Source organism: Streptomyces sp. NRRL F-525 (assembly GCF_000716605.1).
Classification (GTDB): Bacteria; Actinomycetota; Actinomycetes; order Streptomycetales; family Streptomycetaceae; genus Streptomyces.
On the sequence record NZ_JNXE01000003.1, the window covers coordinates 1 to 57,671 of the forward strand.

Here is a 57,671-nt window from a genome sequence, read left to right on the forward strand (position 1 = left end):
GTGCAGGGGGTGTGGTGGGTGCAGGGGGTGTGGTGGGTGCAGGGGGTGTGGTGGGTGCGAGGAAACGGGGATGCGGGGGTTGCTCCGGCGCCCGAGCAACGTATCAGCGCAGGGCGGAAGATGAGGATGTAGCGCGCTATAGGGGACATGAGCGCCGGGTGTAGCGGAGAATGCCGCCGCCGGCGTTGGCCCGGTCCAACGAGCTTCGTCAGCTGCCCGGCCCTGAACCACGGAACCCGGAAGGGGGCGAACCCGGGCGGCGCCGCGCCAAAGCTCCAACAGCCGTTCCCCTCACACCCGACGCGCGCCCACGCGAAAGGACTGCGCGCCGTCGCGAAAGACGGCGACCGTGTCCCCTTGGAAGAGTCGGTTCCATGACATCGGAACGGGTGAAGAACGTCGTACTCGTCCACGGCGGGTTCGTGGACGGCTCCGGATGGCGGGAAGTGCACCGGCTGCTGACGGACGACGGGTTCCGGGTGAGCGTCGTGCAGAATCCGGCCCTGTCCCTCGCGGGCGATGTCGCCCTGACCGAGCGGGTGTTGGACGCGCTGGACGGGCCCGCGATCCTGGTCGGGCACTCCTACGGCGGGGCCGTCATCACCGAGGCCGGCAATCACGACCGGGTCGCCGGGCTCGTATACATCGCGGCGTTCGTGCCCGACAAGGGTGAGTCCGTCAGCACGCTGATCGCCGAGCCCGAGCTGGGGGCGCCGGTGCCGGTGCCGGTGCCGGTGCCGGTGCCGGTGCCGGTGCCGCCGATCCTGCCGCCGGTCGACGGGTTCCTGTTCTTGGACCGGGCCAAGTTCCACACGTCCTCGCTGCCGACGTCCCGGTCGCCGAGGCCGAGTCCATGGCCGACGCGCAGGTGCCGTGGGGGCTCGACGCGCTCCGCGGCGCGATCGGCGAACCGGCCTGGCGGCACAAGCCGAGCTGGTATCTGGTGGCGACCGACGACCGGATGATCCCGCCTCCCGCGCAGCGGGCCATGGCCCGGCGGGCCGGCTGCACGGTCACCGGCACCGACGCCGGCCACTCCGTCTACGTGTCGCGGCCGGACGCCGTGGCCGACCTCGTCCGGCAGGCCGCGGCCGACGCCGTCGACGCCGCCTGACACCCGCCGCACCTCACCTCCACTCCCCCGCACGTACCGCAACTCCCCACCCCTGGCCGCCCGTTCAAAAAGGCACGCGCCGCCGGGCACGCACCGAAGGATCACCATGACCAGCCCTCAAGTCCCCCAAGTACCCCAAGTCCAGACCGTCCGCGGTCCCGTCCCCGTCACCGGCCTCGGCACCGTCCTGATGCACGAACACGTCTTCGTCGTGAGCGAAGAACTCCGGCAGAGCCTCCCGGAGACCTGGGACGAGCAGGAACGCGTCGCCGACGCCGTCTCCCGGCTGAAGGCCCTCGCCGCGACCGGTGTCTCCACGCTCGTCGACCCGACCGTCATCGGACTCGGCCGCAATGTCGCCCGCGTGGCCCTGGTGAACGAGCAGGTGGACCTCAACATCGTTGCGGCGACCGGCATTTACACCCTCGCCGACATCCCGGACTTCTACCGCTACCACGGCCCGGGCACCCTGCTCGGCGGCCCCGAGGGCATGACCGACCTGTTCGTCCGTGAACTCACCGAGGGCATCGCGGACACCGGCATCCGGGCCGCGTTCCTGAAGTGCGCGATCGAGGACCAGCTCACCCCGGGCGTGGAACGGGTGATGCGTGCGGTGGCCCAGGCCCATCTGCGCACCGGCGCCCCGATCACTGTGCACACAAGTGCCGCCGCCCGTACGGGACTTGTCACGCAGGACATCCTGCGCAGCGAGGGCGTGGACCTCGGGGCCGTCGTCATCGGGCACAGCGGTGACACCGCCGACCTGGACTATCTGCACCAGCTCATCGACAACGGCTCGTACGTCGGCATGGACCGCTTCGGTCTCGACGTCCTGCTGCCCGAGGACCAGCGGGTGGCGACCGTCGCGGCCCTGGCGCGCGAGGGGTTCGCCGAGCGGATGGTCCTGTCGCACGACGCGTCCTGCCACATCGACTGGTTCCCGCCGGGCGTACGGGAGCAGATCGCGCCCAACTGGCACCACACCCACCTCCACGACGAGGTGCTCCCGGTCCTGCGCGCCGCCGGTGTCACCGAGGCCCAGCTCACCACCATGCTGGTCGACAACCCGCGCCGGTACTTCACCCCGGCCAACTCCTAGCCATCACGGCTCACTTGGCCAACTCCTGGTCGTTGCGGACCACTTGGCCAACGCCTAGCCGTTGCGCCTCGCTTCGCGCGGAGTCAGCCCGAACTCCGCGCGGAACGCGGTGGCGAAGGAGGCGTGGCTGCCGAAGCCGCTGGCATGCGCGATCTCCGCGATCGAGTACGTCGTCCAACTCGCGCTCCCCAGACGCGCACGCGCCACGTTCAGCCGTTCGCGGCGGATCAGGTCGCGGGAGGTGGTGCCCGCGGCCTGCAGCACCTGCTGGACATAGCGCGCGGACCAGCCGAGCGCCCGCGCGATACCGACGACGTCCAGGTCACGGTCGCAGGCGTGCTCGCGGACGTAGCGCCGGATCGCGGCCTCGACGCTCGCCCGCTGTCCGGTGGGCGCCGAGTCGACGCCGCCCTCCGCGGCGAGGCACACCAGGTCGAGGAGCCGGTCGCAGGCGATGTCGAAGGTCGTCTCGGAGAGGTGCTCGCGCTCCTCGTGCAGGGTGGTCGTCAACTGCCGTACGACACGGCCGAGTCCGCGCTCGCCGCCGAGAAGGTGCGGTCCGCCGGCGGCGAGCGCGCTGCGCGCGGCGAGGTGTTGCCCGGACACGATCAGGGAGATGCTGCGCAGGTCGGCGCCGTGCGCGAAGGTCAGGGGCCGGTCGATGTCGCACAGCGCCATGACGCCGGGCCCGATCTCGCCGGAGGCCGCGCCCTGTTCGACCCAGGCCGATCCGGAGAGCGGGACGAGGAGTTCGTACGTGCCGCGGGGATCGGTGCGGATGTGCCGGTTGTCCCGGTCCACGACTTCCTCGCCGTCGGAGCACAGGGCGAGACTGTAGGTCTTCGACCGCTGCCACTCCAGGTGCCCGGTCCACGGGGCGCGGCGGTCCGGCACCTTGATCCGGCTCGCGCCGTGGAGGCCGGTGAAGACCTCGTCCCAGGCACTCGCGGAGGAGACGGTCAGAGCTTGGCTCCAGGAAGGCACAGTTCATCCTATCCACCCGAAACCGGCGATGCTCATGACAGCGGAGCGGCCCGTTTTCCTACTCCTGTGATCGAGTTCACGCCCCCGGGATCGAACTTTTGGACCGGTCCCGCATCTTGTTCTCGTTGACAGCACTCCCTCCGGAAGCGAGCTCCCCCCATGTCCGTGCCTCGTCGCTTTCTCGCCCCCGTGGTCCTGCCGGCCGACCCGTCCTGCTCGGTCCTGCGCGACGCCGTCGTCGACGTCGGCGCGGACGGCCACATCACCCACTGCGGACCGGCCGCGACCGCTCCCCCGCTTCCGGCCGGCGTCCCCCTCACCTCGCTGTCCGGCATCCTCGCCCCCGGCCTGGTCAACACCCACGCGCACTCCCCGATGACCCTCCTGCGCGGACTCGGCGGCGACCTCCCGCTGGCGTCCTGGCTCCAGGACGCCGTCTGGCCCGCCGAGGCCCGCATGCGCCCCCGCGACGCCCACGCGGGCATGCTGCTCGGCTGCGTCGAGATGCTGCGCCACGGCGTGACGACCAGCGCCGAGATGTACGCGCACGCCGAGCAGGTGGCCGACGCGGCACTCGAAGCCGGGAGCCGGGTCCTGATCGCGCCCGCCTACTTCGACCGGCCCGGCGACGACTGGCACACGGACCTCGCGGCCATCGGCAAGTGGATCGACACGGACGGTCTGCGCTTCGGGCCCGGTGAGCGCGTCGAGCTCTGCTACGGACCGCACTCCGCCTACACCCTGCCGCCGGAGGCCCTGCGCGCCACGGCGGAGGAGGCGGCACAGCGCGGCGCCCTGGTGCACATCCACGTGGCGGAGACCCTCGCCGAGGACGTCGTCCAGCGGGAGTCGCACGGTTCGGTGCCTCAACTGCTCCAGGAGACCGGGCTGTTGGACGGGCGGCTGCTCGCGGCCCACGCCGTGCATCTCTCCGCCGACGACATCCGGCTGCTCGCCCAGGCGGGTGCCGGTGTCGCGCACTGCCCGGGCTCGAACGCCAAACTCGCCTCCGGTACGGCCGACCTGCACGCCCTGCGCGCCGCGTCCGTCGCCGTCGGCCTCGGCACCGACGGGCCCGCGAGCAACGACGACCTCGACCTGTTCGAGGAGGCCCGCCTCGCGATGATGTTCTGCCGTCTCGCCACGGCCGACGCCATGGCCCTCACCGCCGCGGACGCCTTCCTCATGGCGACCTCGGCCGGTGCCGCGGCCCTGGGCCGGACCGACATCGGCGCCCTCCGGCCGGGAAACTGGGCGGACATGATCCACCTCTCCGTGGACGGGCCGTACTTCGCCGCGGGCCTCGACGTGGAGGACGGCCGGCTGCTCGCCAACCTGATGTGGGCGGCCGGTTCCCGAGCGGTCCAGGACGTGTGGGTCGCGGGCGAGCCCGTCGTCGTGGACGGCGAGACGGTGAAGGTGGACCGTGTCGCCGCCCAGCACGCGGCCGCGGAGGCGGCCGCACGCATCGCCTGATCCGACCTCAGGCGCGTTTGGACCGTTCCTGTTCCCGCTCGACCGCTCGACCCCTACGGGAGGCGTCATGGCATCGGCAGCCCTCACCCCGCCGGCCCTCATCGGACGATCGGCCGAACTGGCCGTCCTCGACGGGCACTTCGATGCCTCCCGTGTGCGGGGAGCCGCGCTGATGCTGACCGGGGAGCCCGGGGTGGGCAAGACCGCCCTGCTGGAGGCCGCGGCACCGCGCGCGTCCGGGGCGGGCTTCCGGGTGCTGCGGATCTCCGGCTGTCCGTTCCAACGGGGCCTCGGTTTCTCGGCGTTGAACCAGCTGCTGCAACCGCTCGCCGAGGGGATTCCCGCGTTGCCCGCCCGGCAGGCGGAGACCCTCCAGGCGGTCCGCGGGCTCTCCGACGAGCCGCCGACCGAGCTGCTCGCCATCGCGAACGCCGTACAGGCCCTGTTGGAACGGTCCACCGCCGAGACCGGCCCGATCGCCCTGATCGTCGACGACGTGGCGTGGGTGGACCGGCCCAGCGCCACCGTCCTGGGCACCCTCGCCCGCGCCCTGCACACCGGACCGATGGCCCTGCTCGGCGCCTCCCGGACCGGCGACGAGTCCTTCCTCAGCAACATCGGGATACCCGAGTACGAGGTCCGGCCGCTGGACGACGTCTCGGCGAACGCGCTGGTGGCCGAGCGGTTCCCCGCGATGACGCCCAGAGTCAGACGGCGGCTGGTCGCGGAGGCCCGGGGCAACCCCCTCGCCCTGCTCGAACTGCCCGTCCCGCTCAACGACTTGCAGCAGCGGGAGCGCGGAACCCTGCCAGCCGTACTGCCGTTGACCGAGCGTCTGAAGGGCATCTTCTCCACCCGGGTCGCCGCGCTCCCGGCCGCGACACGGAAGCTACTGCTGCTCGCCGTGCTGGACGGTTCGGGTGAACTGCACATCCTCCAGCGGGCGTCGGGCGGACCGGACGGTCTCGCCGGGCTGTCCCCGGCCGAGCGCGCCGGCCTCGTCCAGGTCGACGGTGTCACCGGCAGGCTGGAGTTCCGGCATCCGCTGACCCGTTCTGCGGTGCTGGACCTGTCGACCAGCGAGGAGCGCCGGTCGGCCCAACTGGCCCTGGCCGCCCAGCTTCCCGAGGGTTCCGAGCACCGGGCCCGGCACCTCGCCGACGCGGCCGTGGGCCCCGACGACCGGGTCGCCGCCCTGCTGCACGAGGTGGCGTACGGCACCCTGCGCCGCGGTGACGCGGTCGGCGCCATCACCACCCTGCTGCGCGCCTCGGAGTTGAGCGCCACCGGCACCGACAAGGCCCGCCGACTGGCGGAGGCGGCCTGCCTCGGCGCCAACATCACCGGCGATCTGCGCAACGTCCGCGCGCTGCTGGCCAACGCCGACCACGCCGACCCGTCCGGCGTCGACTCCCTCGCCGCCGCCACCGCAGCCGCCAGTCACCTCCTCAACGGCGAGGGCGACGTGGACACCGCCCACCGGCTGCTCATCGGCGCCATCGAGGCCCATACCTGGCCCGACGACACGGAGATGGTGGAGGACATCTTCCGCGAGGCCCTCAACACCCTTCTCATGGTGTGCTTCTACGGCGGCCGACCCGAACTGTGGCACTCCTTCGAGGACGTCGTGAAGCGCCGGCGCCCGCCCACGTCGGGCCGTCTGCTGCCGGTGATCCTGGGCACCTTCGGCGATCCGGCGTACGGCGCGCTGCCTTTCCTCGACCGGCTCGACCACCTCGTCTCCGGAGTGCACCAACAGCCCGATCCTGTACGGGTCTTCGGCATCGCGCTCTCCTCCTCCTACATCGACCGCCTCCCGGGCTGCCGGGGCGCGCTGCGCCGGATCATCGACGACGGCCGCGACGGCGGGGCCGTGGCCCTGGCGATCCAGGCGCAGTTCCTGCTGGGCAACGACGCCTACGCGGGCGGCCAGTGGGACGACCTGCTGGAGATCACCGAAGAAGGCCTCGCCTGGTGCGCGACGTACGACTACCGGCTCACCGCCTCAACAGGCCACTTCCAGCGGGGACTTGTGGCCGCCGCGCGCGGCGACGGCGGCACCGCCCGCGAGACCGCGGACCGGCTCGTCTCCTGGGGCAACCCGCGCGGACTGGGCGCGCTGCGGATCTACGCCTCGCACATCCGGGCCCTGTCGGCGCTCGGCGGCGCGGACTTCGACACCGCCCACCGCCTGCTGCGCGCCCTGGTCACCCCCGGCGAGGTGCCGCGGTTCATGCCGCACGCGCTGTGGCTCCTGCTGGACTTCACCGAGGCCGCCGTGCACACCGACCACCACGAGGAGGCGGCCGCGCACATCGCGGCGGTCCGCAGGACCGACATCCCTTTGATCTCACCCCGGTTGGCCATGCTGACGGACGCCGCCGAGGCGATGGCTGACCCGGACGTCATCGACCACGACCTGTTCGAGGCGGCCATCGCCACGCCCGGTGCCGAGCGCTGGCCGTTCGACTGGGCGCGGATCTGCCTGGCCTACGGCGAGCGGCTGCGCCGCGCCAAGGCGGGCGGCGCGGCCCGGGTCCACCTGGACGCGGCGCTCGGTACGTTCGAGCGGCTCGGCGCCGCCCCGTGGAGTGCGCGGGCGGCCAACGAGCTGCGGGCGAGCGGGATTCCGGTCAGGCCGCTCCAGCTCGTCGAGTCCGACGGCCGGGACCGGCACGCGCTGCTGACCCCGCAGGAGCGGGTGGCGGCCCAACTGGCCGCCACCGGGCTGACGAACAAGCAGATCGCCGCGCGGCTCTTCCTGTCGCCGCGCACGGTGGCGGCCCATCTCCGCAGTGTCTTCCGGAAGTTGAACGTCACCTCGCGGGGCGGCCTGCGCGACGCGCTGACCGGCCCCATGCCGTGACGTCTCCCGCTCAGGCCGCCTCGGGTTCCAACTGCCAGGTCCAGTTGGGGCGTTCGTAGGCCACCTCGAAGCCGAGGCGGAGCATGTTGTGCAGGGAGCTGTTGTGGGTGCCGGGCTGCTCGGCGCCGGTCTCGGCGACGAGGACACGGCACCCCAACTCCCGTGCCGTGCGCGCCCGGGCGGCGAGCAGGGCGGTCTGTCCACCACGTCCCCGCGCGTGGGGCAGTACGGCGCCGGCGAACATCTGCGCCGTGTCACCGCGGACGAGCATGGTGCCGGTGCCGACCAACTCGCCCTCCAGCCAGGCGCCGTAGGGATGCCAGCCCGGCCGGGACACGGTCGCGGCGCCCATCTCGGCGTAGTGCTCGACCGGTGTTCCGAAGGCCTTCATCATCACCGTGCCCCATTCCAGGGCGTGTTGGGCCTCCAGCGGGGTGACGCTGATGCCGTCGGGCGGTACGTCCAGGGCGTCGGCGCGCGCTACGGCTTCCTCGGTCGTGCCGACGAGCTTCGCCCAGGACGAGGACTGGACGATGCCTTCCCGCGCACAGATCTCCGGCCAGTCCTCGGGCAGGTAGGCGGGCGCTATCTGGAAGGCGGCCTGCGGGGTGCCCGCCGCGCGGTAGAAGTCGCAGACCTCCTCGACGAGTTGGGCGGTGACGGGCGCGGTGACACCGAAGCCGAGGGCCTTGCTCCAGAAGCGGGTGATGTCGTTGCGCATGGACAGCACGACACCGCCGCCGATCCTGGTGGCGGTCATGCCCAGCGCGGTGCGGACGGGCTCGGGGGTCTCCGTCTGGAATCGGTAGAGGGCCTCGGCCTCGGACTGTTCGGCGACGGACGGCTGGACGACGGTCGTCATGGATCTGTTTCCCTCTCGGGTTGTCCCGGCTTCCCTCGGGAAGTCACGCGGACAGCCCGCCTGTGAACAGGCGGGCTGAAGCGGGGAGTTGACATGCGGTCAGAGGTCGGTGGTCACGCCTGGCGGGCCGCCGCCTGCTTGATCAGGTCGGCCACCGCCGCGGGCTGGGAGACATAGATGGCGTGGCTGCCGGCGGCTTCGGCCACGGTGGCTCCGGCGCGCTCGGCCATCTGGTGCTGGACCGGCGGCGGGATCATGTGGTCGTCGGTCGCGACGAGGTACCAGCTGGGCTTGGCCCGCCAGGCCGGCTCCGTGATCGGTCCGTTGAGCGCGTCCAGGCCCCACGGAACCTGCGAGTCGGCGAGGAACGCGGCGTCCTCGGCCGGCAGGTCGCCCGCGAAGGACGCGGCGAACTTGTCCCGGTCCAAGAAGAGGAAGCCGTCGACCGGCGGCAGGATCGGCGGCACGGGCGCGCCGGGCGCGGGGTCGGCGACCAGCGTGCCGACCGACTCGTCCTTGTCCGGCGCGAAGGCCGCGATGTAGACGAGCGCGGCGACACCGTCGTGGCGGCCGGCCTCGGTGATCACGGCGCCGCCGTAGGAGTGGCCGACGAGGACGGCCGGGCCGTCGAGGGCGTCGAGGGCCCGCTGGGTGACGGCCACGTCCTCGACGAGGGACAGGGTCGGGTTCTGCACGACGCTGACGTTGTAGCCGTCCTGGGTGAGCAGGCGGTGCACCGACTGCCAGCCGGAACCGTCGACGAATCCGCCATGCACGAGAACGATGTTCTTCACGGCACTCATGCCGATGCTCCTTGTTTGTCGGAAACCCTGCGGGCAAGTCCAAACTAGGCCGGACCGCCCGCCTGGGCTTCGACCAAATGACCTAGTTGCCGGCAGCGGTCTCGGCGTTGCCCGCGGCGGCCTCGACGAAGGCCGTCACCGCCTTCGCGAAGGCCTCGGGCTCCTCCAGGTGCCCGAAGTGCCCGCTGTTCTCCAGGATCACCAGCTCCGAACCCGGGATGAGCTCGTGCAGCTCCTCCGCCCAGCGCACTCCGCAGATGACGTCGTGGCGGCCGACCAGGACGAGGGCCGGCACGGTGAGCGAGCCGAGGTCGGCGCGGTCGTCGATGACGTCCGGGGTGAGGTCGTCGTCCAGCCCGGAGATGTAGGTGGCCGTCACCGCGGCGCGCGCGGGGCCGAACTCGTCCTCCCGGCCCCAGAAGTCGGCGAAGTACGCGGGGAAGATCCCCCGCGCCACGGCGGTCATCTGGGCGTCGTCGGAGATGGTGGGGATGCCTTGGAACGCTCCAACGACCTCCGGGAGCCCCGGGTTGTCGGCGTGCCGGGCGGCGAACTCCTGCACCTTGCGCATGGCCTCGGCGCCGTGCTCGGGACCGGTCACCGGAGCGCTGTCGTAGAGGATCACGCCGGCGACGCGGTCGGGGTGGTTCAGGGCGTGGTACTGGGCGACGAAGCCGCCGTGCGAGTGCCCGAGGAGGTGCACCTCGGGGACGCCGAGGTGCTCGATCAGCGCCGCGAGGAAGCGGCTGTAGCGGGCCCGGGTGTAGCCGTGCGGGTGGGCGGCCAGTCGGCCGGAGGCACCGGTGCCGATGGGCTCCGGGTAGACGACGGTGAGGTGCTCCTCCAGCGCGGGCATCCGCAGGTAGTCCCAGAAGATGCCCGGCCCGCCGGAGTGCGCGATGCAGACCGGTCCAACGCCGTGGACGTGGTAGCTCTGCGTGACCCCGTCGATCTCGACGGTGTGGGTCCCGGTGGCGAGCGGGTCGGTCGAGGAGGTGGTGCTCATGGGATCTCCCTGTTCGGCATACGGCGATGACACGGACAGGACGCGGGGGAAAGGACGAAGTTCGAAATGAATGATGTGACGCCAGTCACATGGTGAGGAGCTGCGGGATGGGCACCGGCCGGGGATGCACGAGCCGCAGCCGGTGCACCCGCCCTGCACCGTCCAGACTCATCAGCCAGGCCACGGCGGGCGGGCAGTGGTCGGGGTCGTCGTCGGGATTGCTGATGTCCATCTCCCAGACGACGAGCGACCGCCCGGCCACGGCGTTCGCGAGATGCTGCCGCACGCCCGCCTCCAGATCGCACTCCATCCCGCGCACCAACAGGCTTCTGCCGCCCACCGGTTGGTTCCCCCGCACCAGCGCGGCCTCGGGCGACCAGCGCTCGGTGAGCAGCTTTCCGAAGTGCCCGCTCTCGGCCGCGTGCAGCGTCTCGCGCGCCTCGATCCGGCTGGCCCGGGTACGCCGCCCGACGTCTCCGTGCGGTGCGTCGGCCGTCGCGGCGAGGGCCAGCGCGAGCTTGGCCCGCCCCTGACTGAGCCGGCTCCGGACCGTTCCAACGGGCACCCCGCAGGCCGCGGCGATCTGCTCGTACGACGTGACCCCGACGCTGAAATGCCGCAGCACGAGCGGCAACCGCAGCGCGGGAGTCAGCTCCTCGATGGCCTCCCAGATCCAGTCCCGCAGGGCGTGCTGCTCCAGCCACCGCTCAGGACCGGACTCCGTGACGGGCACATGCAGATCATCGAGCGGCCGGAGATCAACACCTCCCCGCAGCAACGACCGGGCGGCATTCCGCACGATCATCCGCAACCAGGCCCCCACGGCCTCCGGATCCCGCACATCCCCCACTCGCCGGAGAGCGGTCAGCGCCGCGTCCTGCACCACGTCGTCGACATCGGTCCCCGGCCCCAGCACACTCACCGCGACGGCCCGCATCCCGGCCCGGTGCCGCTCCAGCAACAGCCCCAGGGAGGCTACGTCCCCGGCCTGCGCGGCCAGGGTGAGCGCCGCGTCCTCGATGCGCGTGATCTCACCCAGGTCCCGGCTGCTCATGCTGCCCCTCTTCCGGCGCCACCGTCGTCCGTACGACCGTAATGGGCGCGTGCCGTGCCGTCACATCGCGGGGACGCGCACCGGGGCCGGCACCGCACCAGGTGCCCGTCGCGGGTACCCGGGTCCCGCACACCGCCGATACGCCCAGGACCATGGATGTTCAGCGCCTGTTCCACGACTTGGACCGGTCCCTACGACGGTTGCGGGCACGCCACGAGGGTTACGGGAACGCCCTGTTGACGGCCCGGGGGGTCGGCACCCGCTCAGCGCCCCCGCCCAGGCTCTCGTACCGCGCCGGTGTTGCCGTCCCGCACGTCCACCGTCGGGGTCGCCCCGACGATCCGCCCGCTGTGCCGCCGGAAGGAGGCGAACTTGGTCACGGCCTGGAGGAGGTTCGCGCAGGCCAGAGCGGTCCAAAGCCCGGCCAGCCCCGCCGTGTCGGCGACCGGCACAGCGAGGGCCGCGAGCACGCCGAACCACACCGCCGTGGACACCAGGCTCGGCACGGTGCGCTTGAGCCCGACGAGTCCGAAGCCCGCCACGGCCTGCAGGGCATCGGTGACGACCACCGCGAGGACCAGCGGCAGCAGCCGTACGACTTGATCCGCGAGCCCCGGATCCCTGGTGAACAGGCCGATCAACGGGTCCCGCAGCACGACCAGGACCGTTCCAAGCACGACGACCGCACACAGGGCGAGCCCGATCCCGGCGTCCACACTGCGCCGGACGCGCGCGAGGTCGCCTTCCTCGGCGTACCCGGCGATCAGCGGCACCGTGGCCTGCCCGACCGCCACGGCGGCGGTGAAGACGACGTTCACCAGGGACTCGGAGACGCTGTGCACGGCGGCGCTGTCGGTGCCGATCCGGGCGGCGGCGAAGGTCAGCACGCCCAGCACGGAGAACTTCACCAGCACGGTCCCCGCGAGTGGCACCCCGACCCGGGCCAGCCGCAGCACCTCGCGCGGATCGGGCCTGCCGGGCCGGATCGGCCGCCCGGCGAGAACGGTCCGACGACGCAACGCGTACTGATTGAGCCCGGCCCCGACCGCGCAGGAGGCGAGCATGGCCACCCCGGCCCCCGCGAGCCCGAAGCTCGGCAGCGCCCCCGGTCCCCCGACCAACACCACCGACAACGCCACGGACACCCCGGTCCCCACCAGCCCGGACCGCATCACCTGCGGAGACCGCCCGAGCGCGACCAGCACGGACGTGGCCGAGGAGGTGACGGCGATCAGCAGCACACTCCCCGCCAACATCCAGGGAAACAGACCCAGTTGATCGACGACAGCCCCCGGCACCCCGAACACCCCACCGAGCAACGGCACAGCGGCCACCGCCGCCGCACACACCCCGCCCACGGCGAACGCCAGCCACATCCCGCTCCGCACCAACGGCAACAGCCCGTCGGGGTCCTCGCGATGGGGCACGACGAACGGCATCACCCCGCGCAACGCCCCCACCACGGTGGCGGTGGCCGGACTGAACACGGCGATCGTCACGGCGAAAGCGGCCAGCGAGACGGTGGCGTGCCGCCCCAACAACGCGGTGTCGACGAGCGACCCGGCCGACGCGGCGAGGGTGCTCACGTACAGCGGCGCGGCGGCCCTGGCGATGGTCGTGAAGGCGGTGCGTTCACTCACGCTCGCCCATCCTGCCAGTCAACTGCCCCGCACCGCATACGAGTTGCCCCCTACCGCCACACCGCCTCGGCGACTCGACGGAAGTTGCCGCCCAGGATCGCCGCGACGGCGTCGGCGGGATAGCCGCGGGCGCGCAGCGCGCCCTCGACGGTCAGCAGGCCCTCCGGGGGCATGAAGTCGATCGGGCCCCAGCGGGTGTAGCAGTCGGGGAAGAGCTCCGGGCTCTGTTCGAGCATCGCGTTGAAGTCCCCTTCGTCGAACGGGTAGTCGGTGGACACCCCGACGTGTTCCGGCCCGACGAGGTCGACGGCGTGCTCGATGTGGCGTACGAGGGCGTCGACGGAGGCGTCGTTGGGGCCGAGGAAGATACCGACTCCGGTGATGCCGACCACCCCGCCCGTGGCCGCGCACTCCTTGGCCTGCTCGTCGGTGATGTTGCGGGGGTGGTCCCACACGGCGCGCATGCACGAGTGGCTGTAGACGACGGGCAGTTGGGATACCTCGCACAGGTCGAGGCCGGTACGGGCACCGCAGTGCGAGCCGTCCGCGACCATGCCGACGGCGTTCAACTCCCGTACCAGCGCCCGGCCGTAGGCGGTGAGTCCCTCGTCGACCTCGTCGAGGCAACCACCGCCGGCCGCGTTGCGGGTGTTGTAGCTCGGCAGCATCGTTCGGACACCGAGGTCGTAGAAGTGGCGGACCCGGTCCAACTCCCCTTCCAGCGGCCCGGAATCCTCCAGGTCGAAGGCGACCGCCACCTTCCCTGCACGCCCGGCGGCGTCGATGTCGTCGACGCTCGCGGCGAGTTGCAGCCGGCCGTCGGCGGCGATCCGCCGCCGCCAATTCGTGAGGAGACCGGTGACGTCGTCGGTGCCGTGGGGCGCGTAGCCCACGTTCACCGAGACGAAACTGCCGCCCGGCCTGCGGTAGCGGGCGAGTTCACCGACGTCGGCGTTCTTCTCCAGCGCCAGGCAGCAGTGTTGGTCCCAGAGGAGGGGTGGGCGGCGCGCTTCCGCGGATTCGTTCGACACCCAACGGATCATGCCCGCCCCAGAGTTACTCCGTCGAGAGCGGTCCCGTACTCCCCCGCACCTCGAGCCTCGGTTCCGACAACACCATCTCCGCCACCCGCCGCGGATCCCTCATCCGGTCGACGAGAAGCTGTGCGGCACGGCGCCCGATGTTGTGGCTGCCGTTGTCGACGGTGGTGAGCCAGAGGTGTCGTAGGCGCGCGAGGTACGTGTTGTCGTAGCCGACGAGGGACAGGTCCCGAGGCACCTGGAGGCCCAGTTCCTCGGCCGCCGAGAGCGCGCCGACGCATGCGATGTCGTTGAAGGCGAAGACGGCCGTCGGGCGTTGCGGGGCGGTGAGCAGGCGGACCATCGCGCGATAGCCGCCCTCCTCCGTGTGGTCGCCCTCTTCGACCGTCGCGAGGCCGGTCAGGCCGTGGGCGTGCATGACCCCTTCGAAAGAGGTGCGGCGGAGTTCGCCGGCGATGCCCTGGCCGGCGATGTGGGCGATACGGCGGTGCCCCAGGTCGATGAGGTGTTCGGTGGCCAGGGCGGCGCCGTGCGCGTCGTCGCCGGCCACGACGTCGACGTAGGGCAGGTCCGGCTCGACGGCGCCCGCGACCACCGTGGGGAGGTGGGTCGCGGCGGCGAGGAGTTCGTCGGAGCCGGGGAGCGTGCCCACCGCGACCAGGCCGTCGACGCGGAGTTCCGTGAAGATGCGGGTGAGGTCCTCGTCGAGGTGACGGTTGAGGCGGCCGTCGGCCAGCATCATGTGCAGGCCGTGCTCGTGCAGGCGGGAGCCCAGACCGTCGAGGAGTTCCACGAACCAGGGGTTGCGCAGGTCGTTCAGCAGCACGCCGACCGAGCGGGTGCGGCGTTCGCTGAGGCTGCGGGCGGCGGCGTTCGGGCGGTAGTCGAGTTCCTCCACGGCGGCCAGCACAGCCTGCCGTTTCTCCGGTCGGACCTGCTCGGAACCGCGCAGCACCAGGGAGACCAGGGATTTCGACACACCGGCCCGCTCGGCGACGTCACGGATGGTCGGAGCGCTCATGGGTGGACCGTTCCACGCGGTCGCGCACCCTGTCAAAGCTGTGGTCACCTGGTGTTGACGCCCGGTGCGGACGTCCAGGTATTGACATTAGGACGAATGGGTTCGAGTGTGGCTGGGACAGTTTTTGGACCGGTCCAAAGAAGGGCAGTCATGGTGACCTCGCTCGGTGTTGCCGTCGTGGGCTTCGGATGGATGGGGCGGGTGCACACGCAGGCGTACGCCCGTGTCCCGCACCACTTTCCGCAGCTGACTCTGCGACCCCAGCTCGTGACGGTCGCCGAGGAGGTGCCCGGGCGGGCGGAGCAGGCGGCCGAGCAGTTCGGCTTCGCCTCCACCACCCGAGACTGGCGCGAGGTGGTCGACGACCCGCGGGTGCAGGCGGTGAGCATCACCGCGCCGAACTTCCTGCACCGCGAGATCGGCGTCGCGATGGCGGAGGCCGGCAAGCACATCTGGATCGAGAAGCCGGTGGGCCTCTCCACGGCGGACTCCTCCGCCGTGGCCGACGCGGTCAGCAAGGCCGGCGTCCAGGGCGCGGTCGGCTTCAACTACCGCAACGCGCCCGCAGTGGAGGCCGCCCGCGACCTGATCGCCTCCGGCGAGCTGGGCACAGTCACGCACATCCGCGTCCGTCTCTTCAGCGACTACGCGGCCCACCCGGACGGCGCTCTGACCTGGCGCTACGAGTTGGAGCGCGGCGGCCACGGAGTCCTGGGCGACCTCGCCTCGCACGGCGCCGACCTCGCCCGTTTCCTCCTCGGCGACATCACGTCCCTCGCCGCCGACACCGCGATCTTCCTGCCGCAGCGGGCCCGCCCCACGGGCGCGACCGCGGGCCACGCCCTGGCCACCGGCGGCGAGTTGGGCCCGGTGGAGAACGAGGACTACGTCAACTGCCTGCTGCGGTTCGCCTCCGGCGCCCGGGGTGTCCTGGAGGCCTGCCGGGTCTCGGTCGGCGAGCAGAACAACTACGGCTTCGAGGTGCACGGCACCAAGGGCGCCGTGTTCTGGGACTTCCGCCGGATGAACGAGCTGGCCGTCAGCCGCGGCACGAGCTACCAGGACCAGCCCGTCACCACGGTGTACGTCGGCCCGGGCGACGGCGAGTTTGGAGCGTTCCAACCCGGCGCGGCGAACGCGATGGGCTACGACGACCTCAAGGTGATCGAGGCCTACCGCTTCCTGCGCTCCGTCGCCGAGGGCGTGCCGTACGGCGCGACGCTCCCGGATGCCGTACACAGCGCGGCGGTTCTGGACGCCATGGTGCGTTCCGTCGAGACCGGCACCTGGGCGAGCCCGGCGTGAACGGCGCGCGCGTCGCCTGATCGGCGCGCCGCCGGGCGCCCGCGCGATCTCGCGCCCACCCGCCGGACTCGACTACCGTTCACTCTCGGGAGTCACTCGCCTACGCTGTGGTGACCGGTTGGCGGACGGGTATGGGGGCGGCATGGGATACGGCTTCGGACAGCGGCGAGGTGGTCAACTCCCGGTGGAGTTGACCACCTTCGTCGGACGCACCGAGGAACTCGCGGTGCTGCACGCCGAGTTGGCGCGGTCACGGCTGGTCACGCTGGTCGGTCCGGGCGGGGTCGGCAAGAGCCGTACGGCGCTGCGGGCGGCCCGCGCGGTCGCGGAGCGGTTCGCCGACGGGGTGCGGCTGGTGGAGCTGTCCGCCCTGCACGACCCGGAGTTGGTGCCGCCGACCCTCGCGGGCGTCCTCGAACTGCCCGAGCAGTCCGGCATGACGCCGTTGGACGCCATCGTGGAACACCTGCGCGGGCGGCGGATGTTGATCGTCCTCGACACCTGCGAACACCTGGTCGACGCGTGCGCGATGCTCTGCGACATCCTGCTGCGCGAGGCCCCGGGACTGAGCGTCCTCGCCACCAGCAGGCAGCCGCTGGACGTGCCCGGTGAGCGCTGTCTGCCGATCGCCCCGCTGGCCCGCGCCGACGCCGTCGACCTGTTCGTGCAGCGCGCCGCGGCGGTCACCGGCGGCCCGGCCCTCGACGGCGCCGACCGGGAGCACACCCTCGCCCTGGTCGACCGCCTCGACGGCATCCCCCTCGCCCTCGAACTCGCCGCCGTCCGCCTGCGGGCCGTCCCCCTCGCGGAACTCGTCGCCCGTCTGGACCGCCACTGCGAGGTCCTCACCGGCGGCCGCCGCACGGCACTCACCCGCCACCAGACCCTGCGCGCGGCCATCGACTGGTCCTACGACCTGTGCACCCCCCAGGAACAACTCCTGTGGGCCCGGCTGTCGGTGTTCGCCGGTTCCTTCGAACTGTCCGCCGCCGAGCAGGTGTGCGCGGGCGGCGACCCCGCTGGAACGGTCCAACTCGACGGCGAGCAGGTCGTCGAGGCGCTGATCGGGCTCGTCGACAAGTCGGTCGTCCAGCGCATCGGCGAGGACGGCGGCCGCTACCGGCTCCTGGACACCATCCGCGAGTACGGCACCGCGCGCCTGGCCGCCACCGACGACGCAGAAGCCGTACGGCAACGGCACTTCGCCCACTACGACGAACTCGTCGACCGCTTCTGGAACGGTCTGATGGGCCGGGGCCACGTCCAGCTGCACCACGCCGTACGCGCGGAGATCGCCGACGTGCGGGCCGCCCTGAAGTACGGCTGCGCCACCGAGGGACGGGCGAGCGACGCGCTGTGGCTGGCGACGCGACTCGGGGCGTACTGGCGGGCGGCGGGAACGCTGTCGGAGGGCCGGTACTGGATCGACAAGGGGCTCGGCCTCGTCCCGCAGGACTCCGCGACGCGGTCCTGGGGGCTGTTCATGACCGGGGTGTTCGGGGTCTGGACGGCCGATCTGGAGACGGCGTTGGACCGGTTCCCGCAGGCCCTCGACGTGGCGCGGCGCGTCGGCGAGAGCCGCGTGGAGCTGTTCAGCGAGGGCTACTTGGGCGCCCTGACGCTGCTCGGCGGGGCCGTCGAGGAGGGGGCGGCCACGCTCGAAGCGGTCCGCCGGCGGATGATCGCGGCGGACGACGCGCTGGGCATCGGCGTCGTCCACTACGAAGGCGCCCTGCTGTACGCCGCGTTGGGCTTCACGGACCGCGCGCTGGAGTGGTGCGAGACGGGCCTCGCGTATCTGGAGGGCCGCGGCGAACGGCAGTTGTACGGTTCCACGCTCTCCGTCCAGGGCGTCATCCTCTGGCTCGTCGGCCGACCGGAGGAGAGCGCGACGGCGTTGCGCCGGGGCCTGGAGGCGGCGAGCGAGATCGGCGAAGTGTTGGTCGCCGCGCTCGCGTCGCTGGGCCTCGCCTGGCACGCGGCCGGGCAGAAGCGGTACGTCAGGGCCTGCTGGCTGATGGGGTACGCGGAGCACGCGCGACGGCTGGGCGGCGACCCGGTCGGCATGCTGCCCCGACTGCTGGAGGAACAGGAGTCCCAACAGCGGGCGGTACGAACGGCGTTGGGCGCCGAACAGTACGAGCGGTGGCGCGCGGCCGGGGCCCGGATGTCGGGCCGCGAACTCCTGGACGCCGTACGGGCGGACGCCGACGAACCGCCCGGCATCCCCGCGGCGCGCCCCGCCCGCGCGGACACCCGCCCCGCCGATCCCCTCACCCGCCGCGAACGCGAGGTCGCCGCGCTCGTCACGCAGGGCCTGTCCAACCGGGAGATCGCCGAACGGCTCGTCATCTCCAAACGCACCGTGGACGCCCATGTCGAGCACATCCTCGCCAAGTTGGGCATCGCCTCCCGTACCGAGATCCTGGCCGCGGCACAGCCCGAGGGCACCAAGTCGGCGTAGGTATCCGGTACGTACGTACCCCCTCCGAGGCCCCCGCCGACGACTACGTGCACCGATATCCCCACCGAATTACGGGAGTTCACGCCCCCCGCCCCCACCCGGCACCCCAAGCTGGTCCTACCGCCAGGGGAACGGGAAGTGTCGGGGCCGGCAGTGTTGGTCAACCCCACGGCTGTCATGGCAAGGCATCCGGCACCGCACCTCCCCTGGCGGTATTCGCGTAGGGCTGCCCCTGTCGGCGGGGGCAGCCCTCCTCAAAGGGCCCTGAGATCAGCCGCGTTCGGCCCGCTCGTACATCGTCCTGGCCGTGGCGCCGAGGATCTCGCCGTACATCTTGGTCGGCGTGAAGCCGTCCAGCCCGCTGTTGACCGAGACGAGGGTGCCCTGCCCGGTGGCCTCCTTGAAGTCGGCCAGCCATGGGCCGCCGCTGGAGCCGCCGGTCATGTCGCAGGGGATGACCTGCTGGCCGTTCTCCTTCTTCGCCGTGCCCACACAGCGCAGGACCTCCTCGCCGAGCTGCGGGTGGGTGGCGGGGTAGCCGAAGGAAGAAATCGTGCCGCCCACCGCCCGGTTGAACGCGACCGGCGTCCCGCCCACGACATCGGTGAGCCTACGACCGCTCTTGTCGGCGTCGACGACCATCGCGGCCACGTCGTTCGTGCCCTCCTCGGCGAAGGTGCGCGGGGTCAGGACGGTACGGACCGCGAAGGCGCCGTACGGCTGCTTGCCCTTGCTGTAGGCCGGGACGAAGACCATCGACATGTTGGTGTTGTCGGGTGAGGCGGAGCGCCGGACGCAGTGTCCCGCGGTCATCACCACGGAACGGTTCGCGCTCGTCACGGCGGTGGCCGTGCACCAGGTGTCGGCCCCCGCGGCGTTGACCATGAACATCCGCCCCACGGTCTTCAGCTGTGGACCGGTCCATGTCTTGGTCTTCGGCCCGGTCGGGCCCAGGTCCACCGACTTTCCCACGGCCTTGATCCGGGCCGGGCTCCAGTAGGCGAGGGCGTCCTTGCGTTCCTGGGCGGTGAACGAGAAGGAGGACACCGGGTCGGGGGCAGCGGCGGCGGCGCGGCCGGCGCCGGAGACGGCCGTGGCCGAGACGGGGACGGCGAGCGAGAGGGCCGTACCGGCCACGGCGAGCGCCGTGACACGGCGGCGGCTCAAGCGCCGGTCCGCCGGAGGGGAGCTGTCGAACATGGGGGGATGTCTCCTCGACTCGTTCAAGTGGGTCACATGGGTCCGGCTACGCGCAGTCCAAGAGAGGTAGATCCGGTGATTCGGGTTGCGTCGCCGGAGGCGCGGCCGTCTCACGGAGGAAGGCGAGGAACTCCCCCACCGTGCAGCTCCAGAGCCGGCGTTCCACCAACGCGCTGTGCCTGCGGGCGAGTTCGCGGTCGTCGCCGTAGGCGAACCTGACGACGAGCGGGCCTTCGCACGCGCGGATCTCGATGGCGGTCGGCTGCACCTCGTCGGCGGACCGCAGGCCGACCGCGATGCCGATGATCTCCCAGACCAGCACGCCCGCTCTCTTGAACGCGCCGTCGGACGAGGTGTGCCACACCACCTCGAAGTGCTCGTGCGCCGGCACCCCGGGATCGGGCCGCCGGTCCACGTCGTTCGATGTACTGGGCACACCTACGTCCTTTCTGTGCGGCAGGGAACTCGCGCCACGGACTGCCTAGTTGAGGGCGTCCGCGGGGTTCGTCAGCCAGTAGGTGGTGCGCAGCGAGCTGTCGATGTACACGCCCTTGCTGGGCAGCGCGACCTCGACGCCCGAGCCCACGAACTCGAGCGCGCGGTTCTGGAAGATCACCTTGAGTGTCTTCGCTGTGTAGCCGTTGGTGCCGCTGCCGTCGGCGGCGGAGAGGAGCGCGCCCGCGTAGCCCGACTGTCCGGGGCGGAGCGTGGTGACCGCCTGCGGCTGCGTGTCCTCGTCGACCGGGGGGACAGCCTGGGCGTTCGTGAACTGCAGGGCCGGATAGCCGTACAGGTAGCAGGTCTTGGAGCCGGTGTTCTTGACGGTCAGCAGCAGGTGGTTCAGCGGACGCGACACGGTCTGCGCGGTGACCTTGGTGTTGGCGCCGGTGCAGGTGACGATGGTCGAGGTCGACCCCTTGGACCCGGTGGACCCCTTGGCGGTGGTGCTGCCGCGGACCGGCTGCGAGACGGTCGCGGGCGTGTCCGTACCGGAGGCCGCTGCCTTGATGTCCTCGGCGGCCGCCTTGGGCGTCGCGGTCGAGGAGACGCCGTCGCCGGTGACGACGGTCGGGGTGCTCTTGGCCCCCGTGTCCTGGCTCGTTCCACAGGCGGTCAGTGCGAGCGAGGCGGCCGCGGCGAGGCCGGCGGTGAGGAGTGCCGTACGGCTGCGGAAGACGGTGCTGGACATGATCGGGTTCCCCCTGAGTGCGGAGCTGGAAGGCGAGCCACCGGGTTTCGTGGTGGGTCTCGCTGCGAACAACCGCAGCTTGCGCGGCGATCCGTCCCAGCCGCCAGAACAGTCGGGGGAAACGGGAAGCTGGAACGCTCAGACAGGTGCTGACCTGCCGGAACGTACCGTCCCTGGAACGCTGGGGTGGGACGGGCACCGGCCGTTGGACCGCTCCAACGGACGGTGCCCGTACCGCGCGATCAGCAGTAGAGGTTGGCCCCGGTGCTGGTCCCGAGGATCGAGGTGAACCGCGTGTAGGCGTCCACGCGGCTCTGCACCTGGGCGGGGCTCTTGCCGTCGCACTCGATGGAGCCGTTGATGCTGCGGATGGTCTGGCCGAAGCCGGCGCCGTTGACCATCGCGTTGTGCGGGGTCATGGAGCCGGGACCGCTCTGGGTGTTCCAGTACCAGAGCGCGGTCTTCCAGGCCACGGCCGAGTCGTTCTGCACCAGCCAGGGGTTGCCCAGCAGGTCGATGCCCAGCGCGTCCCCGGCCGCCTTGTAGTTGAAGTTCCAGCTGATCTGCAGCGGACCGCGCCCGTAGTAGGCGGCCTGGCCGGCCGGGCAGCCGTACGACTGGCTCCAGTCGCAGTACGTCGGGTAGTTGGCGGTGTTCTGCTCGACGATGTACACCAACCCCCCGGTCTCATGGCTGACGTTGGCGAGGAAGGCGGCGGCCTCCTGCTTCTTCGTCGTGTCGCTGCCGGTGTTCGCGAAGCCCGGGTAGGCGCTGAGGGCGGCGGTGAGACCGCTGTAGGTGTAGAAGGAGTTCCGGCTCGGGAACATCTGGTTGAACTGGGCTTCACTGACAACGAAGTTGCCGACGGGCGTGCCGGAGCCGTCGCAGGCGTACGGCTCCCAGAACCAGGTGCTGATGACCGGGTCGTAGCCCGGGTTGTCGTGCTCGGCGATGTACGCCTTGCCGTCGGTGTAGCGGACGATCTGGCCGGTGACGTACGACTGGCCGGCCACCCAGTTCGGATAGCTGGAACAGGAGGCGGCGGACGCGCCGGCGGCGGGGAGGACCACGGGCGTCAGGCTACCGAGGACGAGTGCGGTCAGTACTGCGGCGATGCGGCGTCTCGACACAGGGTTCAACTCCTCTGTGGAGCACGGCCGTACCCCGCCAAGGGCAGGGCGAAGCGGAGCCTTTGTGCGCACGGGCCGGTCGGACCGGTCACGGCGTGGGGGGCGGCCGTGGTGGGGGATGGTCCCCCTCACTGAACCGTATTGGTATGTACCAGTCAAGGGTATAGACCAGTCAACCCCACACCACGGCCGCCGAGTTACGACCGGCCCGCGCTACGCCGACCCCTGTCACCTGCGCAGAGTCGTCACCTCCAGACCCGGGTCGTCGGAGATCTCCGCCTGCGTGAACCGTTCCAAGACCCACTGCTTGCGCGAGAAGAGGCGGGTCTGGTCCGAGAAGTGGGGCGATGCCGGGTTCGCCGACTGGCCGTAGGTGAGCAGGGTGTGGGCGCGCGGCCCGTTCCGGGTCAGTTCGACGGTCATCAGGAAGCTGCTGCCGAAGGCTCCGGCGGTCGGGGTGCCGGTGCCCGAGTCGGGGCTCGCCTCCACGACGTCGAAACAGCCCGCGTCGCAGCCGGGCAGCGGGATGCCGTCCCACTTCTGTACGGCGCCGAGTGCGACGTCGACCGGGAGGTCACGGGCCGCGAAGTCCTCGACGGCGTCGGCCAGGGCGCGTTGGACGCGTACGTCGTCGCCGTTGAATCCCCTTGGTGTGGTGAGGGGTTGGGCGGGGTCGTAGGGGACGCGGCGCCAGGTGTCGGGTGGGCCGCCGTCGAGGAGGCGGTTGTAGAACGCGCTCCAGAGCACGATGCCCCGGCTGGCGGTGTCGGCGCGGGTGTCCCAGCGGGCTAGGGTCGCGCAGGCCTGTCGTACGTCGACCTCGGTGCCGTCCGTGGCCGTCAGGCTCGGGTGGGCGCGGCACATGCCGACGATGTCGTCACGGCCCGTCTCGGCCGACAGGACGCGGTTGCCGAGCATCGAGTCGCGCAGGGTGCTCTCGGTGAAGCCCGGTGCGCCCAACCCGTCGGTGCCGTCCCGGCGTTGGGCGATCATGCGGAGTCCGAGCTGGGCCCGCCCGTCGAGGTGGGGATCGGTGTCGTACACGCCCGGGAGGCCGGTGATGGGCGCCTCCGGATTGACGTACTGGGGACCGTTGTTGGAGTTGGCGACGTAGTCGGTGCGGCTCGACTTCGGCTGGTGCGCGGGTCCGTAGAGCCCGGGCACGAGTGCGTCGGGGTCGCTCCCCCAGGCGCAGGCCGACGTCGAACCGTCCAGAGCGGTGGGCAACTGGTCGTCCGGGAGCGTGCAGTGCGCGAGTTGGGCGTCGGTGAGGTGCGGGACGGCCGAGGAGTCGGTGAAGTAGGTGCCGCCGCTGGTGTCGGCCGCGAGGGTGTAGGTCCAGGGGATGCCCTGGAACTCGTCCTGGGCGGCGCGGAGTTGGGCGAGGTTCCGTGCCTTGCCCATGGCCAGCCAGGTGTTCATGGAGCGCAGGTTGCCGGCGTTGGCGTCACGGATCGCGTAGGCGGTCGTCGTGGTCCAGCCGGTGGACAGGACGGCGCCGAACCGCGAGGAGTACAGGGTCCGTTGGACGGTCGAGAGGTCACCGTCCGCGTCCCGGACGGTGACCGGGACCGTACGGCGTTCCATCGGCACGGTTCTGCCGTCGAGGACGTAGCTGGTCGGGTCGCCGGGCGCGAGCTTCAGCGCGTAGACGGAGGCGTGCTGGGCGTCGGTCGCGGTGTGCGTCCAGGCGAGGGTGCTGTTGTGGCCGATCTCGACCAGAGGTGTGCCGTAGAGGCCGGCGCCCGAGACGTCCAAGGTGCCGGGGATCGTCAACTGCACTTGGTAGAGCCGGAAGTAGCCGACCGCCCAGGGGAGGTGAGGGTTGGCCAGGACCATGGCGTTGCCGGTGCGGGTGGCGTCCCGGCCGAGGGCCCAGCCGTTGCTGCCGATGCCGGGGGCCGTAGGGGTAATGGTGGCGAGGGTCGCGGCTGTTGAGCTGGAGGCCGCCGTGTCCTTGCCGGCGGCGGTCGTCGTCGGGGGCTTCGCGTCGCCGATGTCCGGGACCAACGGCACTGTCGCGGTAACCCTGTTGACGTCGTAGACGACGTTCCACAGGTCGAGTGCGGTGATCGGCCGTACCCAGGGCTTGCCCTTGCACGTCGGGTCCGGGAGGTGGTCGACGCCGGTGTCGCGGAGATAGCGGTTGTACCCGGCGGCGTATCCCTCGACCATGCGGCGCAGTTCCGCTGTCGGGCCCAACGGGGCTTTCTGGGCGAGCAGTTGGCGGACGGTGCCGGCGCGCTGCTGACCGCTGTAGTACGTGTCGCTCGCGAGGTTGGTACCGTCCGCCTCCCCCTGGCCGGACTCGCCGTCGGGCCCGAAGAACCGGGACCGCTCCCCCCTCAACGTCACTACGTGGTCGGCGAGTTCACACACGTTGTCCTGCGCGAAGGCGTATCCGTACCCGTATCCGAGCCCGTCGAAGTCCTGGGCCAGGATGTGCGGTACGCCGTACTCGGTCCGGCTGATCCGGACCGTGTGCCCGCCCTCGGCCATCGTCCGGCCACCCTGCCCCGTCACGGCGGACGAGGTCGCGGGCAGGGCGGCGACAGTGGCCGAGGCCAGGCAGAGAGTGGCCGCCACAGCGGCCAACTTGCTTACTAAAGAATGTCTATGACGCTTCGTCAGTTCTCTGGGTTCTCCCATGGCCGCCACCTTGCAGGCAGGACCGAGGAGGCGTCATCCGGCCACCGACGGATATCCGGGCGCCCTGTCAGTCTGGGGATGTAGGCCCTGAGGCGCTGTTACGCCCTGTGGATCTGTCGCAGCGTGGCGATGGCCATGGCGAACTGGCCGGACGCGTTGGGGTGCGCGGCCGCGGTGTCGACGGCGGGGGTGAGCGACTCGACCCATCGTTCCTCGCGCGGTTGGCACATGTCGTGGCCCACCGTCGGCGTGTAGGTGTCCGCGTAGGACGCGTTGACCCCGTCGGCCGACGCCTGGCGGCGCAGCGCCGCGTTGGCCTGCTTCGTCGCGTCCCGCAGATAGGCGAAGTCGCCCTTGGCGAAGGGGACTTCGGCGCAGCCGACGCCGTCGTCGGGGAAGAGCGCGGGGTATCCGACGACGATCACCTTGGCGTGTGGACTGCGGCGCTTGATGTCGGCCAGCACGTCGTGGACGCGCCCCTCCATGGTGGCGACGCGGTCGGCCAGTACGTCCTTGCCGTCCGCCGTGAAGTACTGCTTGCAGGGGGTGCCCTCGCGGTCCGTCGCGGCGACGCGGGCGCAGGTGGCGAGCACGCTGCTGAAGCCGACGTCGTTGCCGCCCATGGTCAGGGTGACGAGTCTCGTGCGGGGAGTGAGCGCGTCGGCCTGGGGAGCCTTACTGCCTTGCGGATTCCAGTAGTTGTTCGTGGTGGCGCCGCTGCAGGTGACGTCGTCGAAGGTGTGGTTCAGGCCCACCATCGAGGCGAACTTGGAGATGAGGCTGGGGTAGCTGCCCGTCGTACGGTCGCACTCCTTGTCCTTCACTCCGGCAAGTCCGGCACCGGAGGCGTAGGAGTCGCCGAGCGCCACATAGGCGGGCCCGCCGGTGGGGGTGGCCGTCGTGCTGTGAGCTGTCGCGGTCGGCGCGGCCAGCGTGACGACGACGGCCGAGGCGGCCAGGGCTCCGGCGGCGGCGCGGCGCGTCCGGGACTGGCTGCCCGGGGAACTGTTCGATCCGATCAATCCGAAAGGGGACACAACGCCTCTTCGTTCTCGGGGAATGGGACAGGCGCCGGCCGGTGCCGCGGAAGAGCTGTCGCTCTCTCGATGTGATCGAGCCTAGGGTCGGGGCGAGGCTCCGTCCTCGCGCTACGGGACGACCGCCTCGTAGAACCAAAGTTGGAGAACACCTCGGAGGCGATGGCCCTGATCACCTTGGATCTGCACCCCTACTTCCGCAGCGACCGCGACATCGACACGGCCCTGCGGCAGACCCTCTTCAAGGCCGCCGCCACCGGGGTCGACACCATCCAGATCATCCCGGGCAAGGGCACGGGCCAGCTGAAGAAGCGGGTGCTGGCCGTGCTGGCGCAGAAGCACATCAAGAAGCTCTACGCCCGCGTGGAACAGGATCCGACCAACGCGGGCCGGATCCTGGTCCACCTCCGTTGACTCCGCCGGCCGACGCGCCGGAGCGGGAGCCGGACACCGTGCGTTGGACCGGTCCCGGTCAGAACGCCGACAGGCCGTTCGGGGTGCCGTTGCCGGTGGGGCCGTCGTAACCCGGCACCGCGGTGCAGAGGTAGTCGCCGTCGCAGGTACCGTTCGCGCCCTCGGTCACGTCGTTGAGGCCGGCCGCCGGGGCGGCGTAGAGGCGGGACGCGTCGGGGAAGGTGCCGGGGTCGCCGGCGAGCGCGATCACTCCCGCCACGTACGGCGCCGAGGCGCTGGTGCCGCCCGCGACCGTCCAGCCTCCGCTGCCCCGCGGCGTGGAGGTGACGTAGACGGCGGGACCGGTGTCGGGATCGGCGACGACGGAGACGTCCGCGATGGTGCGGCCGGGGCAGTCGGTGTCCTGCTGCCAGGCCGGCTTGTCGACCCAGGCCGAACAGCCGCTGCCCGCCCCGGCCCAGGCGGTCTCCGCCCAGCCGCGGTCGTTGTCGGCACGGGTGAGTGAGGTGCCGCCCACCGCGACGACGCTGGAGTACGCGGCCGGGAAGGGTGGAACGGTGTAACCGGAGTCGCCGGTGGAGGCGACCATCGCCACCCCGGCGTGGCTGTAGTCCTTCGCGTAGCCAACCGTGCCGTGCGCCTCGGTGCCGCCGTAGCTGTTGGACACCTCGGTGGCGCCGAGCGCGACGGAGGTGTCCACCGCGGCGGCCAGGTCGGACAGGACGGGGTCGTCCGCCTCGACGAGCAGGAGGTGGCACTGCGGGCAGGCGGCGGAGGCCATCTCCAGGTCGAGCGCGGTCTCGGTGGCCCAGTTGCTGGTGGCACCGGAGGCCGGCAACGGGGCGGTGTCGCCACGCTGGTTGACCTTGCGGAAGCAGCCGTCGTCCGTGGTGCACGGCGGCAGTCCGTAGGTCGCGCGGTACACGGCGAGGTCGGCCTCGGCGGTCGGATCGTCGTAGGCGTCGACGAGGGCGATGGTCTGGTCGGCGCCGCCGGTCGACGGCAGGCCGTAGGCCGCGCGCAGGTCGGCCGGGCCGTAGCCGGCGGGCAGGGCCGTATCAGCGGCGGTTGCACCGGTCCAAGACTTGGCCGCGGCGGCCGGTCCGCGTACTCCGAGGCCGCCGTGGACGTCCGTACGGAGGAGGGCGAAGCACCGGGCCTGCCCGACCGGGGCGGCGACGCAGGCGGGTACGACGTGCGGCTGCGCGGTGGCGGTGCCGGCCGCGTGGGCGGTGCCTGCGGCGGGAAGCGCGAGGGCGACGAGGAGGGCGGGCACGGCGGCCCGGAGGGTGCGTATGAGAGGGGCTGTGCGTATCGGGCGGGCGCTCATCCGGGGATCGAACTCCTGGTGCTGTTGGGCCTGTTGGCGGGTGGCGCGGGTCGTCATGAGGTGGTCGCCGCGACGGTGTAGGCGTGCGTGATGGTCTCGGTCAGGGCGTTGCCGTCGGCGTCCTCGGCGGTGACGCGGAGCGCGGGGCTGGTGCCGCGGGCGGAGTCCGGGTTGGTCCAGGAGGCCTGGTAGGTGCCGTCGGAACCGGTGAGGACGGTGTCCTGCCAGGTCTGGCCCCCGTCGAAGGAGACCTGGGCCGAGGCGGAGGTGATAGCCGCCCGGGAACCGGCCCCGCCGACGGTCACATGGCCGATGTCCAGCCCCATGGTCTGGGCGGTGCGGTGGCTGGTGTTCAGGTCGTCGGCGGCGAGGTCGAAGCGTGCGGTGAGCAGCGGGAGGACCGTGCAGGGCGTGGTCGCCGACTGTCCCTCGCAGGTGAACGGGTCCGGCAGCAGGGAGCCGGTGTCGCTCGCCGAAGGCAGTCCGAACGTCAACTCGGTGTGGAGGGTGGAGGATTGACTGAGCGTGGTGTCGCCGGTGAAGTCCTGGTCGGCGACCAGCCGGTAGCGGGCGTCGGGCGCGGTCTGGCCGTCGACATAGGCGGCGGTGCTGCCGGGCTCGTCGTCGATGAGCGTGCCGTCTCGGTACAACTGGGCGCTGGAGACGCGGGGTTGCTCGTCGTAGACGGTGGTGCCGCCGTTGTGGTCGGGCTCGGTGTCGGTCAGGGTGAGGAAGGCGAGCAGGGTGCCGTCCGCGAAGCAGGCGGCGCAGTCCGAGCCGCCGAACGCTCCGCTCGTGTACTGGCCGAGGCCCAGGCCGATCGGGCCGCGCGCCCAGTCCTGCGTGTAGGCGTGACCCGCGACGAGGGCGCGGAAGCCCGAGGTGAAGGCGACGCTCGTGCCGGGGAAGGACTGCTGGATCCAGACGCCGCCGTTGTCGGTGCTCAGGTAGTCGGTGACCCGGGCGGGCATGGTCTGCGGCACGCCGGCCGAGATGGCGGCGGGGAGTCCGGGGGCGAGTTCGCCGCTGGTGAGGCGGCCGTCGGGAGAGGCCGCCGGGTCGCGGACGAACCGCTGTTGTACGGCGGCGAGTTGCTTGCCGGTGACGGTGATCCGCTGGTCGGCGGCCACCTCGTCGGAGAGCTGCCCGGCGAGGTCGTAGCGGTAGGGGTCGGCGGTGTCGGTGCCGTGGCCCGACCACTGGGTGAAGTAGGCGACCTTGCCGACGGTGGCGGCCGGTTGGGCGTTGACGTAGACCGGGGTGGAGTCGGTGGAGATCGCCGAGGCGGTGGGGGCCGCGCCGACCGAGCCGCCGGTGGCGTCGGTGCGTGCCCAGGTGGCGGCGGTGAAGTCGGCGGTGGCCGGGCGGGGTGTGCCGGCGGCGACCTGCGAGGTGGCCGTGCGGGCGTCGAGGTCCGTGCTCGCCGGGCCGGTCACGTCGAGGTCGGTGACGGTGACCAGCGACTGCGCGGTGACATTGCCCGAGGCGTCGAAGTCGACCATCGGCGCGGCCAGGCTGTAGTGACCGGTCGGCACGGCCACCTTCTCGAGGCCGTCGTCCACCGGGAGGACCGCGCTCATCATGGCCGCGTTGTCGGTGTCGGTCACCAGGACCTGCCCGGTGGCCGCCGCGCCGGACCGGTCCTCGGCGGTGATCTGGAGGATGTTGAGCTTGTACTTGGCGGCCGGGCCGCTCGCGTCGGGCGTGCTCGCGGCGGGCTTTGGACCGGTCCCGGCGACGGACGTCACGCCCGGGAACAGCGGGGTGCTGCCCGGCTTGCGACCCGCCCGTACGTCGGCGGCGATCCGCTGCTTCAACAGCCGCGCGATTTTCCGGCCGGACGCGGCGGTCGTGTAGCCGTGCGCGGACGAGCCGCCGGTCGAGGTGAGCGTCAGCCCGGTGGGGGCGGTCGGCTCGACGCCCTTGGCGTAGGAGACGGTGACCGGGACACGGTCGTCCGTCGCCGTGCTCTTGGCCGCCGCGGTCACGTCGAACAGGGACAGGTCGAGCTGCCTGCCGACGTACGGCTGTGCCACGGCCGGGATCACATAGCGGTCGCCCGATCCGTCCTGGAACGACAGGAAGGAACCGCTGCCCGCGGCGTGCGAGGCCGGGTGTACGGCGATGACCGGTGGCCCCGACTCCCTTGCGCTGAGGGTGACTTGATCACCCGTCACCAGCGTGACGGTCCGGGAGGCGGACGCCTTGACGGCCGCCTTGCCCGGCGGGGCTCCGTCGGCGGCGAGCGCCGGGGAGCCCAGTGTGGCCGTTGCGGTCACGACGATGCCGAGGGCCAGGGCTCCGGCGGCGGACGACCTGGTGGAGAACAGGGTTGATCTCACGCATGGCTCCTTGGGTGGGTGTTGTCCGGCAGGGCTGAGGCCCCGGCGGCACGGAGGGGGACGCCGTGCCGCCGGGGAGTCGGGGAGGTTGCCGTGGGTTCAGAACCTGAGACCGGAGGGCTGTATCGATCCGCCGCTCCGGACGGCAACTGTGCGTAATTCAGGCCTCGTTGATGTGCTCACGGCCGCTCAGACTGGCCCGGCCATGTGATCGCGACCGGCCGGGAAGATGACCGAACCGCAACAGCCCCGGCTATGTGATCATCGCGTAACAGCCGTACGACCAACGGGTGTTGGGCACCGATACTGTGCGCATGCCACGTGTCCTCCTGATCGAAGACGACCCCGCCGTCCGCGAAGGCGCCCTGCTCGCCCTGCGCCGCCAGGGCCACGACATCGAGGCGGCCGGGACCGGGGAGGACGGATTGGAACGGTTCCGGTCGTTCCGGCCGGAGGTCGTGGTGCTGGATCTGATGCTGCCCGGGATGAGCGGGCTGGAGGTGTGCCGCCGTATCCGCGGGGACAGCCAGGTGCCGATCATCATGGTGACCGCCATGGGCGACGACATCGATGTCGTGGTCGGACTGGAGACCGGAGCGGACGACTACGTGGTCAAACCCGTCCGGGCCCGGGTCCTGGAGGCCCGGATCCGGGCCGTACTGCGCCGTGTCGAACTTGGACCGTTCCCGGACGGCACCGTCTCCGCGCCCGAGACGTACGGCGAGCTCCGCATCGACCGCGCGGCCCTCACCGTCACCTGCGGGGACGCCGCGGTCCCGCTGGCCCCGTCCGAGTTACGGCTGCTGCTGACGCTGTCCGCCTCCCCCGGCCGGGTGTTCAGCCGGCAGCAACTCCTGGAGGCCGTGTGGGAGCACAACTACCACGGCGACGCCCGGCTGGTGGACGCCTGCGTCAAGCGGCTGCGGACCAAGATGGGCGAGCCCTCGCGGCAGCCGCGCTACATCCAGACCGTCCGGGGCTTCGGCTACCGGTTCAGCAGCCCCCGGTGACAGCGCCGACTGGACAAGCCCCGGTGGCGGAAGCGTCGCCCGCGCACACGTCCCCGCCCCGCCGCCGACCGCGGCTCCGCCTCCCGGTGGTGCGCGGGCTGCGCGTGCGGCTGGTGGTGGCGTTCGGTCTGGTGGCCGTCGTCGCCACGCTGTCCACCGGGGCGCTGACGTTCCGGGAGGCGCGCACCGGCATCCTCCAGCAGAGCCAGGACTCCGTCATCCGCCTGCTGCGCGACCGGGCCGGCACCCTCGCGCCCGGCCTGGCCGTCCCGCCCGATGCCAAGGACCTGACGTCGTTCGCGACCCAGGTCGCCCAGGCCGATTCCTCAAGGAAATGGCGGGTGTTGGTCACCTACCGCGGCCTAAGCGCCACCTCGGTACCGCACGACCCGTTCGCCGAACTGACGCCCTCCCTGCGCGCGACAGCGACCACCCAGACGCCGACCGTCTTCCAACGCGTGACGCACGACGGTCACTCCTCCCTGGTCGTGGGCATGCCGGTCATGCTCGCCTCCCCGAACGGCGAGCGCAGGGCCTCCGGACTCACGGTCTTCCTGACGGTCCCCCAGACCGCCGAGGAGTCCTCCGTCCAGGCCCTGGTCGCCGCCGTGGAACGGGCCACCGTACCCGCCGTGGGTCTTGCCGTACTGCTCGCGCTGCTGGCCGCCCGGGGCGTGCTGCGTCCGGTACGGAAACTGCGGCACGCCACCCGGCGGATCGCCAAGGGCCGGTACGACACCCGCCTCGCCGTGCACGGTTCGGACGAACTCGCCGATCTGTCCCACACGTTCAACGAGACCGCCGCCGCCTTGGAACGTTCCATCGCCGAGCTCCGCCGCATGGAGGCCAAGGCCCGGCGCTTCGCCGCGGACGTCTCCCACGAACTGCGCACCCCGCTGGCCGCCATGTCCGTCGTCACCGACATCCTCGACGAGGACGCCGCCGGACTCGATCCCGACACCGCCCGCGCGGTCCGGCTGATCAGCGAGGAGACCGCCCATCTGGCCCGGCTGGTCGAGGACTTGATGGAGATCTCCCGCTTCGACGCCGGCGCCGCCGCCCTGCACCTGGACGAGATAGACCTCGCGGAGTCCGTCCGGCGCACCCTCTCGTCCCGAGCATGGCAGGACACCGTGACCACGTTGCTGCCACCGCCCGGGGCCCTGCGGGGACGCGTCGACCCGCGCCGCCTCGACGTGATCGTCGCCAACCTGGCCGGGAACGCCCTGCGTCACGGGGCGCCTCCGGTCCAACTCTCGCTGTACGGACGCCGGCGGACCGAACCGGGCGGTGCGCGGGGGTGGGCGGTGCTCGAGGTGCTGGACAGCGGGCCGGGAATCCCCGAGAGCGTCCTGCCGCACATCTTCGACCGCTTCTACAAGTCCGACACCGCCCGCACCCGGACGGAAGGCAGCGGCCTGGGGCTCGCCATCACCGCCGAGAACGTGCGTCTCCACGGCGGCACGATCCGCGCGGCCAACCATCCGGGCGGCGGCGCGCTCATCACCGTAGAACTCCCGCTGTCGCAGCCGGAGTTGGAGGACGGGTCATGAGGGCCGTCAGGGGAAGGGACATGAGGTCCGTCATAAGGTCGGTCATGAGGTCGGTCATGAAGAAGGGCGCGAGGCCGGGCATGACGCTGGGCATGAGGTCGGGCATGAGGTCGGGGATGCTGTTCGCCGCGGCTCTGGTGCTGGCCGGCTGTGGCATCCCCGCGACCGGTGTCGTCCAGGCCGGTGACCCGGCCACGGGTGTCCGGCCCACCGCGGTGCTCTACTTCATCGCCGATGACCAACTCGTCCCCGTGTACCGGGAGATGACCGACCCGGTCCATGTGAACACGGCCATGGAACTGCTGCTCGCCGGACCGGACGGCCGGGACCGGCGGCGCGGCCTGACGACCGCGTTCGCCCGCATGTCCACACCGACGTTCAGCACGGACGGCGACCGGGTGTCGGTTCAACTGTCCCCGCACAGCGCCCCGTTGGTGCCGATCGCCACCCGACAGCTGATCTGCACGGTCGCCGAGGCACGCCTCTCCGACGCCCCCGACACCGTGCGGACCGGAGTGACCGTGGTCGTGACCCGACTCAACGGCTGGCGTGCGCAGGGCTCCAGCCGCGACTGCTCCGTCTGAGCCACGCCCATAGGCCGGCCCCCGGGCGTGAACCCGGGAGCCGGCCCTTCCGTCCCTCCGCTTGCGCCTACTGGCCGAAGCCGTAGGAGAACAGGTGGTCCGTGCCCGTCGAGCCCGTCACCGGCAGGGTGATCGACGCGACCTGTTTGGACGGGTCCAACGGGACCTTCGCGGCGAAGACGTAGGTCTTCACGCCGTCCCGGCCCCCGCTCCCGGTGTTCCGGTAGGCCGTCGTCGCGGCCGTCGTGTCACCCGGAAGCGGCTTGCTGGAACCGCCGTTGAGGGTCCAGTCCGGGAAGGCGACCGTCCCCTGCGAGGTGGTGCCGTCGGTGTAGGTGACGGTCACCGCGCCCGAGACGCCGCTGCCGTCGGTCGGCGCGTTGGTCGCCGTGCCGAGCAGACCCAGCGACGCACCCGACGTGCCGGCCGGCATCGAGATGGTCTGGCCGGCCATCTCCAGGTTGTCCAGCTGACCCGAAGTCACCGTCGGCCAGGTGTAGTTGATGCCGTCGACCGTGAGCGGCGAGCCGCTCGTGACGCCGGCGGCCGCCAACGCGTTCTGCGAGAAGGACCAGCCACCGCCGTCGAAGCCGCCCGAGAAGGTTACGCCGTCGGGATAGATGCCCTCGTTGGTGTTGTACGGCCAGAGCGCACCGGCCTTGGCCACGGCCACCCGGAGGGTCGCCCCGGACAGTGCCGCACCGGTGCCGTGCTCGGTGAGCGCGAAGGTGACCGGGAACAGGCCCTCGTCCGCGCCCGCTGTCACCTTGACCTTCGCCTCGGCGCTGCCCGCGGCGGGCACCGTCAGCGAACCGGACGCCGCGTCCAACGTGACGCCGGCGGGAGCCGTCGCCTTCCAGTCGACCGTGACGGCCGCACTGCCGAGGTTGGTCAGGTCGAGCGTGCCGTCACCGGCCGAACCCGGCTGGAGCACAAGGCCGTTGGCGGGACCGGTAGCGGCCAGCACCCGGCCGCCGCCCGTGGTGTCCGAGGGCGGAGCCGCCGAAGGGCCTGACGCCCAGGCCGTGTTGGGCTGCGTGCCGAGTGTGAAGTCGAGCGTGCCCGCGCCCTGGAACTTCTGGTAGGTGAGCCAAGAGGCGTTCCACGCCTTGCCGTTGACGCCGAGCGACTGCACGTACGGCGCGTCGGGCGCGGCCTGCGGCGCGTTGATCCGCACCGTCTTTCCGCTGCCGAAGGTCACCTTGGCCGCCGGGAACGCCGGGCTGCCGAGCGCGAGGGTGTCCGTGCCCGGGGTCTCCGGGTACATGCCGAGCTCGGACCAGACGTACCAGGAGCTCATCGCGCCGAGGTCGTCGTTGCCGAACGAGCCGACCGGGGCGTTGAAGTACAGCTTCTGCTGCGCCTCGCGGACGGCCGCCTGCGTCTTCCAGGGCTGGCCGGTGTAGTCGTACTCCCAGGGGATCTCGACGCTGGGCTCGTTGCTCAGGTCGGCGTCGGTGTTGCCGGGGGCGGTGATGTCGTCGAGCAGGCTGTCCAGGTAGGACGAGTACGCCTTGGTGCCGCCGCGGGCCTGGATGAGCTGTTGCAGGTTGAAGGGGACCATCGGCGTGTACTGCGCGGAGGTGCCCTCGACGAAGCCGTTGGAGGTGCCGGGGGTGAACCCGCCCGCGAACTGGCCGTCCTTGTTCTTGGCCTGCATGTAACCGGTCTGCGGGTTGAAGACGTTCATCCAGTCCTGGGCGCGGGTGGCGAACTTCTCGTAAACGGCCGTCTTACCAAGCGACTTGGCGAAGGAGGCGAGGGCGTAGTCGGCGGAGTCGTACTCCAGCTGCGTGGAGACGGGGCCGTAGAAGTTGCAGCAGTTGTAGTCGTTCTCGTCGAGCGGGAGGTAGCCCTTCGCGTCCCGGACCGACTCGCCGGGGCGGTCGTTGTTCGGGACGGTGGCCTCGTGCTGGAGGGCGGCGAGGGCCTTGTCGGTGTCGAAGCCCGTCGCGCCGAAGGCGTACGCGTCGGCGATGATGCCGGCGGCCGGGTCGCCGACCATGACGTAGCTCTCGCCGTTGTTCGAGGCCCACTTGGGCAACAGACCTGTCTGGTCATAGCCGTTGAGCATCGAGGTGACGACGTCGGAGGCGACCTTGGGTTCGGCCATCGCCATCAGCTGGGTCTGGGAGCGATAGGTGTCCCAGCCGGAGTAGTTGGCGTACTGGGCCTTCTGCCCCTTGGCCAGTTTGTGGACCTGGTTGTCCATGCCCATGTACTGGCCGTCGTCGTCCGAGAAGACGTTGGGGTGCAGCAGCGCGTGGTAGAGCGCGGTGTAGAACTGCGTCTGCTGGTCGGCGGACCCGCCGCCCACCTGGATCTTGTTCAGTACGGCGTTCCAGGCGTCGTGGTTGGACCGTTCCACGGCGCCGACGTTCCAGTTCTTGATCTCGGTGGCGAGGTTGTTCGCGGCCCCCGCGTCACTCGTGTACGAGACGCCGACCTTCGCGCTCACCGTGGGGTTCGCGGTGGTGTCGAAGGTGAGGTACATGCCGTTCGCGCCGGTCGTGGGCGGCAGGGCGGCCTTGCTCGTGGCGGACGACCGGGACGTGGCGGACGACGTGGACCCGGCACTGGCGCCGGGCGCCGGCGAGGACGTACCGGAGGCCTTACCGGACGCCTTGCCCGTTGGACCGGTCCCGTGGATCGTCGGGGCCGGCTTCGCCGGGACGGTGAAGTGCTTCTCCTTCAGCGGCGCGGACTTGGTCGTCTGCGGGGCGAGTTGGGCCTTGCCGGCCTTCAGCGACTTCGCGTCGGGGTTGATGGTGCCGCCGACCCAGGTGCCGCTCGCGGTGAACGGCTGGTCGAACTTGATGTCGAAGTGCAGCGTGTACCTGTTGCTCGCGCCGCAGAAGTGCCCGCTGTCGATCGCCCCGCTGATCTCCTTGTCGCTGATCACCTGGACGCGGGTCCCGTCCACCTGGGTCGCGCCGCCGCTCAACTTGAAGAGCAGGTTGGCCTGTTGACCCGTCGGGAAGGTGAAGGCGCCGAGCCCGGCGCGGGTCGTGTCGGTCAGCTCGGTCCTGACGCCGTTCGCGTCGGTGACCTTGTAGCTCCCGATGCCGGCCTGCTCGTCGGCGTGGCTGAAACCGACGGACGTACTGCCGAGGTCGCCCGAAAGCGAACCGGTCACCGGCAGGATCGGCAGGTCGCCCGCCACGGGACAACCGGGTCCCGACACGTGGGTGAGGCTGAAGCCGGAGAGCTTGGTGGCGTTGTACTCGTAGCCGCCGCCGTCAGGGCGGTTGGGCGTCGTGTCCGGCCCCCACTGCACCATGCCGGCTGGCATGTCCGGGCCGGGAAAGGTGTCCACCGCTCCGGAGGTGCCGATGAGCGGGTTGACGAGGGACGCGGGGTCCGTCACGAGCGCCGGTGTCGCGGTGCCCGCGGCCTGGGCGGCGCTGCCGATCGCCGTGAGCGGAAGGGCGGTCAGGCCCAACACGCAGACCAGGGCGAGGCGTTGACGGAATCTGTTGCGGTCACGTGGCACGGCTGAACGTCGGGGTCTCACCATCGGTCGCCTCCGCAGCGGTTCGTGCTTCGCAGATCAGGTGGCGGCGCACCGGAGAACACCGGAACGCCGGCGACAGGCAACAGTTCCTGGTCGCTCCCACGGCCTGACAACGTTGCCAATGCACGAGTGTCGAGTGAAACGGGTGTGTTGATGGTGTGTCAACGAGGCGAGCGGGGGTTTCTGGGGGCGGAGTTCTTGAACGGGCGGGGCTGGGGACCGCGGGTGCGCGGGGTGCGCGTGACGTCGACGGCCTCGACGCAGGGGGCTGCGGGCGGGACCGGTAAGGAGTCCCACGCCCAAGCGGACTCACTGAACCTGGCTGGTCCGACGGGTGGAACGGTCCAAGCAGCCCCGAACCCGGTCGGTGCTTCGGCGCGGGCCCGAGCCGTCGAGGACGTACCCCCGCACCACCCCTGCGCGAGACCGGCCAGGAGCCGAGCCGACCGAGCAGACCGCGCCGAACCCCCGGAGTCTTTGCGGGAGTTTTAGCTCCCGAACAAGGCGCCTTTCATGTCACGACGACGAGCGCACGCCTGCGGGCTAGCCCGCGAGCCGGACATGGGCAGACAGTCGCTACGACCGTTCCCCTGACCGGAGTTGACGCGACCCGACCCGACCGGACCAAGTTGGTCTAGTCCTCTTGACGGAGGGCTCCACGAGATGTTTGGTATGTACCAATATCCCGAGCACCCCCTCACCCCCAGCGGGCACCCCGAAAGGGGAACTGTCATGCGCCTGGCAAGATTCGCGGCCACCGTGTCCGCCCTCGCGCTCGCGGCGACCGGCGTCACCATCGCCCTGGCCCCCACGAGCAGCGCGGCGGCAAGCAGCGTCTACTCCGTGGCCCCCTACGTGGACATGTCGAACAGTCAGGAAGGACTGCTCGACACCGCCATCACCGGACACAAGCTCAAGGCCTACACCGCCGCCTTCGTACTCGGCGTGGGCTGCAACCAGATCTGGGGCGACACGCTCCCGATCGGCAACGACTCCTACACCGACCCTTTGATCGCCAAGGCCAAGTCCGAAGGCGCGTCGGTCATCGTCTCCTCCGGAGGAGCCAGCGGCGAACCGCTCGCCTGGACCTGCTCGACCCAGAGCAGCATCGACGCCGGCTACCAGGCCATCATCAACGACTACGGCGTCACCCAGCTCGACTTCGACATCGAGGGCGCCGCCATCGCGGACACCGCGGCCGCGGCCCGCCAGATGCAGGCGATGAAGGACCTCAAGGCGTCCAACCCCAACCTCCAGTTCTCCATGACCCTGCCCGTGTTGACCAGCGGGCTGACCGGCGACGGCGTCAACATCCTCAAGGCCGCCAAGAACGCGGGCATCAAGATCGACGTGGTCAACATCATGGCCATGGACTACTACGCCGGCACCGGCACCGAGATGGGCCAGGGCGCGGTCTCCGCGGCCAAGGCCACGCTGGCGCAGATGCAGTCCGTCGACTCCGGTTACACCTACGCCAACCTCGGCATCACCCCGATGATCGGCAAGAACGACGACGGTTCCACCTTCACGCTGGCGGACGCCCAGACCGTGGAGAGCTTCGCCGCGCAGAACAGTATCGGGCGGCTGGCCTTCTGGGCCATCACCCGCGACCAGGCGTGCGGCGGAAGCGCCAACTCCCTTCCCACGTGCAGCGAGATCAGCCAGAGCAGCCTCGCGTTCACCGACGCGTTCGTGCCCTACGAGGGCAGTTCGGGCGGCGGCGGTGGAGGCACCACCAGCGACTTCTCCGTGTCCCTGTCCCCGGGTTCGGCCTCGGTCACCCAGGGCGGTTCGGCAACCGCGGCCGTGTCTACGGCAGTCACCTCCGGCAGCGCCGAGTCCGTCAGCCTCGCCGCCTCTGGCGCACCGTCCGGCGTCAGTGTCTCCTTCAGCCCCAACTCCGTCACCTCCGGCGGCAGTTCGACACTGACGGCGACGGTCGGATCGTCGGTGGCGGCGGGCACGTACCCGATCACCGTCACCGGTACGGCCGCGACGGGCAGCCACAGTGCGACGTACACCCTCACGGTCACGACCACGGGAGGCGGTGGCGGAGGCGGCGGGTCACTGACCAACGCGGGCTTCGAGACCGGCAGTTTGAGCCCGTGGACCTGCACGGGCGGCAGCGCGGTGGTCTCCACCCCGGTGCACAGCGGCAGCCACAGCCTCCAGGTCACGCCGAGCGCGAGCAGCACCGGCGAGTGCGACCAGAACGTCACCCTGTCCCCCAACACCAGCTACACGCTGACCTCCTGGGTCCAGGGGCCGTACGCCTACATCGGAGTCACCGGCGGCGCCTCCGCGAGCACCTGGTCGAACAGCTCCACCTGGAACCAGCTCAAGGTCACCTTCACCACCGGAAGCAGCGGAGCGGTCACGGTCTTCGTACACGGCTGGTACGGCCAATCCGCCGTCACAGCCGACGACTTCACCCTCGGCTGAGCAAACCCGCACGACCAGACATGTGTTGACGCTACGTCACCAAGGCGCCGTGGCTGGGCAGTTGTGCCCAGCCACGGCGTCGGTCCGTCCCTACGCCGGTCAGGCCTCGCTCCCGGCCAGCGCGGCCAGTTCGCGGTCGACGGCGTCCTGGTGGGCCTGGGCGTCCTCGCGGGCCTTCTTCGGGCTCCAGCGGCCGGCCATCACGAACACGAAGGGCAGGAACAGGACTTGCCCGCCCACGCAGATCCACCACCAGGTGCGCCACTCCCCGGGACCGTCCTTCGCGGCCTTCTGCACCTTCGGCCCGTACTCCTTGAGCACCTTGAGCTGCGGCTGCGCCTTCTGTACGACGGCCAGGTCGGCGGGGCCGACTTCCTTGACCGCCTGGGCCGCCAGAGCGGGAGGCGTCGTCGTCGGCGTGTACTTGCCCAGCTCGGCGAAGAGTTGGGGATGGGCGTCGACGATGGCGAGGGCCGGAGCGGCCTGCTTCGTCGCCGCCGCCACCTCGGCGCCGTGCTCGACGAGCGGGGTGACCGAGGTGACCAGCACCGGGATGAAGGCCGCCGACACGGCGACCACGATCCGTACCGTCCAGCCCCAGACCGCGAGCCCCGCGGCGGTCGCCGCCGGGTTCCGCTTCTCCACGGTCTCGGTGAAGCTCGCCATCCACGGCGCGTAGGCGACGCCGCTGAACACACCGATCGCGACGAACAGCCAGGCGAAGGTGTAGTAGTCGGTCGTCGCGTGGGTGGCCAGGGAGGCGAAGACCGCCGTGGCCACGATCGCGCCGATCCCACCGACGATCATGAACGGCTTGCGCACCAGCAGCCGGTCCGAGAGCAGTCCGGCCACGATCAGCGCGAGGGCGTTCGCGGCCCAGTACCAGTTGGCCAGACCGTTGGTGCGCTGCTCGCTGTAGCCGAAGGTGGTCGAGAAGTAGACGACGAAGTTGCCGACCGCGGCGTAGTACAGGAGCAGGAAGACCGCGATCGCGAAGGCGGAGCCGAGGATGTCCAGGCGCAGCATCTGCCGCCACTCCCCGCGCCGTACCGCCTCCGTGTCGAGACCCTTGGCGCGGGCCTCGACCAGGGCCCGGTCGCGCAGGCTCACCATGATCTGGTCGCGCAGCCCCGGCGCCAGCTCGCGCAGGGCGAACAGAGCGACGACGAACACGATCAGCCCGGCGGCCCCGGAGTAACGCACCTCGTCCTCCCAGGTGGAGGAGGAGAGCGTGCTGCTGGTCACCGAGGTGACGACCAGGCTGCCGATGACCGGGCCCATCGTCCAGTAGCCCATCGCGGTGGCCCGGCCGAGCTGGGGTGAGAAGTCCCGTATCAGCGCCGGGGTCGCGACCAGCACGATGCCCTCGATGAAGCTCACGACCGCGAACAGCACCAAGTACGTCGTCTTGTCACCGGCGTTGGGCAGCCCGAAGAAGACGAGGAGCGCGGCGACGAGCAGGCCGTAGACGACGAGGTTCGCGCGCCCCCAGCGGTCCGCGAGGCCGGCCACGAGGGAGGCGAAGGCGCCGACCGCGTTGCCGACGACGGAGACCCACACGAAGTAGCGGTAGGTCATGTCGAAGTGCGTGATGATCGACGTCGCCACCGCGTACTGGATGTAGAGCATGTAGTAGAGCACGACGGTCGTGACCACCACGATCGCCAGATACGACATGCGCCGCCCGGTGGCCGGATACGCCGCCAGGTCTCGGCGGTACAGCCGGGCGAACGAGCCGCGAGCACCGGCGCCGGGCGCGTCGGCACCGGGGCCTCGTGTGTCGAATGGTGCGGAGGCGGAGGGCATACGGCTCCCTTTGGAACGGCCGGGGACAGAGGGGGCGGCGGGAGGTGGGGCTCCTTCCGTTCGAGCGGAGGCTAGTACCGACTAGTCGGTATGACTAGATGCGCGACACGACTTCGTGCGCCGCGCGTTCACCGAGGTCGGGTGCCACGCGGGTGGATCAGACGAGCCGCCAGAGGTGGTCGGAGGTGCCGTTGTCGTTCCACTGGGTGACCTGGGCGCCGTTGGCCTGGGAGGCGCCGTCGACGGCCATGAGCTTGCCGCTGTGCACGTTGACGATCTTCATCCAGCCGTCGCCGTTGTCGACGAGGCGCCAGAGGTGGTCCTGGGTGCCGTTGTCGTTGTACTGCTGGACGTGGGCGCCGTCGTCGAGGCTCTGGTCGTGGACGGCGAGCAGTCTGCCGCTGTTGCGGTTGTAGATCTTGACGGTGCCGTCGCCGTTGTCCACCACGGTCCACAGGTGGTCGGCGGTGCCGTTGTCCTCGTACTGGGTGACCTCGGCACTGTCGGCCAGGGACATGCCGCTGACGGCGAGCAGCTTGCCGGAGTTCTTGTTCTGGATACGTTTCCAGGAGACGGAGTCGGCCGCCGGGGCGTTCATCAGGGCGAGGACACCGCCGATCACGGGCCGGTCGGCGAAGCCCCGTTGGGCGCCGCTGGCGACGACGTACCAGTCGGTGAAGGGCACCCGCGACGGCGTCGAGTTGGCGAAGCCGTAGACGCCGTTGATCAGCATGCTGCGGGCGTCGGCGTGGTCGGCGAGCCAGGCCGCGGTCCACAGCTCCCAGTCGGTCTTGGTGTAGTCGTTGCGCGGGTCCAGCAGCACGCCGTAGGTGCCCGCCTTGGACAGGTACCAGGCGGCCTCCTGCGCGGCCACTCCGGTGGGCACCAGGTCCACGCCCAGCAGGCGGTCGGCGTAGCCGTTGTACTTCAGGCTCCAGGTGCCGTCCTGGTCGTAGGCGAGTTTGAGGTGGGTGCCGGAGGAGTCCTGTGCCAGGGTGACCCACCGGCTCATGTAGCCGCGCGCCACCGTCAAGTAGTGCGCCGCGTCCGGGGAGTTGGCCGCCGCCTTGGCCACCACGCTCATCGCGCCGATGCCGATGACGCCCTTGAGCGCGAGGTTGGCGCTGTGCGCGATCCAGCCGGTGAAGTCGTCGGTCTGGTTCTGGTTCTCGGGGTCGAGGGCGTTGGCCACCAGGTACTCGGCCCACTGGCGAAGGATCGCGTAGTGCGCGGTGGCGAAGGAGGCCGCGTCGGCAGCCGGAAGGCGCTGGGCCACGGCCGCCGCCATGATCAGCATGTTGGCGGACTCCTCGATCGGCATGGCCTCCTCGTTGCCGTCCAGGTGCCCGGTCGCGTTCGGGTAGCTGGAGCCGAGGTCGTGCTCGGCGTACACCTTGGGCCAGCCCGCGTGCTCCGCGTAGAAGAAGTGCGGTTCGAGCAGCAGCCGCAGGTACGCGGGCGAGAGGTGCAGATAGGCGGGGGACGCCGGGTAAATCACGTCCACGGTCGAGAAGTTGCCGTTCGAGGAGATCTCCTTGAGCATCGCCCACGGTGAGCCGTTGCGGTCGACGAGTTCCGTCCCGGCCACGGCCTGACGCACCGCCAGAGCGCAGACGGCCGCGTAGCGTTCGCCGGTGTCACCGCCGCCGGCGGCGTTCGCGGCGTCGTCGTGGATCGCCCTGTCGAAGGCGACGGCGGCGGTCAGGGCGGCGGCGCGGTCGCCGTTGAACCAGTCGAGCATGGCGGTCCACGAGCTCCAGTAGTGCGTCCACCACGGGTTCAGGTTCGTGCCGAGGTAGCTCACCGCCGGGGTGCGCACATGGCCGACGACGATCTGGAACACCGCCGAGGGGGCGGACGCGGTGACGGTGCCCAGGTTCTGGTTGAGACCCAGCACGGGCCAGCGGTCGTTGATCGCGCGGGGCTGGGCGGTGTCGGAGGTGCCGGCCAGCGTCCCGTTCGCGGCCGACGCCGCCCGTACGACGGTGTCCTGGCCGATCTGCCAGGTCAGCCCGCTCGCGGTGGGGGCGGCCAGCACCAGCGAACCCCACGAGGCCTGGTCGTTGTTCTCGGCCAGTACCCCCGGGGAGGCAGGCTGGCAGGTCAGGGCGGTCATGCTGCCGGTCGCCTGCTCGGCCCAGGTGACCTGGGTGGAACTGTCGCCGTGCACCCACTCGGCGGAGGCGTCGACATGCACGTCCACGGTGTGGCTCGCCCCGTCACTGCTGGCGGCCTGAACGCTGATGTAGCTCAACGGCACGCACTGGCGCTGGAGGTTGCCGAGGTCCACGGGCGAGAAGAAGGTGACCGTCAGTGTGACGCCGCCCCCGGTGAGCGTGAAGATCGACCGGGTCGCCGTGAGCTGCAACGACGTCTGCGTCATCGTGCTGAGCGTCGGGCCGCCGGGCAGCGCCGGGGCGCCGAGGAAGACGTACGGTGTGCCGTCGACGCGGGCGATGCCGGCCAGCGCGGTGATCCGGCCGTTCCAGAAGGTGGGCCAGGTGCCGGCCAGGTTGTCCCCGGCCAGCCAGGTGGTCAGGTACGGGGAGCGTACGGCGAGGGGGGTGGCGGGTGGGCGCAGTGGGCTGAAGGTCGAGGCCGCGGTGGCGGCATGGGCAGGTGACCCACCGATGCCGAGGCCGCCCAGGGGGCCCGCGGCGGCCACTCCTCCCCAGCGCAGCAGGTCGCGTCTGGTCAGTGGGGGCAGGCCGGTGGTGAGGGGAGAGCGGGCGTCATCTTCGGAGTGGGGCATGGGGGGCTCCTTCGATGGGCGACGAGAGTTCGACATCGTTGTCAGCAGGCGATGCTGACGGGGCGTCACGAAAAACGCGTGCTTCGTGCCTGTGGAACCGAGCGTGACGGAAGGCCCGGTGCGCGGACCGGGGCGGGGCCGCCGTAGGGGCGGGTGCTGCGCCAACTGCCTTTCCAGCGACGGAAAGTGCGGTACGGAAAGTGCGATAGGGAGTGTGCGGTACGGAAGTGCGGTGTCGATGGATGACAGCACCGCTCGGGGCGCGTGTCCAGCCCTCGCGCAACACCCGCCCCTCACAAGGGAGTTCAGGATGCGAGGTGTTGTCACGTGTTGCGTGACGGGCAGTCAGCGCCTCGTCTCGTACCTCGTCAGGATCACGCCGCCGGGCAACGTCCGCGTCTCCACCAGGTTCAGGTTCACCCAGCTGTCCAGTGCGGCGAAGAACGGTGTGCCGCCGCCCACCAGGACCGGCGCGGTGGCCAGCACGTACTCGTCGATCAGCCCGGCCCTCATGGCCGCCCCGGCGAGCGTCGCGCCGCCGATGTCCATCGGGCCGCCGTCCTCGGCCTTGAGCCGGGTGATCTCGGCGACCGCGTCACCGGTGACCAGGCGGGTGTTCCAGTCGACCTTGTCGATCGTCGAGGAGAACACCGCCTTCGCCATGTCCCGCCAGCGGCGCGCGAACTCGACCTGCGCCGGGGTGGCGTCGGGCTGCTGGTCGCCCGTCGGCCAGTAGGAGCTCATCGTCTCCCACAGCCTGCGGCCGTACAGCGACAGGTCGGTCGCCCGCAACTGGTCGGACCAGAACTGGAACAGCTCGTCGCTCGGCACGCTCCAGCCGATGTCGTCGCCGGGCGCGGCGATGTAGCCGTCCAGGCTCAGGTTCATGCCGTAGATCAGTTTCCGCATGGCGTCAGCCTTCCGTGAATCGGTCTCACGCGTACAGACCGGCGCGGCGCGGGAAACTCATCGGTGCGCCGGGCCGGGATCACTTGGCTGCGGCAGGCACGCGACACGGGGCCGACACGACTCACTTCCCGCTACCCGTTCAGCGCGGTTCAGGCGGTCCTGGCCGAGTATGAGATGGCCTGTTCTTCCCCCTCTCCCCCCGGAGGTACCCGTGCCCGAAGTGAACGGCTCCTACAAGTCCGGCACCCCGTGCTGGATCGACCTGATGGTCCCCGACCAGCAGGCGGCGCTCGACTTCTACCGCGACCTGTTCGGCTGGCAGGGCGAGATCGGCCCGCCCGAGACCGGCGGGTACTCGGTCTGTCTGCTCAACGGCAAGCCGGTCGCCGGGATCATGAAGGCGATGAACCCCGACGGGACGGTGCCGGACCCGCTGCCGCCCACGGTGTGGACGACGTACCTGGCCACCGACGCCATCGACGCCACGCTCAAGGCCGTCAGGGACGCGGGCGGCAGCGTCATGGCGGGCCCGATGGACGTCATGGAGCTGGGCCGGATGGCGGTCGTCACCGACCCGACCGGCGCCGTGGTCGGCCTCTGGCAGGCCGGTTCCTTCGACGGCGCGGGCATCGTCAACGAGCACGGCGCGCTGATCTGGAACGAGTTGAGCACCGGTGACACCGGCGCCGCCGCGGCGTTCTACTCGGCGGTGCTGCCGATGAGTGCGGCCCCGTCCGCGATGCCGGGCGCGGAGGGATACACCGAGTTCACGGTGGACGGCCGCGCCGTCGCCGGAATGATGGACCTGTCCGCGATGCCGCCCGGAGTCCCGCCGCACTGGCTGCCGTACTTCCACGTCGACGACGTCGACAGTGTCCAGGCGGCCCTGGTGCGGGCCGGTGGCAGCGTCATGGCTCCGGCCTTCGACATGGCGGCCGGCCGGATGGCCGTACTCGCCGACCCGCAGGGCGGCGGATTCGCCGTGATCACGGCGTCGGCGCCGGAGCAGCCGGCCTGACGGGTTCGCGAGGTGCACGGTGACGACCGACGGCCCCAGGACCGTGGTCGTGGCGGCGCGTCCGTCGTCACCGGCACCGCGATCGTCCCGCGGCGCGACATGACCGTGACCGCGCGATGCGCACGTCGTGGCGAGAGCGAGGTGCCGGGCGATCACAGTGCGGTGACGTCGGTGCGCCGGTTGTCCGGCTTGAACGGCAGCGTGGTGACCGTCGCCCGGATCTCCCGCTGCGGGGTGCCCGGTCGGCCCCACAGGACGGTGACCTCCGTGCCGGGTGTCGTGTGGGCGGGGTCGAGTACGCAGAGGGAGATCATCGCCCGCAGGGTCGGGCTCACGGTGCGGCCCGTGGCCACGCCCACCGGGGTGCCGGACACCAGTACCTGGTCGAAGTGGGGGCCGCGGCCGCGGGGCATCTCCATCTGGTCGGGCAGTTCGGCCTCGCTGAGGAGTGAGGTGAGGACGGCGGCGACGTCCTGCTCGTTCCAGCGCAGACCGACCAACTGCCGTGCGGGAACGCCGCTTTCGGCGTCCCGGACGAGTGCGTCCCGGCCGATGAAGTCGCGGTCGGGGACGCCCTTGCGGAACCCCCAGCCCAGTTCGCCCGGCTTGCGGAAGTAGTCGGTCACCCCGCCCGCCGGGACGAAACTGCCGGTCGGCACGCCCTTGCGGAACTGCCTCGGCGCGCCCGGCGTGAGGATCGAAGCCGGCAGATAGTCAAGGCCGTTGGTCGCGATCCCGGCCTCGATGTGCTGAACAGGCTGGGCGCGGAAGCCGAGTTGACGGATGCCGACGTCCTGGCCGCTCGCCACGACCGCCGCCCAGATCCCGTTGGCGTGCTCGGTCGGCCCGTGCAGCTCGTACCCGAGTTCGCCCGAGATCCCGGTGCGCAGGACCCGTACCGGGATCCCGTCGACCTGTGACATCCGGCTGCGGCTGAAGCCGAGGTCGCGGAGATCGTCCCCCGTCAGCTTCTCCAACGTGGCCAGGGACGCCGGTCCTTGGACGCCGAAGATGAACCGGTCGGGGCTGATGTCGGTGGCCGCCGCGTCCCAACCGCCCTGGCTCAGCTGCCACAACAGCCAGTCGCAGCTGCCCGCGGTGTAGACGAACTCCTCGGGACCGAGCCGGCACAGCACGCCCTCGGAGGCGATCCAGCCGTTGTCGTCGAGCTGCACATGGTGCTTGATCTGCCCGGTCTCGAAGCGGGACAGGTCCCGCATCCCCAGCCGGCTCAGGAACGCGAGCGCCTGTGGGCCGTGCACCTTGACCTTGTGCAGCGAGGTCCAGTCACCGACGTAGCACGAGCCGACATGGGCGGCGCTCTCCTCGACCCAGTCCGCGTACTCCTCGGGGAGCAGGATCTGCGCGAAGCGGCCGTAGGTGCCCCGGGTGTTGCCCTCGTCCTGGGCCGCGGCGGCCGGGCTGAACATCGCCGGGCGCTCGGTGACGAACGGTGCGTCGTGCAGCCGGAGGACCGCTTCGTAGGTGCTGCGCTGCTGTGAGAGAAGGTCCATTTCACTCTCCGTCGAGTGGCCGTCGTCCAGGGTGTCGTCCGGAGCGGCACCCTGTACTAGATCGATTAAGTCGGACGGTAACAGGCGTTTCGGGGCGGGGCGAGAGTCGTGACACACCGGTGATCGGTCCCACGGCGCAAGCAATGCGGAACTTCCGCGCAACGCCGGGTGGTTCAGGACCGGCGGGGCCCGCGCCGTCGTACCGGCAGACGCAGCAGGTCCGTGCCCAGCACCATCGATCCGCCGAAGTCCGCCCGGCGGGCGCTGTCGTGGAGCAGGCGGCGCCAGGTCGCGTCGGAGACCACGGTCTGCTGGCCCGGGCCGAGGTGGGTGGCGACCAGCGTTCCCGCGTCCGACTCGGCAGCGATCCGGCCCAGTTGGGCCACGTCCGTGTGGGTCGAGGTGATGTGGTCGATCAGCGCCTGGGGCAGGCCGAGACTCGCGAGCCCCGCCGGGTACAGGGCCTCGTGGACCAGGACGTCCGCGTGTGCCGCGAGCCTGATGATGTTCGGGGTCGGTGCCGTGTCGCCGGAGAAGACGACGCTGCCGTGGTCGGTGTCGAAGCGGTACGCGTAGGCGGGGAACACCGCGCCGTGCGGGACCAGGACGGCGGTGACCTTCACGTCGTCGTTCTCCATGACGGTGAACGGCGCCATGGCCGGCGCGGAGTTCGTCGCCGAGGCGCCGACACTCGACGGCGGCAGCACGTCGTGGACGTTGAGCAGGGTCGCCGGGTCGATGCCCGCGTGCTCGGTCATGAAGAAGGTCGGCGACGCCGCGTACGCCTGGCCCGCCAGCCTCGTCATCCCGACGGTGCCCGGCACGAGCCCGGCAGCCCCGGCGACGGTCGACGCGACACCGGCGGAGCCCGGGCCGTAGACCTCGATCGGGTTCTGGAAGCCCTGCGCGCCCGAGGCGCCCGCCGACAGCAGCGGGAAGGAGTAGTAGTCGACGATGTGGTCCGCGTGCAGGTGGGTCAGGAAGATCCCGGCCAGCGACGGCATCGACAGACCGGCGCGCAGGTACTGGGTCACCGCTCCTCGTCCGCAGTCGACGACATACGTTCTGCCGTTCACCGTCAGCGCCGACGAGATGCCGTAGCGGGTGGCCAGGGGTGGTGGCCCGCCGTTGGTGCCGAGGAGGGTCACGGTCAGGCCCGATCCGGAGGGCGCGGATCCGGTGTCCGTCGCGGCCGCGGCCTGCTCCGCGCCGAGCAGGGGTACGGCTACGGCGGCAGCGGCCATCGCGCCCAGCATCGTCCGGCGGGACGTCGGTTCACCCAGGGGTTCGCACATGACGCAACAGCTCCTTCGCGGTGCCACAGTGGCCGCATCGGGCACAACTGTCCATCAGTCGCCGCAAGTTATGGGTTCCTATGACGAACTATGAGATTTCGCGCCGCGCAAGCGTCGGCGGATGTCAACGGCCGATCGTGGGGATCGGGTTCTCCGCGAACCACTGGGCGAGGAAGTCCAGGAAGACCGTGATCTTGCGCTGGGTACCCGGCCCTGGCCCGTGGATCGCGTAGAGCGGCCGGTCGGGTGCCGCCAGGTGGGGCAGCTGGACCTGGAGGGCCCCGGAGACGAGATCGTCGTAGGCGGACCGCTGTGGCAGCAGGGCGATGCCGCGGCCGTGGACGGCCGCCTTCTGCAGGGCGATGTACGAGTTGGACGAGAAGGCCACGTTGCGGATCTTGTGCAGCGTGGAGGTGGGGCCGTGCCCGATGCGCCAGACCGGGTCGTTGACGTGCACCAGGCAGTCGTGGGCGGCCAGGTCGTTCGGATGTGTCAGGGGTCCGTGTTCGTCGACGTACGACTTCGACGCGCACAGGACGAAGGGCAGCGAGGCGATCTTCTTCAGCCGGACGTTGGAGTCCCTGAGGTCCCGGGTGTGGAACGCCAGGTCGAAACCGCCGTCGAGGAAGTCGTACGTCCGGTCGGACACGCCTCCCAGCTCGAACCGGATCTGGATCTTCGGGTGCGCGGCGGAGAACGCGGCGATGGCGTCCCCGAGGTCCAGGCTCCCGATCCACTTCGGGCAGATGATGCTGAGCGCGCCCTCGGCCCGGTCGTGCAGATCCGCGATGCTGGAGTCCTCGGCGTCGATCTCCTTGACGATGCGGGAGGCGAACTCGGCGTACCGCAGGCCCGGTTCGGTCAGGCTCACCGAGCGGGCCGTGCGGTTGACCAGCCGGACCCCGACCTGCCGCTCCAGCTCGGCGACATGCCGGGACACCAGTGATCCCGACGATCCCAGCGCCTTGGCCGCCCCGCTGAAACTGCCGAGGTCGGCGACGATCACGAAACAACGCATGAGAAGCAGACGGTCCATGGCGGTCCTCCGGTCGTCCACGGCACCGGTGTCCCTCCGGACCGCGTCGAACATGGGGCGGCAGAGGGGAAGACCGTCAGGGTCACATCGGTCGTCACGCCTGCCTTCACTATATCGATCTAGTGAAGGTAACAGAACGCGTTCGCGACCGCGAGACCCGAGCCGCGGGCTTCGGCCGAGGCCGGCCGACGGGAGGTCCGCCGCGGGCGGGCACCTACGATGGCCGGTGTGAGGATGACAGCGACGGACCGGCGACAACTCATCACGCGGGCTGCGGGTGAGCTGTTCATCGCGCGCGGCTACGCCGGTGTCTCCATGGAGGACGTCCTGACGGCGGTGGGCGGCTCCAAGGCGACCCTCTACCGCTACTTCACCGACAAGAGCGCCCTGTTCCGCGCGTCCGTGGAGGCGCTGTGCGACGAGTGGTCCCAGCCGCTGCACACGTTCACGCCGGGCAGCGCGAACCTCACCGAAACCCTGGTCGCGCTCGGTGAGCACTTCGCCGGTGTCGTCCTCACACCCGAGGCCATCGCCCTGCACCGCCTGGTCACCTCCGAAGCCGTACGCATCCCCGGGCTCGGCGAGGTCTTCGCGGAGCACGGGCCGAACGCGGGCCACGCGGTGCTCGGGCGCTGCCTCCAACAGGCCCACGACGACGGCCTGATCAAGGTCGAGGACCCGGTGCGAGCGGCGGAACAGCTCTACCAGGCCATGCTCGGCCACGCCCAGATGCGACTGCTGACGAACGCCCCGGTCAAGCTGACCGACGCCGAGGTCCACGCGTCGATCAAGGAGGCGGTACGGGTCTTCCTGCACGGCGTCTCCGTCGACCCGGCCTGACCTTCCCCGCGGACACCGCCGTGGCCGGCACATGTCTTGCCCTCGAAGCGTACTGGACCGTACCGTACAGCTGCCCGAGTGCCAGGCGTGAAGGGACGGCCGATGCCGACGACGACGATCCGTGCCGAACATGTGGGAAGCCTGCTGCGCCCCGAGGAACTGCTGGCGGCGCGCGCCGCACACCGGCGCGGCGCTCTCTCCGACAAGGAACTCACCGAGCTGGAGGACCAGGCCGCGGTAGCCGCGGTGAAGCTCCAACAGGACGCGGGGATACAGGTCTTCACCGACGGCGAGGTGCGCCGGGACGACTTCATGGCCTCGGTGGTGGAGACGGTCGGCGGGCTGGCACCGGCCGAGGAGTCCTCGTCCCGGCCGCGCTGGATCCGCGACAGCGACGGCGCGGAACTCGAGGGTGACGTCGCGTCGGTGGCCATCACGGAGCCTCTGTACCGGCGGACGCCGCTGTCCCTCGCGGAGGCCCGCTGGCTGTCCGGGAACACACCGGGGCCGTACAAGATCACCATGGCCAGTCCGACGATGGTGGCGGGCTTCTGGCGGCCGGGGATCTCCGACGGCGTCTATCCGACCCGGCAGGACGCGGTGGCGGCGCTGGCCGGCATCTACCGACAGGACATCGCCGACCTGATCGACACCGGGGTCTCCTGGCTCCAGCTCGACTCGCTGGCCTACTGGGCCAACATCGATCCCGAGGCCGCCCGGATGCGCCGGGTCACTGACCTGGAGGGGCACCTCTCCCACATCATCGACACGGACAACGGCCTGATCCGTTCCGCCCGTTCGAGGCGCCCCGGCATGACCGTGGCCATGCACTTCTGCCGGGGCAACATGCGCAGCGCCTGGTCCGCCCAGGGCGGCTACGAGCCCATCGCGGAGCGGGTGTTCGGCGAGGTCGAGGTCGACCGCTTCCTGCTGGAGTACGACACGGAGCGCTCCGGCGGCTTCGAGCCGCTGCGCTTCGTGCCGCCCGCCAAGACCGTCGTCCTCGGGCTGGTGTCATCCAAGGTGGCGGAGCTGGAGTCGGTGGACACGCTGCGGCGGCGCATCGACGAGGCCTCGCGGTATCTGCCGCTGGAGCAGCTCGCCCTGAGTCCGCAGTGCGGGTTCGCCTCGACGAGCCAGGGCAATCTGCTGACCGTCGACGACCAGCGCCGCAAGCTGGAACTCGTCGCGGAGACGGCGCGTCTGGTCTGGGGCTGACGGCGGAACACCGCCCACGGCCTGAGGTGGCGGGCGGCGACCTCGGGCACCGCGGCGGCCGGGGGCTCAGACGCCGGGGCGGGCGGCGAGCCGTCGGTGCGGCTTCGCGTCGTAGGGCGAACCGTTGGACGCGATGGTCAGCAGCCTCTCCGCCTTCAACTCGGTCTCCTGCCACTCCCGTTCGGGGTCCGAGCCCCAGGTGATGCCCGCTCCGGCACCGAAGTTGAGGCGTTGCAGGGACCGGTCGATCCAGAACGTGCGGATGCCCACGGCCAGTTCGCCGGTGCCGCGATCGGCGTCGACCCAGCCGATGCCGCCGCAGTACGGCCCGCGCGGCGCGGTCTCCAGGGCCGCGATGATGCCGAGGGCGCTCTCCTTCGGGGCGCCCGTGACGGATCCCGGCGGGAAGGTCGCGGCCAGCAACTCGGGCCATCCCGCTCCGTCCCGCAGCTCGCCCCTCACCTTGGAGACCAGGTGGACGAGTCCGGGATGGCGCTCCACCGCGCACAGTTCCGGCACGGTGACGCTGCCGGTGGCGCACACGCGCCCCAGGTCGTTGCGGACCAGGTCGACGATCATCACGTTCTCGGCGTGGTCCTTCTCCAGGAGATCCGCCTCGGTACGCCCGGTGCCCTTGATGGGACCCGATTCGATCAGCCGCCCTTCGCGGCGCAGAAAGAGTTCAGGGGAGGCCGTGGCCACCTCGACTCCCGTACCCGGCAGCCTGATCAGGCCCGCGTACGGCGCCCGGTGACGCGCGGCCAGCCGGTCGGCCAGCGCCTCGATGTCGGCGTCGGCCGCGATGGGCGCCGACAGCACGCGGCAGAGGTTGGCCTGGTACACCTCGCCGCGCGCGATGTGCTCGCGGATCCGCCGTACACCGTCCTTGTAGGCGTCGCGATCCAGCGAGGTGGTCCACAGCCCGGGCGCGGGCCCGTCCCAGCGGGCAGCTCGGGCGGGGCGCTGCGCGGCGGGCCGTACATCCCGGAAGCGGGCGCAGGTCAGACGCCCTTCGAAGTCGGCTACGACGGCCCAGAAACCCGCGGATTCGAGCGCGGCGGGGTCGTGCGTGACGTCGGCGAGCCCGGTCGCCACCCGGCCGCCGAGCCGGGCCAGCGGGGGGAGTTGCATCATGTCCGGCACCTTTCCCGAGCGCGGAGACGGACCGTGGGGGCCCTCGTCGCCGGGCCCGGCCCCGGGCACGAGGTGCCCAACTCGCTTATGCGGGCACGGTCTTGGGCACCGCGTTCCACTCGGCCGCGCGCAGCGTGTTGACCATCAGCATGGCGATGGTCATCGGGCCGACCCCGCCCGGTACGGGCGTGATGCGGCTGGCGATCCCGTCGAGTTCGGCGGCGCGGACGTCACCGGTCAGGCCGTCGGGGGTGCGGTGGATGCCGACGTCGATGACGGTGGCGCCGGGCTTGACGTGTTCGGGGCCGATGAGCCCCCGTACGCCGGTGGCGACCACGACGATGTCGGCGGGGCGGGTGACGGCGGCGAGGTCGGCGGTGAACTCGTGGGCGACCGTGACGGTGGCGCCGCGCCGCAGCAGCAACTGGGCCAGGGGGCGGCCGACGAGTTCGCCCCAGCCGACGACGGCGACGCACGCGCCCTTGATCTCGATGCCCTCCGCGTCGAGGAGTTCGACGACCCCGCTCGGGGTGCAGGGGCGCAACCCCCGTTCCCCGCGCGCCAGTCGGCCGGCGCTGGCCGTGGTCAGACCGTCGACGTCCTTGGCGGCGGGGATCCGGTCGATCAGGGTCGCGGCGTCCAGGCCTGCGGGCAGGGGCAGTTGGAGGAGGATGCCGGAGACGTCCGGGTCGGCCGTCAACTCGTCGATGACCGCGGCGACTTCGTCCTGGCGGGCATGGCGGGAGAGGTGGCGGTGGAAGTCGCGCATACCGGCCTCGCGGATGGCGCGCCGTTTGGCCGCGACGTAGACGGCGCTGGCCGGGTCGTCGCCGACCAGGATGGTCGCCAGGCCGGGCACCCGTCCGCGGGCCGCCCCCTCGGCGACCCGTTCGGCGACCCGGGCCCGGATGTCACGGGCGATCCGGGCCCCGTCGATGGTGGTTGTCATGATGGCGAACCGCTTTCTGCTGGTGAACGCTTCACCCGGTGAGGAGGACTGTCTGCTGAGGGCGCGGCACAACTACCGGTTGCTGGACGGATGTTGGGCCGATACGTGGTTCAAGCGAAGACAATGGTGTGCTTGCCGTCGCGGATGACGCGGTCCTCGGCGTGCCACAGCACCGCGCGGGAGAGGACGGCGCGTTCCACGTCGGCGCCGCGCCGGGTGAGGTCGCCGGCGGTGTGGGCGTGGCTGACGCGCACCACGTCCTGCTCGATGATCGGGCCCTCGTCGAGGTCCTCGGTGACGTAGTGGGCGGTCGCGCCCACCAGTTTCACACCGCGCTCCTTGGCCTTGGCGTAGGGACCGGCGCCGATGAACGCGGGCAGGAAGGAGTGGTGGATGTTGATGATCGGCACACCGACCCGCTCGATGAAGTCGCCGGAGAGGATCTGCATGTAGCGGGCGAGGACGACGAAGTCGACGTTGTCCTTGAGCAGCCGCAGGTGCTCCGCCTCGGCGGCCGACTTGTCCGCCCCCATCGACGGCACATGGAAGAAGGGGATGCCGAACGACCGCACCTCCTCGGCCGTGTCCGGGTGATTGGAGATCACCATGCTGATGCTGACGGGGAGTTGGCCCTGTCGGTGGCGCCAGAGCAGGTCGAGCAGACAGTGGTCGGACTTGGAGGCGAAGATCGCCACCCGCTTCGGCACGGACAGGTCGCGCAGGGTGTAGGAGAGGCCGTACGGCTTCACCAGCTCCTTGTCGAAGTCGGCGCGGAGAGCGGGCAGTTGGGCCCGCAGGCCGTCCAGTCCGAAGACGGTGCGCTGGAAGAAGGCACCGCCCTGCGGGTTGTCGGAGTACTGGTCGAGGGAGACGATGTTGGCGCCGTGCCGGCCGAGTACCGAGGTCACGGCCGCGACGATGCCGGTGGCGTCGGCACCCTGGACGATCAGCGATGCCTGGTGCCCCGCTCCCCCGGTCTTCTGGGCGGTGCCGTTGGGGGCGGCCTGCGTGACGGTCATACGAGGTTGTCCTTCCTGAACTGTGCGACCCACTCGGACGTGGCCCGCAGGCCGCCGAAGGTGTAGAAGTGGATCTTTATGTCTCCGTGGCGGGCCGGGTCGTAGCCGTCCGCGAGCGCGCGCAGGAACTTGTCGGGGCCCGCGGTGCCCATCAGGTTGGTGATGGACAGGCCGTACTTCTTGGCGATCGAGGCGCTGGTGCCGACGCCGAACCGTGCGGCGTACGACATCAGCCGCCGCACACCGGCCGGGCCCGGGACACCGATCCGGACGGGCAGCGTGATGCCCTCCGCACGGACCTTCTCCAGCCAGTCCAGGACGGGGTCCACGTCGAACCCGAACTGGGTGATGACACTGCCGTCGAGTTCCTGCCCGGCGATGGACGCGCTCTTCTCCCGCAGCGCGGACCACAGCACGTCCCCGGCGATGTCCGGGTGGCCCTCGGGATAACCGCTGATGCTGACGTGCCGGACGCCGTACTCCCGCAGCAGTCCCGTCTCGATCAGGGCGAGCGCGTCCTCGTAGGGGCCCTCGGGGTGGGTCGGGTCGCCGCCGACGGTGAAGACATTCGCGCCGGTGCCGTCGGCCCGCAGGGCGGCGAGGAACTCCTCGAACTCACCCTGCGAGCCGAGGCGCCGGGCGGAGATGTGCGGCACCGGCACGAAGCCGAGCCGCTTCACCGCCCGGGACGCCTCCAGGCGCATAGCGAGGTTCTCGTTGCCGAGGAAGGTGACGTTGATGCGGGTGCCCTGCGGGATGGAGTCCCGGGCCTCTTCCAGCTTGGGGACGTCCTTGCCCGTCATCTCCAGGGAGAAGCCCTCCAGCAGCGATGTACTCACCGCCGCCGAGGCCGTGCTGAGGGGGTTCATCGTGCTCCTTGTCGATAGAGAGAGTCGATAGAGAGAGGGGAAGAAACAGCTCCGGCGATGTCCAGCGCCCCTTAGGGGCGCGGGGAACTGCGCGACCAGCCCCCGCGGACCCGCAGCCGACGCACCGGCAACCAGCGGAGCTACCCGCGCCGGTACTCGGTGCGCGCATGCCGATCGAACGGGCTCACCTGGACGGTCGCGCGGATGCGCGGGAACCCGAGGTCGGCCTCGGGGTCGGTACCCAGCCCCGGGTGCTCACCCCAGACCACGGTCACCTCGGTACCGGGCTCGGCGTGCGCGGAGTCGATCAGCGTCTGCGCCAGAACCGTGCCGACGGGATCGATCGACGCGGTCTGCATGGTCGTACCGACCAGACCGGCCGAGGTCTCCACCCGGTGCCGGGCGTAGGTGAGGACGAAGCCGGGGTCCTCTCCCCCGCCGACCACCCGGCGCACGTCGTCGGCGTCGAAGACCAGCGTGACCTTGGTGCGGCGGGGTTCGTCCTTCGCCTTGAGCAGGGCGTCACGGCCGTGGAAGTTGTGCCCGAAGTGGATCAGCTTGCCGTAGCCCAGCTCGTACGGGGAGACGTAGTAGTCGGCGATGTCCTCCGAGAAGTAGCTGCCGTTGAGGGGACGCTTTCCCTCGATGCCGAACAGGGGCAACCAGGCGCGGTATTCCGCGAGTTCGGGGTCGCCGTAGATGCCCGGGACCGGCGAGGGGATCCAGCCGCTCTCCACACTCGGCGTCGTGTACGCCAGCGCGCCGACCTGGACCAGGCCCAGCGGTTCGCCGGCCTTGAGGAAGGCCTCGTGCACGTACGCCGCGTGCTCCCACGGGCCGATGAACTCGTAGCCGGCCTGCCCGGCCATGCCGTGGCGCAGCGCCTCGAAGGAGCGGCCGTCCAGCGTGACCGGCGTCGAATGGAAGAACTTGGTCTCCGGCAGCGGCCCGCCGAAGACCTTCCCGATCACCTCCAGCGCCAGCGGACCCTGGATCTGGTAGCGGAACAGCTTGGGGTCACCGCCGCCGGGACGGAAGGCGGAGGACGCGTCGGTCTCGAAGCCGACGTCGTAGCCGCCCTTCTCCGCGTGGTACTGCACCCAGTGCTGGGCGGCGGGGACACCGCTGAGGAGGTACTTGTCCTCGGCGTGCCGGGCGAGGATGCCGTCGGTGACGATCTTGCCGTCGCGGGTGACCGGTACGTACTGCTTGGCCTGGCCGACCGCGAACTTCTCGAAGTTGTTGGCGCCGTACTCCGCCAGCACGCGGGTGGCGTCGGGGCCCTCGATCCACAGGTCGAACATGTGGTGCGAGAGGTTGAGCAGCGCGACGCCCTCGTGCCAGGCCGCCTGCTCCTGACGCCAGCCGACGTACTCCCGCTCGACCACCTCGGGGGTCCACGGCTCGGCGTTCGGCTGCCACAGCAGACCGATGGCCGAACCGGCCTTGTCGATGCCGTCCTGAAGACTGGGGATTGCCATTGCGGCTCCTCTCAAAGCCAATTCCCTGAAGTACTAGATCGATCTAGTGACGCGGCTCGTCACCTCGTGACCGGCTCACTTCGGGAAGGAAAAAGGGGGATCGCTAGAACGATCTAGCGCAAGCTAGCAGAAGCGTTTGGAGCTTGGCGAGACTCGTGCGGCGCCTTTCTGTACGGGCTCCGCACGCCGCTCTCCGACGCCGAGACCGGACGGTCGCCCGCCCAGGCGGCGGCCACGCACACCGCGTGCAGACTGGAGCGGACGTCGTGCACGCGCACGCAGAACGCACCGGCCGCGGCGGCCAGCGCGGACACCGCCGCGGTGGCCGCGTCACGGTCGCCCGGCACCGAGTCGATCCCCGCCCGGTCGCTCAACGCGGCACCGATGAAACGCTTCCTGGATGCCCCCACCAGCACCGGGAACCCGGTGGCCCGCAGGGCCGGCAGATGGGCAAGGAGTTCCCAGTCGTGGGTCGCGCACTTGGCGAACCCGATTCCGGGATCAATGATGATGCGCCCCGGATCGATTCCGGCCGCGGTGAGTGCCTCCACGCGGCGCAGCAGTTCGGAGGTGACGTCGCCGACGACATCGCCGTAGACCGCGTGGCGGTCCATCTCGCGGCTGGGCGCACGCCAGTGCATCGCCACGTACGGCACCCCGGTCTCCGCGACGACGGCGGCCATGGCGGGATCCGCCAGCCCGC

General features: G+C 70.8%; 42 protein-coding genes and 1 pseudogene (1 of these 43 running past the window's edge). 14 read left to right on the plus strand and 29 right to left on the minus strand.

All coding sequences use genetic code 11. The annotated features are described in order from the left end of the window. Positions 1-374 precede the first annotated feature (374 nt). Both OO69_RS48760 and OO69_RS05310 read left to right on the plus strand, forming a co-directional pair. Positions 375-1,114: pseudogene (locus tag OO69_RS48760) on the plus strand (alpha/beta fold hydrolase). Between the two features lie 106 nt (positions 1,115-1,220). Continuing rightward, a complete protein-coding gene (locus OO69_RS05310; protein ID WP_033279248.1) occupies positions 1,221-2,213 on the plus strand; it encodes a phosphotriesterase family protein in 993 nt (330 codons plus the stop codon). A 54-nt stretch (positions 2,214-2,267) separates the two neighbouring features. Here the strand turns inward: OO69_RS05310 and OO69_RS05315 are convergent, their stop codons facing one another. Continuing rightward, a complete protein-coding gene (locus OO69_RS05315) occupies positions 2,268-3,197 on the minus strand; it encodes an AraC family transcriptional regulator (RefSeq protein WP_033279249.1) in 930 nt (309 codons plus the stop codon). A 159-nt stretch (positions 3,198-3,356) separates the two neighbouring features. On the opposite strand from OO69_RS05315, the gene OO69_RS05320 reads away from it, so the two are divergent. Together OO69_RS05320 and OO69_RS05325 are read left to right on the plus strand one after the other, a co-directional pair. Next, complete coding sequence (locus OO69_RS05320) at positions 3,357-4,673, plus strand: amidohydrolase family protein (protein ID WP_106970966.1); 1,317 nt, start codon at positions 3,357-3,359, stop codon at positions 4,671-4,673. Between the two features lie 67 nt (positions 4,674-4,740). Continuing rightward, positions 4,741-7,539, plus strand: a complete 2,799-nt coding sequence (locus OO69_RS05325; RefSeq protein ID WP_033279250.1) for an ATP-binding protein — start codon at positions 4,741-4,743, stop codon at positions 7,537-7,539. Between the two features lie 10 nt (positions 7,540-7,549). Here the strand turns inward: OO69_RS05325 and OO69_RS05330 are convergent, their stop codons facing one another. From OO69_RS05330 to OO69_RS05360, 7 genes are all read right to left on the minus strand, one after another. Then, the gene (locus tag OO69_RS05330; RefSeq protein WP_033279251.1) at positions 7,550-8,401 is read right to left on the minus strand and encodes a GNAT family N-acetyltransferase; all 852 of its coding nucleotides are present in this window, start codon (positions 8,399-8,401) and stop codon (positions 7,550-7,552) included. Positions 8,402-8,514: 113 nt separating this feature from the next. Then, positions 8,515-9,204: an alpha/beta hydrolase gene (locus OO69_RS05335; RefSeq protein WP_033279252.1), complete on the minus strand. Its 690-nt coding sequence runs from the start codon at positions 9,202-9,204 to the stop codon at positions 8,515-8,517. 82 nt (positions 9,205-9,286) lie between these two features. After that, positions 9,287-10,210, minus strand: a complete 924-nt coding sequence (locus OO69_RS05340; protein WP_033279253.1) for an alpha/beta fold hydrolase — start codon at positions 10,208-10,210, stop codon at positions 9,287-9,289. Between the two features lie 85 nt (positions 10,211-10,295). Next, positions 10,296-11,264 carry an RNA polymerase sigma factor gene (locus OO69_RS05345; protein ID WP_051800779.1) on the minus strand — a complete coding sequence of 323 codons (969 nt, stop codon included), beginning with the start codon at positions 11,262-11,264 and terminating at the stop codon, positions 10,296-10,298. Between the two features lie 263 nt (positions 11,265-11,527). After that, positions 11,528-12,904: an MATE family efflux transporter gene (locus tag OO69_RS05350; RefSeq protein ID WP_078652298.1), complete on the minus strand. Its 1,377-nt coding sequence runs from the start codon at positions 12,902-12,904 to the stop codon at positions 11,528-11,530. A gap of 50 nt (positions 12,905-12,954) precedes the next feature. Continuing rightward, positions 12,955-13,935, minus strand: coding sequence for a dipeptidase (locus OO69_RS05355; protein ID WP_234444337.1), 981 nt, complete (start codon positions 13,933-13,935; stop codon positions 12,955-12,957). 25 nt (positions 13,936-13,960) lie between these two features. Continuing rightward, positions 13,961-14,965 (minus strand): LacI family DNA-binding transcriptional regulator, encoded by a 1,005-nt coding sequence (locus tag OO69_RS05360; RefSeq protein WP_033279254.1) that lies wholly within the window; start codon positions 14,963-14,965, stop codon positions 13,961-13,963. 150 nt (positions 14,966-15,115) lie between these two features. Between OO69_RS05360 and OO69_RS05365 the strand changes: the two genes are divergently transcribed. After that, on the plus strand, positions 15,116-16,270 hold the full coding sequence (locus OO69_RS05365; protein ID WP_033279255.1) for a Gfo/Idh/MocA family protein: 1,155 nt from the start codon (positions 15,116-15,118) through the stop codon (positions 16,268-16,270). 142 nt (positions 16,271-16,412) lie between these two features. After that, positions 16,413-18,734: a helix-turn-helix transcriptional regulator gene (locus tag OO69_RS05370; protein WP_033279256.1), complete on the plus strand. Its 2,322-nt coding sequence runs from the start codon at positions 16,413-16,415 to the stop codon at positions 18,732-18,734. A 270-nt stretch (positions 18,735-19,004) separates the two neighbouring features. On the opposite strand, the gene OO69_RS05375 is transcribed toward OO69_RS05370, so the two are convergent. The 6 genes from OO69_RS05375 to OO69_RS05400 all read right to left on the minus strand — a co-directional run bounded on the left by OO69_RS05375 (position 19,005) and on the right by OO69_RS05400 (position 25,924). After that, a complete protein-coding gene (locus OO69_RS05375) occupies positions 19,005-19,934 on the minus strand; it encodes a trypsin-like serine peptidase (protein ID WP_033279257.1) in 930 nt (309 codons plus the stop codon). 46 nt (positions 19,935-19,980) lie between these two features. Next, entirely contained in the window at positions 19,981-20,370 is a 390-nt protein-coding gene (locus tag OO69_RS05380; RefSeq protein WP_234444338.1) for a hypothetical protein, read from the minus strand. A 45-nt stretch (positions 20,371-20,415) separates the two neighbouring features. Continuing rightward, complete coding sequence (locus tag OO69_RS05385; RefSeq protein ID WP_033279258.1) at positions 20,416-21,123, minus strand: DUF4232 domain-containing protein; 708 nt, start codon at positions 21,121-21,123, stop codon at positions 20,416-20,418. A gap of 242 nt (positions 21,124-21,365) precedes the next feature. After that, on the minus strand, positions 21,366-22,253 hold the full coding sequence (locus OO69_RS05390; RefSeq protein ID WP_033279259.1) for a glycoside hydrolase family 19 protein: 888 nt from the start codon (positions 22,251-22,253) through the stop codon (positions 21,366-21,368). Positions 22,254-22,481: 228 nt separating this feature from the next. Continuing rightward, complete coding sequence (locus tag OO69_RS05395) at positions 22,482-24,839, minus strand: penicillin acylase family protein (RefSeq protein WP_033279260.1); 2,358 nt, start codon at positions 24,837-24,839, stop codon at positions 22,482-22,484. Between the two features lie 161 nt (positions 24,840-25,000). Then, entirely contained in the window at positions 25,001-25,924 is a 924-nt protein-coding gene (locus OO69_RS05400; RefSeq protein WP_234444339.1) for an SGNH/GDSL hydrolase family protein, read from the minus strand. Positions 25,925-26,080: 156 nt separating this feature from the next. On the opposite strand from OO69_RS05400, the gene OO69_RS05405 reads away from it, so the two are divergent. Continuing rightward, entirely contained in the window at positions 26,081-26,353 is a 273-nt protein-coding gene (locus OO69_RS05405; RefSeq protein ID WP_234444340.1) for a Smr/MutS family protein, read from the plus strand. A gap of 58 nt (positions 26,354-26,411) precedes the next feature. Here the strand turns inward: OO69_RS05405 and OO69_RS05410 are convergent, their stop codons facing one another. Together OO69_RS05410 and OO69_RS05415 are read right to left on the minus strand one after the other, a co-directional pair. After that, entirely contained in the window at positions 26,412-27,740 is a 1,329-nt protein-coding gene (locus OO69_RS05410) for a S53 family peptidase (RefSeq protein WP_234444341.1), read from the minus strand. After that, the gene (locus OO69_RS05415; protein ID WP_033279261.1) at positions 27,737-30,025 is read right to left on the minus strand and encodes a hypothetical protein; all 2,289 of its coding nucleotides are present in this window, start codon (positions 30,023-30,025) and stop codon (positions 27,737-27,739) included. Before OO69_RS05415 ends, OO69_RS05410 begins: the two co-directional genes overlap by 4 nt. Positions 30,026-30,339: 314 nt before the next feature. Here OO69_RS05415 and OO69_RS05420 point away from each other — a divergent pair, with 314 nt between their 5' ends. The 3 genes from OO69_RS05420 to OO69_RS49345 all read left to right on the plus strand — a co-directional run bounded on the left by OO69_RS05420 (position 30,340) and on the right by OO69_RS49345 (position 33,172). Further along, positions 30,340-31,035 (plus strand): response regulator transcription factor, encoded by a 696-nt coding sequence (locus OO69_RS05420; RefSeq protein ID WP_033279262.1) that lies wholly within the window; start codon positions 30,340-30,342, stop codon positions 31,033-31,035. 104 nt (positions 31,036-31,139) lie between these two features. Beyond that, positions 31,140-32,588 (plus strand): sensor histidine kinase, encoded by a 1,449-nt coding sequence (locus OO69_RS05425; protein ID WP_051800811.1) that lies wholly within the window; start codon positions 31,140-31,142, stop codon positions 32,586-32,588. Positions 32,589-32,608: 20 nt separating this feature from the next. Then, positions 32,609-33,172 (plus strand): hypothetical protein, encoded by a 564-nt coding sequence (locus OO69_RS49345; protein ID WP_158713352.1) that lies wholly within the window; start codon positions 32,609-32,611, stop codon positions 33,170-33,172. Between the two features lie 67 nt (positions 33,173-33,239). Here OO69_RS49345 and OO69_RS05435 read toward each other — a convergent pair whose 3' ends face one another. After that, positions 33,240-36,665, minus strand: a complete 3,426-nt coding sequence (locus OO69_RS05435) for a lectin (RefSeq protein WP_234444342.1) — start codon at positions 36,663-36,665, stop codon at positions 33,240-33,242. 753 nt (positions 36,666-37,418) lie between these two features. Here OO69_RS05435 and OO69_RS05440 point away from each other — a divergent pair. Further along, a complete protein-coding gene (locus OO69_RS05440) occupies positions 37,419-39,128 on the plus strand; it encodes a carbohydrate binding domain-containing protein (protein ID WP_033279263.1) in 1,710 nt (569 codons plus the stop codon). 99 nt (positions 39,129-39,227) lie between these two features. On the opposite strand, the gene OO69_RS05445 is transcribed toward OO69_RS05440, so the two are convergent. The 3 genes from OO69_RS05445 to OO69_RS05455 form a co-directional block, all read right to left on the minus strand. Further along, positions 39,228-40,934: an MFS transporter gene (locus OO69_RS05445; RefSeq protein WP_033279264.1), complete on the minus strand. Its 1,707-nt coding sequence runs from the start codon at positions 40,932-40,934 to the stop codon at positions 39,228-39,230. 157 nt (positions 40,935-41,091) lie between these two features. After that, on the minus strand, positions 41,092-43,686 hold the full coding sequence (locus OO69_RS05450; protein ID WP_051800784.1) for a glutaminase domain-containing protein: 2,595 nt from the start codon (positions 43,684-43,686) through the stop codon (positions 41,092-41,094). A 345-nt stretch (positions 43,687-44,031) separates the two neighbouring features. Further along, complete coding sequence (locus tag OO69_RS05455) at positions 44,032-44,595, minus strand: dihydrofolate reductase family protein (protein ID WP_033279265.1); 564 nt, start codon at positions 44,593-44,595, stop codon at positions 44,032-44,034. A 220-nt stretch (positions 44,596-44,815) separates the two neighbouring features. Between OO69_RS05455 and OO69_RS05460 the strand changes: the two genes are divergently transcribed. After that, a complete protein-coding gene (locus tag OO69_RS05460) occupies positions 44,816-45,613 on the plus strand; it encodes a VOC family protein (protein WP_033279555.1) in 798 nt (265 codons plus the stop codon). A gap of 152 nt (positions 45,614-45,765) precedes the next feature. Here the strand turns inward: OO69_RS05460 and OO69_RS05465 are convergent, their stop codons facing one another. The 3 genes from OO69_RS05465 to OO69_RS05475 all read right to left on the minus strand — a co-directional run bounded on the left by OO69_RS05465 (position 45,766) and on the right by OO69_RS05475 (position 49,458). Continuing rightward, a complete protein-coding gene (locus tag OO69_RS05465; RefSeq protein WP_033279266.1) occupies positions 45,766-47,127 on the minus strand; it encodes a glycine cleavage T C-terminal barrel domain-containing protein in 1,362 nt (453 codons plus the stop codon). Between the two features lie 173 nt (positions 47,128-47,300). After that, positions 47,301-48,422, minus strand: a complete 1,122-nt coding sequence (locus tag OO69_RS05470; protein ID WP_033279267.1) for an MBL fold metallo-hydrolase — start codon at positions 48,420-48,422, stop codon at positions 47,301-47,303. Between the two features lie 124 nt (positions 48,423-48,546). Then, positions 48,547-49,458, minus strand: a complete 912-nt coding sequence (locus OO69_RS05475) for a LysR family transcriptional regulator (RefSeq protein ID WP_033279556.1) — start codon at positions 49,456-49,458, stop codon at positions 48,547-48,549. A 234-nt stretch (positions 49,459-49,692) separates the two neighbouring features. Here OO69_RS05475 and OO69_RS05480 point away from each other — a divergent pair, with 234 nt between their 5' ends. Next, the gene (locus OO69_RS05480) at positions 49,693-50,298 is read left to right on the plus strand and encodes a TetR/AcrR family transcriptional regulator (RefSeq protein WP_199810887.1); all 606 of its coding nucleotides are present in this window, start codon (positions 49,693-49,695) and stop codon (positions 50,296-50,298) included. 102 nt (positions 50,299-50,400) lie between these two features. After that, on the plus strand, positions 50,401-51,516 hold the full coding sequence (locus OO69_RS05485) for a cobalamin-independent methionine synthase II family protein (protein ID WP_033279268.1): 1,116 nt from the start codon (positions 50,401-50,403) through the stop codon (positions 51,514-51,516). Between the two features lie 66 nt (positions 51,517-51,582). On the opposite strand, the gene OO69_RS05490 is transcribed toward OO69_RS05485, so the two are convergent. The 6 genes from OO69_RS05490 to folP form a co-directional block, all read right to left on the minus strand. After that, positions 51,583-52,650: a chorismate-binding protein gene (locus OO69_RS05490; RefSeq protein ID WP_051800785.1), complete on the minus strand. Its 1,068-nt coding sequence runs from the start codon at positions 52,648-52,650 to the stop codon at positions 51,583-51,585. An 85-nt stretch (positions 52,651-52,735) separates the two neighbouring features. After that, positions 52,736-53,599 carry a bifunctional 5,10-methylenetetrahydrofolate dehydrogenase/5,10-methenyltetrahydrofolate cyclohydrolase gene (locus OO69_RS05495; RefSeq protein WP_033279269.1) on the minus strand — a complete coding sequence of 288 codons (864 nt, stop codon included), beginning with the start codon at positions 53,597-53,599 and terminating at the stop codon, positions 52,736-52,738. A gap of 110 nt (positions 53,600-53,709) precedes the next feature. Continuing rightward, a complete protein-coding gene (purU, locus tag OO69_RS05500) occupies positions 53,710-54,618 on the minus strand; it encodes a formyltetrahydrofolate deformylase (protein ID WP_033279270.1) in 909 nt (302 codons plus the stop codon). Continuing rightward, positions 54,615-55,487: a methylenetetrahydrofolate reductase gene (locus OO69_RS05505; RefSeq protein ID WP_051800786.1), complete on the minus strand. Its 873-nt coding sequence runs from the start codon at positions 55,485-55,487 to the stop codon at positions 54,615-54,617. The genes purU and OO69_RS05505 overlap by 4 nt, the downstream gene beginning before the upstream one ends. A gap of 140 nt (positions 55,488-55,627) precedes the next feature. Continuing rightward, positions 55,628-56,968, minus strand: a complete 1,341-nt coding sequence (locus tag OO69_RS05510; RefSeq protein ID WP_033279271.1) for an aminomethyltransferase family protein — start codon at positions 56,966-56,968, stop codon at positions 55,628-55,630. Between the two features lie 113 nt (positions 56,969-57,081). Beyond that, positions 57,082-57,671, minus strand: partial view of a dihydropteroate synthase gene (gene folP, locus OO69_RS05515; protein WP_234444343.1) — the 3' portion only. 382 nt of this gene lie beyond the right edge of the window; the window shows 590 of its 972 coding nt (coding positions 383-972); its start codon lies off the right edge, out of view; its stop codon occupies positions 57,082-57,084.

Coding starts and splice junctions, on each gene's coding strand:
- OO69_RS05310 (WP_033279248.1), top strand. CDS start 1,221: ATGACCAGCCCTCAAGTCCCCCAAGTACCCCAAGTCCAGACCGTCCGC.
- OO69_RS05320 (WP_106970966.1), top strand. CDS start 3,357: ATGTCCGTGCCTCGTCGCTTTCTCGCCCCCGTGGTCCTGCCGGCCGAC.
- OO69_RS05325 (WP_033279250.1), top strand. CDS start 4,741: ATGGCATCGGCAGCCCTCACCCCGCCGGCCCTCATCGGACGATCGGCC.
- OO69_RS05330 (WP_033279251.1), bottom strand. CDS start 8,401: ATGACGACCGTCGTCCAGCCGTCCGTCGCCGAACAGTCCGAGGCCGAG.
- OO69_RS05335 (WP_033279252.1), bottom strand. CDS start 9,204: ATGAGTGCCGTGAAGAACATCGTTCTCGTGCATGGCGGATTCGTCGAC.
- OO69_RS05340 (WP_033279253.1), bottom strand. CDS start 10,210: ATGAGCACCACCTCCTCGACCGACCCGCTCGCCACCGGGACCCACACC.
- OO69_RS05345 (WP_051800779.1), bottom strand. CDS start 11,264: ATGAGCAGCCGGGACCTGGGTGAGATCACGCGCATCGAGGACGCGGCG.
- OO69_RS05360 (WP_033279254.1), bottom strand. CDS start 14,965: ATGAGCGCTCCGACCATCCGTGACGTCGCCGAGCGGGCCGGTGTGTCG.
- OO69_RS05365 (WP_033279255.1), top strand. CDS start 15,116: ATGGTGACCTCGCTCGGTGTTGCCGTCGTGGGCTTCGGATGGATGGGG.
- OO69_RS05370 (WP_033279256.1), top strand. CDS start 16,413: ATGGGATACGGCTTCGGACAGCGGCGAGGTGGTCAACTCCCGGTGGAG.
- OO69_RS05375 (WP_033279257.1), bottom strand. CDS start 19,934: ATGTTCGACAGCTCCCCTCCGGCGGACCGGCGCTTGAGCCGCCGCCGT.
- OO69_RS05385 (WP_033279258.1), bottom strand. CDS start 21,123: ATGTCCAGCACCGTCTTCCGCAGCCGTACGGCACTCCTCACCGCCGGC.
- OO69_RS05410 (WP_234444341.1), bottom strand. CDS start 27,740: ATGACGACCCGCGCCACCCGCCAACAGGCCCAACAGCACCAGGAGTTC.
- OO69_RS05420 (WP_033279262.1), top strand. CDS start 30,340: ATGCCACGTGTCCTCCTGATCGAAGACGACCCCGCCGTCCGCGAAGGC.
- OO69_RS49345 (WP_158713352.1), top strand. CDS start 32,609: ATGAGGTCCGTCATAAGGTCGGTCATGAGGTCGGTCATGAAGAAGGGC.
- OO69_RS05440 (WP_033279263.1), top strand. CDS start 37,419: ATGCGCCTGGCAAGATTCGCGGCCACCGTGTCCGCCCTCGCGCTCGCG.
- OO69_RS05445 (WP_033279264.1), bottom strand. CDS start 40,934: ATGCCCTCCGCCTCCGCACCATTCGACACACGAGGCCCCGGTGCCGAC.
- OO69_RS05450 (WP_051800784.1), bottom strand. CDS start 43,686: ATGCCCCACTCCGAAGATGACGCCCGCTCTCCCCTCACCACCGGCCTG.
- OO69_RS05455 (WP_033279265.1), bottom strand. CDS start 44,595: ATGCGGAAACTGATCTACGGCATGAACCTGAGCCTGGACGGCTACATC.
- OO69_RS05465 (WP_033279266.1), bottom strand. CDS start 47,127: ATGGACCTTCTCTCACAGCAGCGCAGCACCTACGAAGCGGTCCTCCGG.
- OO69_RS05470 (WP_033279267.1), bottom strand. CDS start 48,422: ATGTGCGAACCCCTGGGTGAACCGACGTCCCGCCGGACGATGCTGGGC.
- OO69_RS05475 (WP_033279556.1), bottom strand. CDS start 49,458: ATGGACCGTCTGCTTCTCATGCGTTGTTTCGTGATCGTCGCCGACCTC.
- OO69_RS05480 (WP_199810887.1), top strand. CDS start 49,693: ATGACAGCGACGGACCGGCGACAACTCATCACGCGGGCTGCGGGTGAG.
- OO69_RS05485 (WP_033279268.1), top strand. CDS start 50,401: ATGCCGACGACGACGATCCGTGCCGAACATGTGGGAAGCCTGCTGCGC.
- OO69_RS05490 (WP_051800785.1), bottom strand. CDS start 52,650: ATGATGCAACTCCCCCCGCTGGCCCGGCTCGGCGGCCGGGTGGCGACC.
- OO69_RS05495 (WP_033279269.1), bottom strand. CDS start 53,599: ATGACAACCACCATCGACGGGGCCCGGATCGCCCGTGACATCCGGGCC.
- purU (WP_033279270.1), bottom strand. CDS start 54,618: ATGACCGTCACGCAGGCCGCCCCCAACGGCACCGCCCAGAAGACCGGG.
- OO69_RS05505 (WP_051800786.1), bottom strand. CDS start 55,487: ATGAACCCCCTCAGCACGGCCTCGGCGGCGGTGAGTACATCGCTGCTG.
- OO69_RS05510 (WP_033279271.1), bottom strand. CDS start 56,968: ATGGCAATCCCCAGTCTTCAGGACGGCATCGACAAGGCCGGTTCGGCC.